Source organism: Aquitalea aquatica, assembly GCF_013911085.1.
Taxonomy (GTDB): Bacteria; Pseudomonadota; Gammaproteobacteria; order Burkholderiales; family Chromobacteriaceae; genus Aquitalea; species Aquitalea aquatica.
In genome coordinates, this window is record NZ_JACERN010000006.1 from 1 (window position 1) to 55498 (window position 55498).

At 58.2% G+C, this 55498-nt stretch carries 55 protein-coding genes (1 of these 55 cut by a window edge); 36 read left to right on the plus strand and 19 right to left on the minus strand.

Translation table 11 applies throughout. The features are described 5' to 3' along the window. Positions 1–287: 287 nt before the first annotated feature. Together ubiA and H2Z84_RS01800 are read right to left on the minus strand one after the other, a co-directional pair. On the minus strand, positions 288–1160 hold the full coding sequence (ubiA, locus tag H2Z84_RS01795; protein WP_181834455.1) for a 4-hydroxybenzoate octaprenyltransferase: 873 nt from the start codon (positions 1158–1160) through the stop codon (positions 288–290). Next, positions 1160–1678: a chorismate--pyruvate lyase family protein gene (locus H2Z84_RS01800; RefSeq protein WP_258869261.1), complete on the minus strand. Its 519-nt coding sequence runs from the start codon at positions 1676–1678 to the stop codon at positions 1160–1162. Before H2Z84_RS01800 ends, ubiA begins: the two co-directional genes overlap by 1 nt. A 170-nt stretch (positions 1679–1848) precedes the next feature. Between H2Z84_RS01800 and H2Z84_RS01805 the strand changes: the two genes are divergently transcribed. From H2Z84_RS01805 to H2Z84_RS01815, 3 genes are all read left to right on the plus strand, one after another. Then, on the plus strand, positions 1849–2205 hold the full coding sequence (locus H2Z84_RS01805; protein WP_124644711.1) for a CidA/LrgA family protein: 357 nt from the start codon (positions 1849–1851) through the stop codon (positions 2203–2205). Then, positions 2202–2915, plus strand: a complete 714-nt coding sequence (locus tag H2Z84_RS01810) for an LrgB family protein (protein WP_181834457.1) — start codon at positions 2202–2204, stop codon at positions 2913–2915. The genes H2Z84_RS01805 and H2Z84_RS01810 overlap by 4 nt, the downstream gene beginning before the upstream one ends. Before the next feature lie 208 nt (positions 2916–3123). Then, positions 3124–3582: a SixA phosphatase family protein gene (locus H2Z84_RS01815; RefSeq protein WP_181834458.1), complete on the plus strand. Its 459-nt coding sequence runs from the start codon at positions 3124–3126 to the stop codon at positions 3580–3582. A gap of 101 nt (positions 3583–3683) precedes the next feature. Here H2Z84_RS01815 and H2Z84_RS01820 read toward each other — a convergent pair whose 3' ends face one another. Both H2Z84_RS01820 and metE read right to left on the minus strand, forming a co-directional pair. Then, positions 3684–4535, minus strand: a complete 852-nt coding sequence (locus H2Z84_RS01820; RefSeq protein ID WP_220272661.1) for an AraC family transcriptional regulator — start codon at positions 4533–4535, stop codon at positions 3684–3686. Between the two features lie 269 nt (positions 4536–4804). After that, the gene (gene metE, locus H2Z84_RS01825; RefSeq protein WP_181834460.1) at positions 4805–7090 is read right to left on the minus strand and encodes a 5-methyltetrahydropteroyltriglutamate--homocysteine S-methyltransferase; all 2286 of its coding nucleotides are present in this window, start codon (positions 7088–7090) and stop codon (positions 4805–4807) included. A gap of 115 nt (positions 7091–7205) precedes the next feature. Between metE and H2Z84_RS01830 the strand changes: the two genes are divergently transcribed. Next, entirely contained in the window at positions 7206–8123 is a 918-nt protein-coding gene (locus H2Z84_RS01830) for a LysR family transcriptional regulator (RefSeq protein ID WP_181834461.1), read from the plus strand. Positions 8124–8139: 16 nt separating this feature from the next. Here H2Z84_RS01830 and ntrC read toward each other — a convergent pair whose 3' ends face one another. The 4 genes from ntrC to glnA all read right to left on the minus strand — a co-directional run bounded on the left by ntrC (position 8140) and on the right by glnA (position 12848). Then, positions 8140–9588 (minus strand): nitrogen regulation protein NR(I), encoded by a 1449-nt coding sequence (gene ntrC, locus H2Z84_RS01835; RefSeq protein ID WP_181834462.1) that lies wholly within the window; start codon positions 9586–9588, stop codon positions 8140–8142. A 27-nt stretch (positions 9589–9615) separates the two neighbouring features. Continuing rightward, positions 9616–10671 (minus strand): nitrogen regulation protein NR(II), encoded by a 1056-nt coding sequence (gene glnL, locus H2Z84_RS01840; protein WP_181834463.1) that lies wholly within the window; start codon positions 10669–10671, stop codon positions 9616–9618. A 100-nt stretch (positions 10672–10771) separates the two neighbouring features. Continuing rightward, positions 10772–11257 carry a DUF4124 domain-containing protein gene (locus tag H2Z84_RS01845; protein ID WP_181834464.1) on the minus strand — a complete coding sequence of 162 codons (486 nt, stop codon included), beginning with the start codon at positions 11255–11257 and terminating at the stop codon, positions 10772–10774. A 172-nt stretch (positions 11258–11429) separates the two neighbouring features. Next, positions 11430–12848, minus strand: coding sequence for a type I glutamate--ammonia ligase (glnA, locus tag H2Z84_RS01850; protein WP_103526459.1), 1419 nt, complete (start codon positions 12846–12848; stop codon positions 11430–11432). Between the two features lie 265 nt (positions 12849–13113). On the opposite strand from glnA, the gene H2Z84_RS01855 reads away from it, so the two are divergent. The 5 genes from H2Z84_RS01855 (at position 13114) to prmC (ending at position 17644) form a co-directional block, all read left to right on the plus strand. Then, the gene (locus H2Z84_RS01855) at positions 13114–13566 is read left to right on the plus strand and encodes a rhodanese-like domain-containing protein (RefSeq protein WP_181834465.1); all 453 of its coding nucleotides are present in this window, start codon (positions 13114–13116) and stop codon (positions 13564–13566) included. 126 nt (positions 13567–13692) lie between these two features. Continuing rightward, positions 13693–14514: a shikimate dehydrogenase gene (aroE, locus tag H2Z84_RS01860; RefSeq protein ID WP_181834466.1), complete on the plus strand. Its 822-nt coding sequence runs from the start codon at positions 13693–13695 to the stop codon at positions 14512–14514. Between the two features lie 4 nt (positions 14515–14518). Next, positions 14519–15202: a monofunctional biosynthetic peptidoglycan transglycosylase gene (mtgA, locus tag H2Z84_RS01865; RefSeq protein ID WP_181834467.1), complete on the plus strand. Its 684-nt coding sequence runs from the start codon at positions 14519–14521 to the stop codon at positions 15200–15202. A gap of 253 nt (positions 15203–15455) precedes the next feature. Continuing rightward, positions 15456–16820: a magnesium transporter gene (gene mgtE / locus H2Z84_RS01870; protein WP_439823296.1), complete on the plus strand. Its 1365-nt coding sequence runs from the start codon at positions 15456–15458 to the stop codon at positions 16818–16820. Between the two features lie 2 nt (positions 16821–16822). Next, on the plus strand, positions 16823–17644 hold the full coding sequence (prmC, locus tag H2Z84_RS01875) for a peptide chain release factor N(5)-glutamine methyltransferase (RefSeq protein WP_181834469.1): 822 nt from the start codon (positions 16823–16825) through the stop codon (positions 17642–17644). Between the two features lie 391 nt (positions 17645–18035). Here the strand turns inward: prmC and H2Z84_RS01880 are convergent, their stop codons facing one another. Next, positions 18036–18515 (minus strand): FKBP-type peptidyl-prolyl cis-trans isomerase, encoded by a 480-nt coding sequence (locus H2Z84_RS01880; protein ID WP_059287093.1) that lies wholly within the window; start codon positions 18513–18515, stop codon positions 18036–18038. A gap of 139 nt (positions 18516–18654) precedes the next feature. Between H2Z84_RS01880 and H2Z84_RS01885 the strand changes: the two genes are divergently transcribed. Both H2Z84_RS01885 and H2Z84_RS01890 read left to right on the plus strand, forming a co-directional pair. Beyond that, positions 18655–19788: a ribosomal protein uL16 3-hydroxylase gene (locus H2Z84_RS01885; RefSeq protein WP_181834470.1), complete on the plus strand. Its 1134-nt coding sequence runs from the start codon at positions 18655–18657 to the stop codon at positions 19786–19788. Positions 19789–20052: 264 nt separating this feature from the next. Then, positions 20053–20265, plus strand: coding sequence for a hypothetical protein (locus H2Z84_RS01890; protein ID WP_045847607.1), 213 nt, complete (start codon positions 20053–20055; stop codon positions 20263–20265). 134 nt (positions 20266–20399) lie between these two features. Here H2Z84_RS01890 and bamC read toward each other — a convergent pair whose 3' ends face one another. Together bamC and dapA are read right to left on the minus strand one after the other, a co-directional pair. Beyond that, positions 20400–21560: an NlpB/DapX family lipoprotein gene (bamC, locus tag H2Z84_RS01895; protein WP_181834471.1), complete on the minus strand. Its 1161-nt coding sequence runs from the start codon at positions 21558–21560 to the stop codon at positions 20400–20402. Positions 21561–21584: 24 nt separating this feature from the next. Further along, positions 21585–22460 (minus strand): 4-hydroxy-tetrahydrodipicolinate synthase, encoded by an 876-nt coding sequence (gene dapA / locus H2Z84_RS01900; RefSeq protein WP_181834472.1) that lies wholly within the window; start codon positions 22458–22460, stop codon positions 21585–21587. Between the two features lie 174 nt (positions 22461–22634). On the opposite strand from dapA, the gene H2Z84_RS01905 reads away from it, so the two are divergent. Together H2Z84_RS01905 and fabG are read left to right on the plus strand one after the other, a co-directional pair. Next, a complete protein-coding gene (locus H2Z84_RS01905; RefSeq protein WP_124644727.1) occupies positions 22635–24266 on the plus strand; it encodes an ABC-F family ATPase in 1632 nt (543 codons plus the stop codon). Positions 24267–24537: 271 nt separating this feature from the next. Further along, positions 24538–25278: a 3-oxoacyl-ACP reductase FabG gene (gene fabG / locus H2Z84_RS01910; protein ID WP_181834473.1), complete on the plus strand. Its 741-nt coding sequence runs from the start codon at positions 24538–24540 to the stop codon at positions 25276–25278. A gap of 65 nt (positions 25279–25343) precedes the next feature. Here fabG and cysB read toward each other — a convergent pair whose 3' ends face one another. Further along, positions 25344–26288 (minus strand): HTH-type transcriptional regulator CysB, encoded by a 945-nt coding sequence (gene cysB, locus H2Z84_RS01915; RefSeq protein ID WP_124644728.1) that lies wholly within the window; start codon positions 26286–26288, stop codon positions 25344–25346. 120 nt (positions 26289–26408) lie between these two features. Between cysB and H2Z84_RS01920 the strand changes: the two genes are divergently transcribed. The 8 genes from H2Z84_RS01920 (at position 26409) to ispH (ending at position 35631) form a co-directional block, all read left to right on the plus strand. Further along, complete coding sequence (locus H2Z84_RS01920; protein ID WP_181834474.1) at positions 26409–27113, plus strand: phosphoadenylyl-sulfate reductase; 705 nt, start codon at positions 26409–26411, stop codon at positions 27111–27113. A gap of 46 nt (positions 27114–27159) precedes the next feature. Further along, positions 27160–28818: a nitrite/sulfite reductase gene (locus H2Z84_RS01925; protein WP_181834475.1), complete on the plus strand. Its 1659-nt coding sequence runs from the start codon at positions 27160–27162 to the stop codon at positions 28816–28818. Then, positions 28802–29314 carry a DUF934 domain-containing protein gene (locus H2Z84_RS01930; RefSeq protein ID WP_181834476.1) on the plus strand — a complete coding sequence of 171 codons (513 nt, stop codon included), beginning with the start codon at positions 28802–28804 and terminating at the stop codon, positions 29312–29314. The genes H2Z84_RS01925 and H2Z84_RS01930 overlap by 17 nt, the downstream gene beginning before the upstream one ends. Positions 29315–29552: 238 nt before the next feature. Next, positions 29553–30230 (plus strand): OmpA family protein, encoded by a 678-nt coding sequence (locus H2Z84_RS01935; protein WP_181834477.1) that lies wholly within the window; start codon positions 29553–29555, stop codon positions 30228–30230. A gap of 129 nt (positions 30231–30359) precedes the next feature. Then, entirely contained in the window at positions 30360–31295 is a 936-nt protein-coding gene (locus H2Z84_RS01940) for a bifunctional riboflavin kinase/FAD synthetase (protein ID WP_181834478.1), read from the plus strand. After that, positions 31292–34078, plus strand: a complete 2787-nt coding sequence (gene ileS / locus H2Z84_RS01945) for an isoleucine--tRNA ligase (RefSeq protein WP_181834479.1) — start codon at positions 31292–31294, stop codon at positions 34076–34078. Before H2Z84_RS01940 ends, ileS begins: the two co-directional genes overlap by 4 nt. Before the next feature lie 76 nt (positions 34079–34154). Continuing rightward, a complete protein-coding gene (gene lspA, locus H2Z84_RS01950) occupies positions 34155–34646 on the plus strand; it encodes a signal peptidase II (RefSeq protein WP_258869262.1) in 492 nt (163 codons plus the stop codon). Positions 34647–34698: 52 nt separating this feature from the next. Further along, complete coding sequence (gene ispH / locus H2Z84_RS01955) at positions 34699–35631, plus strand: 4-hydroxy-3-methylbut-2-enyl diphosphate reductase (RefSeq protein ID WP_181834481.1); 933 nt, start codon at positions 34699–34701, stop codon at positions 35629–35631. Between the two features lie 72 nt (positions 35632–35703). Here the strand turns inward: ispH and iclR are convergent, their stop codons facing one another. Next, the gene (gene iclR / locus H2Z84_RS01960; protein WP_181834482.1) at positions 35704–36546 is read right to left on the minus strand and encodes a glyoxylate bypass operon transcriptional repressor IclR; all 843 of its coding nucleotides are present in this window, start codon (positions 36544–36546) and stop codon (positions 35704–35706) included. Between the two features lie 286 nt (positions 36547–36832). Between iclR and gcl the strand changes: the two genes are divergently transcribed. The 3 genes from gcl to H2Z84_RS01975 are packed head-to-tail and all read left to right on the plus strand — an operon-like array spanning position 36833 to position 40293. Beyond that, a complete protein-coding gene (gcl, locus tag H2Z84_RS01965) occupies positions 36833–38578 on the plus strand; it encodes a glyoxylate carboligase (protein WP_181834483.1) in 1746 nt (581 codons plus the stop codon). 30 nt (positions 38579–38608) lie between these two features. Next, entirely contained in the window at positions 38609–39388 is a 780-nt protein-coding gene (gene hyi / locus H2Z84_RS01970; RefSeq protein WP_181834484.1) for a hydroxypyruvate isomerase, read from the plus strand. 20 nt (positions 39389–39408) lie between these two features. Beyond that, on the plus strand, positions 39409–40293 hold the full coding sequence (locus H2Z84_RS01975) for a 2-hydroxy-3-oxopropionate reductase (protein WP_181834485.1): 885 nt from the start codon (positions 39409–39411) through the stop codon (positions 40291–40293). A 356-nt stretch (positions 40294–40649) separates the two neighbouring features. Here H2Z84_RS01975 and H2Z84_RS01980 read toward each other — a convergent pair whose 3' ends face one another. Both H2Z84_RS01980 and uraH read right to left on the minus strand, forming a co-directional pair. Next, on the minus strand, positions 40650–41909 hold the full coding sequence (locus tag H2Z84_RS01980) for a urate hydroxylase PuuD (protein ID WP_181834486.1): 1260 nt from the start codon (positions 41907–41909) through the stop codon (positions 40650–40652). A gap of 28 nt (positions 41910–41937) precedes the next feature. Continuing rightward, positions 41938–42291, minus strand: coding sequence for a hydroxyisourate hydrolase (uraH, locus tag H2Z84_RS01985; RefSeq protein ID WP_181834487.1), 354 nt, complete (start codon positions 42289–42291; stop codon positions 41938–41940). Between the two features lie 159 nt (positions 42292–42450). Here uraH and H2Z84_RS01990 point away from each other — a divergent pair, with 159 nt between their 5' ends. The 10 genes from H2Z84_RS01990 (at position 42451) to H2Z84_RS02035 (ending at position 51813) form a co-directional block, all read left to right on the plus strand. Beyond that, positions 42451–43206, plus strand: coding sequence for a GntR family transcriptional regulator (locus tag H2Z84_RS01990; protein WP_181834488.1), 756 nt, complete (start codon positions 42451–42453; stop codon positions 43204–43206). Positions 43207–43232: 26 nt separating this feature from the next. Beyond that, the gene (puuE, locus tag H2Z84_RS01995; RefSeq protein WP_181834489.1) at positions 43233–44171 is read left to right on the plus strand and encodes an allantoinase PuuE; all 939 of its coding nucleotides are present in this window, start codon (positions 43233–43235) and stop codon (positions 44169–44171) included. Further along, positions 44168–44698 carry a 2-oxo-4-hydroxy-4-carboxy-5-ureidoimidazoline decarboxylase gene (uraD, locus tag H2Z84_RS02000; RefSeq protein ID WP_181834490.1) on the plus strand — a complete coding sequence of 177 codons (531 nt, stop codon included), beginning with the start codon at positions 44168–44170 and terminating at the stop codon, positions 44696–44698. The genes puuE and uraD overlap by 4 nt, the downstream gene beginning before the upstream one ends. Beyond that, entirely contained in the window at positions 44695–45318 is a 624-nt protein-coding gene (locus tag H2Z84_RS02005) for a LysE family translocator (RefSeq protein WP_181834491.1), read from the plus strand. Before uraD ends, H2Z84_RS02005 begins: the two co-directional genes overlap by 4 nt. A gap of 57 nt (positions 45319–45375) precedes the next feature. After that, complete coding sequence (alc, locus tag H2Z84_RS02010; RefSeq protein ID WP_181834492.1) at positions 45376–46416, plus strand: allantoicase; 1041 nt, start codon at positions 45376–45378, stop codon at positions 46414–46416. A 39-nt stretch (positions 46417–46455) separates the two neighbouring features. Then, positions 46456–46959 carry an ureidoglycolate lyase gene (locus tag H2Z84_RS02015; protein ID WP_181834493.1) on the plus strand — a complete coding sequence of 168 codons (504 nt, stop codon included), beginning with the start codon at positions 46456–46458 and terminating at the stop codon, positions 46957–46959. Positions 46960–47098: 139 nt separating this feature from the next. Further along, complete coding sequence (locus tag H2Z84_RS02020) at positions 47099–48454, plus strand: nucleobase:cation symporter-2 family protein (RefSeq protein WP_304511180.1); 1356 nt, start codon at positions 47099–47101, stop codon at positions 48452–48454. Positions 48455–48502: 48 nt separating this feature from the next. Next, positions 48503–49483: a xanthine dehydrogenase accessory protein XdhC gene (xdhC, locus tag H2Z84_RS02025; protein ID WP_181834494.1), complete on the plus strand. Its 981-nt coding sequence runs from the start codon at positions 48503–48505 to the stop codon at positions 49481–49483. 72 nt (positions 49484–49555) lie between these two features. Further along, positions 49556–51457, plus strand: coding sequence for a molecular chaperone HtpG (htpG, locus tag H2Z84_RS02030; RefSeq protein ID WP_181834495.1), 1902 nt, complete (start codon positions 49556–49558; stop codon positions 51455–51457). Between the two features lie 95 nt (positions 51458–51552). After that, on the plus strand, positions 51553–51813 hold the full coding sequence (locus tag H2Z84_RS02035) for a TfoX/Sxy family protein (protein ID WP_181834496.1): 261 nt from the start codon (positions 51553–51555) through the stop codon (positions 51811–51813). A gap of 1 nt (position 51814) precedes the next feature. Here H2Z84_RS02035 and H2Z84_RS02040 read toward each other — a convergent pair whose 3' ends face one another. Beyond that, on the minus strand, positions 51815–52420 hold the full coding sequence (locus H2Z84_RS02040) for a glutathione S-transferase family protein (protein WP_181834497.1): 606 nt from the start codon (positions 52418–52420) through the stop codon (positions 51815–51817). Positions 52421–52436: 16 nt separating this feature from the next. Further along, the gene (locus tag H2Z84_RS02045; RefSeq protein WP_181834498.1) at positions 52437–52706 is read right to left on the minus strand and encodes a DUF2917 domain-containing protein; all 270 of its coding nucleotides are present in this window, start codon (positions 52704–52706) and stop codon (positions 52437–52439) included. A 94-nt stretch (positions 52707–52800) separates the two neighbouring features. Between H2Z84_RS02045 and H2Z84_RS02050 the strand changes: the two genes are divergently transcribed. Beyond that, on the plus strand, positions 52801–53700 hold the full coding sequence (locus H2Z84_RS02050) for a LysR substrate-binding domain-containing protein (RefSeq protein ID WP_181834499.1): 900 nt from the start codon (positions 52801–52803) through the stop codon (positions 53698–53700). 53 nt (positions 53701–53753) lie between these two features. After that, positions 53754–54077 carry a YnfA family protein gene (locus H2Z84_RS02055; protein WP_181834606.1) on the plus strand — a complete coding sequence of 108 codons (324 nt, stop codon included), beginning with the start codon at positions 53754–53756 and terminating at the stop codon, positions 54075–54077. Positions 54078–54136: 59 nt separating this feature from the next. Here H2Z84_RS02055 and H2Z84_RS02060 read toward each other — a convergent pair whose 3' ends face one another. Both H2Z84_RS02060 and H2Z84_RS02065 read right to left on the minus strand, forming a co-directional pair. Then, positions 54137–54748: a glutathione S-transferase gene (locus H2Z84_RS02060; protein WP_181834500.1), complete on the minus strand. Its 612-nt coding sequence runs from the start codon at positions 54746–54748 to the stop codon at positions 54137–54139. A 93-nt stretch (positions 54749–54841) separates the two neighbouring features. After that, positions 54842–55498: the 3' portion of an SIMPL domain-containing protein gene (locus tag H2Z84_RS02065; protein WP_181834501.1), read on the minus strand. It continues 39 nt past the right edge of the window; the window shows 657 of its 696 coding nt (coding positions 40–696); its start codon lies beyond the right edge, outside the window; its stop codon occupies positions 54842–54844.

A 55498-nucleotide genomic window follows, 5' to 3' on the forward strand; every position in this document is an offset into this window, starting at 1 on the left:
ATGGGCCCCGTCAAGCATGCCGACGGGTGGCCGGGGCGAGGTCTTAAGCGCCTGCCCTGTTTGAGCGATTTGACCTTAGCAAATCGCGAGTTCAGGCGCGCCTCTCCTCGGTCGGGTCCTGTCGGGCAGCCGCAGGCCATGCTTGTGGGGTGGCCTTGGAGGTGAAGGAGGGCTTGGCCAGGCAAGCCCTCTTTCCCGTCCGCCGCGCGGAAGCGGCAGGTAAACCATCATTCGCTGGAGTAGATTCCCGCCCTGTCGTTACACCGCCCAGCTGCCCAGCTACTCCATCACTTCAACAGATAACTGAGCACGATACCTGCCATCAGCACGGCGCCCACTTGGTTGTTGTCCAGAAAGGCCTTGAAGCACAGCTTGCGGTCGCGAGTGCGGATTTCCCGGTACTGCTTGGCGATCAGCAACAGGCAGATGGCCAGCGCGGCAAAGAAAGGCCAGCCCAGTGCCAGCTGCCAGCCGATGCCCGCCATCATGATGATGAATACGGCATGGCACAGCATGATGCCGGTGACGTCGTGATCGCCAAAGGTGATGGCTGAAGTCTTGATGCCGATCTTCAGATCATCCGGCTTGTCCGCCATGGCATAGGCGGTATCGTAGGCTACGGTCCAGAAGGCGTTGGCCAGCAGCAGCAGCCAGGCCAGCAGTGGTACATGATCGGTGAGCGCGGCAAAAGCCATGGGGATGCCAAAGGAAAAGGCGATGCCCAGATAGGCCTGCGGCATGGGAAAGAAGCGCTTGGTGAAGGGGTAGCTGGCGGCCACGAAAACCGCAGGCACGCTCATCAGCCAGGTCAGCCGGTTCAGCGGCAGGATCAGCAGGAAAGAGACGATGGCCAGCGCCAGCGCCAGCCACAGCGCTTCGCGCTCGGTTACCGCGCCCCGGGCAAACGGGCGCTGGCTGGTGCGCTCCACATGCATGTCGTAATGGCGGTCGGCATAGTCGTTGATGACGCAGCCGGCCGAGCGCATCAGGAAGGTGCCGAGTACGAAAATCACTACCACCACGGCATCCGGCTTGCCATTGCCGGCAATCCACAGCCCCCACAGCGTGGGCCACAGCAAGAGCAGGGTGCCGATGGGCTTGTCCATGCGCATCAGCTGCTTGTAAACGGTGTAGCGGTCCTTGAGCAGGGCGGTGTTCATCAGGTGAAGTCCTCCAGGGCGGGCAGGAATAGCTCGCATACCACCAGCGGGGCCTGTTCCAGTACAAAGCGGCAGCGGCGTGCCGTCAGGCTGGTGCTATCGCTTGCACAGGCCTGGTGCAAGGGATGGGACGGACCCAGTTGCTGATAGTGCAGCGGGCCGCGCTGCAGCTGTGGCAGGCCGCCAAACAGGGTGAGTCCGAGCGAACGGCTGCCACGGTCCAGAATGGGCTGCCATATCGGGCAGTCCAGCCGGGCGATGCTGCGGGCGTACACCACCGGGGTGTCGTCCAGGGTCAGCAGTACATGGCGGGCATACAGCAGGCTGTCGGCCGGCAGGGCAAGCAGGGCGAGCTCGTCCGGGTTGGCCTGGCTGGCACCTTGTGACAATACCTGCACACCGAAGCGGTGGCCGGTGGCCAGCAGTCGCTCGGTGAGCGATCCGGCTTCGCTGACGAAGGCCAGCAAGCCGGGGGCAAGGTCGGGGGGCTGCGGCAGCCAGTGTGTATCCTGAATCATGGCGCGCATTATGCCAAAGCCGGACAAGGCTTGTCCTGTTTGTTGACAGTAATACGACAATGGCCTTGTCTGTTTATACCGCACTGCAGCAGCCGCAGGTATGATGAAAGCCCGATTTTGGCCGACGGCCTGGCTTGTAGTGGTGCGCTGCTACAGGCGGAATGATGATCATGATAGAAACCCTGTTGTGGCTGGTGGGTTACCAGCTGGCTGGCGAGCTGATCAGCCGCAGCTTTTCCCTGCCTTTGCCCGGCCCGGTGTTGGGCATGTTGCTACTGTTTTGCACGCTGGCTGCGCGCAAGTCGGTGCCGGACAGCATGAAGCTGAATGTGCCGCGTTTTCTGTCACATCTGTCGCTGCTGTTCATTCCTGCTGGCGCAGCCGTGCTGGCCTATCGTGATTTGCTGGCCGGTTTCGGCTGGCAATTGCTGGTGGTACTGGCGGCGTCCACCACCTTGACCTTGCTATTGCCCGGCCTGTTGCTGAAGTTGCTGTTGGCGCGCCATCGGCACAAGGAGGAGGCATGAATCCGATGGCTGCCGTTGAGGTCATGCGTACTTCGCCGTTAAGCGGGGTATTTGTCACCTTGCTGGCCTATAAGCTGGCAGTGCTGTTCAACCGCCGCTGCAAGGGGCATCCGCTGTCCAACCCGGTGCTGATCGGCGTGCTGTTGTTGCTGGGCTGGCTGCTGGCCACCAGCACCAGCTACCGCGACTACATGAAGGGCGGGGTGATGGTACAGATGCTGTTGGGTCCAGCCACCGTCGCGCTGGCGGTGCCGCTATACGGCAATCTGTCGCGGCTGAAGCGTGCGGCCGGCCCGCTGGCCATCACCATCTTGTTTGGCGGGCTGGTCGGTATCGTCAGTGCGGTGGGCATAGGCTGGCTGTTGCAATTGCCGCAGCAGGTGTTGTTGTCGCTGACCACACGTGCGGTGACCACGCCGATTGCCATGAGTGTATCGCAGGGCGTGGGCGGCATTCCCGAGCTATCGGCGATGTTTGTCATCCTGTCTGGTATTTTTGGTGCGGTCATCGTCAAGCCGCTGTTTTCCTTGCTGGGCATGGGCGACGATATGGTGTTGGGTACTGCTACCGGTATTTCGGCACACGGTATCGGAACGGCGCGGGTGTTTCAGCTGTCTGAGACTGCCGGCGCTTTCGCCGGACTGGCGATGGGGCTTAATGGCGTGGTCACCGCCATTCTGGTGCCCTTGCTGGCACCGCTACTGCACTAGCGTCAGGATTTACCGTGTCGGGTAAGTGTTTGTCCGACATGTGGCTGACACAAGCCTGGTGTAGGCTAGCGCTGCTAGTTTTGCCGCGCGGGAAGCGTGCCGCAAGCGGCGGCAGGCGCAGTACACTGCGTGTTGTCGCGCCATGGCAGGTGACACTGTCCCGTGCTGTGGTGTGAGCAAGCGCCAACAACAATAACGGAGGTGAAAAATGGATCTGATCCTGTGGCGTCATGCCGAAGCAGAGGATGGTTCTGATGATCTGGCCCGGGCGTTGACCCGTAATGGCCAGCAACAAGCCAGCCAGATGGCTCAGTGGCTGCGCGATCGTCTGCCGGAGGATTTCATCCTGCTGGCATCGGAAGCCAAACGTTCGCAGCAGACAGCGGCGCTGCTAAGCAAGCGCTTTACTGTCATGCCGGAGCTGAATCCGGATGCATCCGTCGAGCAGGTATTGAAAGCCGTGAACTGGCCGGAAGCGGGCAAGACCATCGTGCTGGTCGGCCATCAGCCGTATATCGGCCGGCTGTCGGCCCTGTTGCTGGGTGAACAACCGTTGTTGTGGAGCGTGAAAAAAGGCTCGGTATGGTGGCTGAATCATCGGGTGCGCCACGATCTGGAACAGGTACGCCTGAAGGTGATGATGACCCCCGGCATGCTCAAGCCCTGATTGTCTGGTAGTTAACCGCCAGCCCTAGCCCCTTGCGAGGGGCTTTTTGCTGCCTGCTGGCATGGCCAGTGTTGCCTCATCAGCTGCTGGGCTGGGCGACTTCAGCCGGGCGTATCCTGCTCACGCAGCTGCCGCCACTCGCGGGGACTCAGCCCGCACTGCGCCTTGAACGCACGCGACAGTGCGGCTTCGCTGCCATAACCGACGGCAATGGCGATCATCTTCAGCGACTCTCCGCGCTGTAAGGCTTGTTGCGTCAGCCGGACGCGCCAGTTCTGCAAATAAGCCCCTGGCGTACTGCCGACCGTGTGGCGAAAGCTGCTGGCGAACACGCTGCGCGACATGCCGGCGATGGTGGCCAGCGCATCCAGCGACCATTCCTGGCCGGGCTGCTCGTGCATGGCGACCAGCGCCTTGCGCAATTTGGGATGAGACAAGCCAGCCAGCATACCGCCATTGATCTCTTTGCTTTCCATCAGTTGCCGCAGCAGCTGGATCAGCACCACTTCGAATAGCTTGTCGATCAGGGCGTGGCGGCCGCAGCGCTCGCTGAAGGCCTCCTCGAATAGCAGCGCCAGCACCGGCGCGGCACCATCAATCGTCTCCAGTGGCAGGCAGATCACATCCGGCAAGCCGTTGACGATAGGGTTATCGCTGCCGCCAGCAAAATGCAGCTCGGCACAGGTCAGGTCGGCACCGCACACCGGGTCGGTGATGAAACGACGGGCCATGGGCCGTGGATAGAACAGCAGGCTGGGCTCATTCACATATAGCGTGGGCTGGCCCGGATGAATGATTTCCATGGCGCCGGAGCGGATCAGGTGCAGCTGTCCGACTGCGCCGGCTGCCGTGAAATCGGTGATCCCGCACAGGGATCCGGAATGAAACATGCGCGCATGCACTGGAAAGTGCTGCAATAAGGCATTCAGGCGGTCGGTGCAGGATTCGGTCAATTCGGTACTCCCTGTTGATTTATCGGCATTTTATGTGGCCAGGAGTATTTTATCCAACTGAAAAGTAGCATCAGCATCCGCTACAGTAGCCTGGCCATTTCCTATGGTGGATGGCCGGGTGAGTGCGGGCCGCTTTTGGTTACGCCAAAAAAAGAGGGCTCCCGAAGGAGCCCTGATCAGCGGGTACCAAGCGGGCCGCGAAGGCCCTGAGAGAGAGTCTTGGTAAATAAATATTAAAAATACTTTTCAATAAATGCAATGAATGACGGTTAGCTAAGCCGTGCTGCCAACTGCTGGCGCAGCCTTTTCGCCACACTCACCATATTGGCCAGCGCAGCTTCCACCTCTGGCCAGCTACGGGTTTTCAGTCCGCAATCGGGATTGACCCACAAGCGTTCGGCCGGAATCACCTGCAAGGCCTTGTCCAGCAGGGCTGCCATTTCGGCCTCGGCTGGCACGCGCGGGCTGTGGATGTCGTACACCCCGGGGCCGATGTCATTGGGGTAGCGGAAATCGGCAAAGTCTTGCAGCAGGGCCATGTCGGAGCGTGAGGTTTCGATGGTGATCACGTCGGCGTCCAGTGCGGCAATCTGCGGCAGGATGTCGCCAAATTCCGAGTAGCACATATGAGTGTGAATCTGGGTGCTGTCATCAATGCGCCAGCTGCACAGGCGGAAAGCCTCGCCCGCCCACTGCAGATAAGCCGCTTGCTGTGCCTGCTGCAGGGGCAGGCCTTCGCGAATGGCCGGTTCGTCGATCTGGATGATGCGGATGCCGGCGTTTTCCAGATCCAGCACTTCTTCGTTCAGTGCCAGGGCAATCTGCTTGCAAACCGTGCTGCGTGGCAGATCGTTGCGGACAAAGCTCCACTGCAGCATGGTGACCGGGCCGGTCAGCATGCCTTTTACCGGGCGCGTGCTCAGGCTTTGTGCATAGACGGCCCAGCGCACGGTCATCGGCTGCGGCCGGGCCACATCGCCGACGATAATGGGTGGTTTGACGCAGCGGCTGCCATAGCTCTGCACCCAGCCCAGCCGGGTAAAAGCAAAACCGTTCAGCTGTTCGCCGAAGTATTCCACCATGTCGTTACGTTCGGCTTCGCCATGTACCAGCACATCCAGTCCCAATGCTTCTTGGCGGCGAATGGCCAGGGTGATTTCTTCCTGCATGGCCTGTTCGTAACTGGCTGTGTCCAGTTCACCGCGCTTGAAGGCTGCCCGAGCGCTGCGGATGCTGGCGGTTTGCGGGAAAGAGCCGATGGTGGTGGTGGGCAGCAGCGGCAGTTTGAGCCAGGCCTGCTGTTGGGCAATGCGCTGGGCAAAGGGCAGGGGGCGCTGGTCGGCGCCGGCTGGCAGCGAGGCCAGACGCTGCTGCACGGCCGGCCGGTGAATCAGCGGGCTGCTGCGGCGCTGTGCCTGCACATGGTCGCTGGATTGCAGTTCATTACTGATGCTGGCACGGCCCTGCTCCAGCCCGCGCTGCAGCAGCTTCAGTTCGTTCAGTCTTTGTACGGCAAAGGCCAGCCAGCTGCGGATATCGGCATCCATTTCGGTTTCGGCTGCCACATCGAAGGGGCTGTGCAGCAGCGAGCAGCTGGGTGCCAGCCACAGGCGCTCGCCCAGTTGTGCGGCCACCGGCTCCAGCTGTGCCAGCACGGCGCTCAGGTCGCTGCGCCAGACATTGCGGCCATCCACCACGCCGGCAGACAGCACCTTGTCATCCGGCCACTGCTGCATGAAGTGGGTCAGTTGCTCCGGTGCGCGGACCAGGTCCAGATGCAGGCCGGCGACCGGCAGGCTGTGCAATAGCGGGGCATGCTGGGCGACGCTGCCAAAGTAAGTTGCCAGCAATAGCTTGAGCGGGCTGCTGGCAGCCAGTTGCTGATAGGCCGGGGCAAAGGCCGCCAACCAGTCTGCTGGCAGGTCCAGCGCCAGAATGGGTTCATCCAGCTGTACCCAGGACACGCCCTGTTGCTGCATGGCTTGCAACAGGCTCTGGTAGCAACGCAGCAGGGCTGGCAGCAATTGCAAACGGTCAAAGTCGCCACCCTTGCATTTGCCCAGCCACAGCAGGGTGAGCGGCCCGATCAGCACCGGTTTGGCCTGGATGCCCAGCGCGCGCGCTTCGGCCAATTGGGCCAGCAGCGGCGCGGGGGTGGCGCTGAAAGCGGTATCCGCCTGCCATTCCGGTACCAGATAGTGGTAGTTGGTATCGAACCATTTGGTCATTTCCAGTGCGGGCTGGCGGCTATTGCCGCGTGCCAGCTGGAAGTATTGCGCGCTGTCCAGCCGGGCAGGGTCAAAGCCGAAGCGGGCCGGAATGGCACCCACCAGAATCTGAGCGTCCAGCACATGGTCGTACAGCGAAAAGTCGCCCACGGGCGACAGCTGGATGCCCGCTCCCTTTTGCAGCAGCCAATGGCGCTGGCGCAGTGAGCGTGCGCCCTGGCGCAGGGCTTGTTCGTCTATCTGGCCTTGCCAGAAATTTTCCAGCAGGAATTTGAGTTCACGTTTGGCGCCGATGCGGGGAAAGCCGGCCAGGTGCAGTGTGGTCATGGTGGGGTCCTTGTCTGTCAGTGTCCCCAGCATCGGTGAATCTGCTGTATGATTCAAACTCATTTTTTTGTTGTTTTGAATGAATTTAATTCATGATTATCGGAAAGCCCACGCCATGCTGGAACTACGTCATCTGCGTACGCTGATTGCCCTGCAGGAAACCGGCAGTGTGTCACTGGCAGCCGAGCGGGTGTTTCTTACCCAGTCGGCCCTGTCGCACCAGCTCAAGCAGCTGGAGGCGTATTACCAGCAGCCGCTGTTCGAACGCAAAACCCAGCCGCTGCGCTTTACCCTGGCTGGCGAGCGCCTGCTGGCATTGGCGCGTGATTTGCTGGACAAGGTGGCATCCGCCGAGCGCGATCTGGCGCGCATCCGCCAGGGCGAGGCGGGGGAGCTGCGGGTGGCGGTGGAGTGCCACACCTGTTTCGACTGGCTGATGCCGGCCATGGACAGCTTTCGCCAGCACTGGCCGGCAGTGGAGCTGGACATTGTTTCCGGTTTTCATGCCGACCCGGTAGGGCTATTGCTGACGCGGCGCGCTGATCTGGCCATCGTGTCGGAGGCCGAGCCGCAGGCCGGCATCGTCCACCAGCCCTTGTTTGCCTATGAGATGGTGGGCATTGTGGCGCGTGATCATCCGCTGGCGGAAAAGAAGGTGTGGCAGGCGCAGGACTTTGCCAATGAAACGCTGATTCACTATCCGGTGCCGGACGAGATGCTGGACTTATGGCGCAAGGTACTGCTGCCGGCCAGGGTCAGCCCGTTGCGCCGTACCAGCGAGCTGACGGTGGCCATCATCCAGCTGGTGGCCAGCCGGCGCGGCGTGGCGGCCCTGCCGTTCTGGGCCGTCAAGCCTTATCTGGAGCGCGGCTATGTGGTGGCGCGGCGGATTGGTGAGCAGGGGCTGAGCAGCGAGCTGTACGCTGCCTTGCGCAGCGAGGATGCCGGGCTAGCCTATATGCAGGATTTCCTGAGTACGGTGCGGGAGCGCAGCTTTGCCACGCTCCCCGGGCTGACCGTGCTGGAGGGCTGATGCACGGTACTGTGCTTCAGGCCTGCTCGTCATGGGCTTCCATGCCCAGTTCCTGAATCTTGCGGGTGAGGGTGTTGCGGCCCCAGCCCAGCAGATGCGCTGCTTCCACCTTGCGCCCGCCGGTGTGTGCCAGGCCAGTGCGAATGCAGCTTTCCTCAAAGCGCCGGCACAGATCGTCGATGATGCCCACCTCGCCAGCGCGCAGACGGCGTGCCACCTCTTCGGCCAGGCCTAGCGTCCAGTCCACCACATGCACGCTGTTGCTGGCGACCGGGCTGCCTTCACCGTCCGTCACCGGGCTGGTGGCTTCCGGTTCGCGCAGTTCGGCCGGCAGGTCGCCCACCTCGACTTGCTGGCCCGGTGCCATCACGGTAATCCACTGACACAGGTTTTCCAGCTCGCGCACATTGCCGGTGAAGCTGTGGAACTTGATCACCTCCATCGCCGCATCGGTCAGCCGCTTCGGCTCCACCCCCAGGCTGCTGGCGCTCTTGGCCAGAAAGTGGCGGGTCAGCAGCGGAATATCTTCGCGCCGTTCGCGCAGCGGTGGCAGGCGCAGGCGGATCACGTTCAGGCGGTGGAACAGGTCTTCACGGAACAGGCCGCGTTTGACCCGGTCTTCCAGATGCTGGTGGGTGGCGGCAATCACCCGCACATTGGCCTTGATCGGCACATGGCCGCCCACGCGGTAGAAGTGTCCGTCCGACAGCACACGCAGCAGGCGGGTTTGCAGCTCGGTGGGCATGTCGCCGATTTCATCCAGAAACAGCGTGCCGCCTTCGGCTTCTTCAAAGCGGCCGCGACGGGTGGCCAGTGCGCCGGTAAACGCACCTTTTTCATGGCCGAACAGTTCGGACTCCAGCAGGTCTTTCGGGATGGCGGCGGTGTTCAGGGCGATGAAGGGCTTGCTCGCCCGTACCGAGTGACGGTGCAGCGCTTCGGCCACCCTTTCCTTGCCGGTACCGGATTCACCGGTAATCAGCACGGTGACATGCGATTGCGACAGGCGGCCAATGGCGCGGAATACATCCTGCATGGCAGGAGCCTGGCCTAGCAGCACCGGCATGGCTTCCACGCCGCCGCTGGCTTCGATCTGGCTATTGCTTTCGGCCAGTGCGCGCTCGATCAGCTGCACCGCCTGGTCGACATCAAAGGGTTTGGGCAGGTATTCGAAAGCCCCGCCCTGAAACGCGGCCACGGCCGAATCCAGATCAGAGTGCGCAGTCATGATGATGACCGGCAATTGCGGGTGGTCGGCCTTGACCCGCGACAGGAACTTCAAGCCATCAGTACCCGGCATGCGGATATCGGAAATGATCACGCGCGGGGTGTTGTCATACAGGGCATTGAGTGCGTCGTCTGCACTGGAAAAGCTGTCAAAGCCGATGCCGCTGCGGCCTAGCGCCTTTTCCAGTACCCAGCGGATGGCTTTGTCGTCATCGATGATCCACACCGGGTTATTCATAGCAGCCCTCGTTTCTGTTATTTGGGTTCAATCCGTATTGCTGAAAGGCAGCATTACGGTAAAGCAGGTCTGGCCAGGGCGGGATTCGAATTCGATGCTGCCGCCATGCTGGTGCACATAGGCCTGGGCCAGTGTCAGCCCCAAACCGGTGCCTTCGGCGCGTCCGGTCACCAGCGGATAGAAAATGTGATCCCTGATTTCCTCCGGAATGCCGGGGCCGTTGTCGACAATCTGCAATTTTAATGCCAGCCCATGACGCTTGCGCGCCAGCGTCACCTGGCGGGCCACTCGGGTGCGCAAAATCACCTCACCATTACCCTTCATGGCCTGGATGGCGTTCTTGACGATATTCAGCACCACCTGAATCAGCTGCTCCTTGTCCGCCACCATCTGCGGCAGGCTGGTGTCATAGTCGCGACGGATGGACAGCCCTTGTGGATACTCGGCCAGGGCAATGCTGCGCACCCGTTCCAGTACTTCGTGGATATTGATTTCGCTGCGCACATGGCGGCGGTGCGGAGCCAGCAGGCGGTCAACCAGAGACTGCAGGCGCAGTGCTTCTTCCTGGATGACTTCGGTGTATTCCTTCAGCTCCGGCCGGTCGGACAGCTCGTGTTCCAGCAGCTGTGCCGCACCGCGAATGCCGCCCAGCGGATTCTTGATTTCATGCGCCAGATTGCGGATCAGCTCGCGATTAGCCTGCTGTTGCAGCAATAGCCTCTCTTCGTTGGCGATTTTCAGCTGCTGGTCGAGTGGCCGTAATTCCACCAGTGCCAGCCGGCTTTCAGCATCGACCGGCGTCACCGAGAGGGCAATGTGCAGCGGCTGCTCACCATGCGGGGTGCGTAGTTCCAGATCGTGTTCGATATAGCCAGCGTTGTGCTGCAGGGCGGTGCTCAGCGCCTGGCGCAGGGCCGGGCTGTCCTGGAACAGCTCAAACAGCGTGTGGCGCAATAGCTCGCGCCGGCCGATGGCCAACAGGTTTTCACACGCGGGATTGGCGAATTCCAGTACACCGTCGGCGGTCGTGATCAGGACCGGGGTGTCGAGTAATTCCAGGCCGGCAAAGCTGGGAGAGTTCATGGTGCTCCGGATCGAAGGGGGCTGTGCCTGGTGCTATTAGCAATAAGCACGCCAAGCCAGAGCACAGCGAATGCACGATTACGGAGTTAATTATGCACCATTATTGTGCAGATGATGTGGCCTGCCCCAATTCGCGGCGTAGCGCATCCACATTCTTCTGCCGCTCGGTGACCGCGTCTTTCAGTTTCTGCACCCGGTCGAGGTATTTCTGGTAGTTACGGGTTTCATCGCCATTGCGGGTGGCGGCTCCGTCGGTGTAAGCCTTCTGGGCGTCAGCCAGTGCTTTTTGCTCATTGGCCAACTCGTTTTCCAGAATCTTGCGTCGGCCTTGATCGCGCTTGTTCTGGGTGCCGTTGTCGACATTGGGATAGCCATCCGGGGTGGAGGCAGGCTTGCCACCAGCGCTACTGGCGGGCTTGCTCTTGCTGCTGTTGCCATACGTGGACAAGGGAGCCAGATGCATGGGCTTGGCGCCCTTGATCGGCACATTGGTGAAGGTGACATTGCCATTGGCGTCTATGTATTTGTACACCTCGGCCTGGGCGAGGCTGCAACTGAGCAGCAGACAAAAGGCAAGCGTTTTCATGGGAGTCCGCATCAGCAAGAAAAACAGGATGGTAGTAGCGATATGATAAGCAAAAGCCCGCCCCGCGTCACATCGGCCTGTCGTTGGGCTGGTCGGCATGAAAAAACCCGCAGGGCCATGAGCCGTGCGGGTTTTGCCACAGCCGCCGGAAGGCTCCGGCGGTATCTGGTCATTACAGCGAGTAGTACATCGCAAATTCTACCGGGTGGGTAGTCATGCGGGTCAGGTTCACTTCCTGCATCTTCAGTTCGATGTAGGCGTCGATCCACTCGTTGGAGAACACACCGCCACGGGTCAGGAAGTCGCGGTCTGCGTCCAGTGCTGCCAGGGCTTCGTCCAGGCTGGCGCATACGGTCGGGATCAGCTTGTCTTCTTCCGGCGGCAGGTCGTACAGGTTCTTGTCAGCCGCATCGCCCGGGTGGATCTTGTTCTGGATACCATCCAGACCAGCCATCAGCAGAGCGGAGAAGCACAGGTACGGGTTAGCCAGCGGATCCGGGAAGCGGGCTTCGATACGACGGCCCTTCGGATTGGCTACGTGCGGGATACGGATGGAAGCGGAACGGTTCTTGGCGGAGTAGGCCAGTTTCACCGGTGCTTCGTAATGCGGTACCAGACGCTTGTAGGAGTTGGTGCCCGGGTTGGTGATGGCGTTCAGTGCCTTGGCGTGCTTGATGATACCGCCGATGTAGTACAGGGCAGTTTCAGACAGGCCAGCGTAGCCGTCACCGGCAAACAGGTTTTTGCCGTCTTTCCAGATGGACTGGTGCACGTGCATGCCGGAGCCGTTGTCGCCAACGATGGGCTTGGGCATGAAGGTAGCGGTCTTGCCGTAGCTGTGTGCCACGTTCTGTACCACGTACTTCAGGATTTGGGTCCAGTCGGCACGCTGGGTCAGGGTGCTGAACTTGGTACCGATTTCCATCTGGCCGGCAGTGGCCACTTCGTGGTGATGCACTTCAACCGGTACGCCCAGTTCTTCCAGCAGCAGCACCATGGCGGAGCGCAGGTCTTGTGCGGAGTCAACCGGCGGAACCGGGAAGTAACCACCCTTGACGCCCGGACGGTGACCGGTGTTGCCACCTTCGAATTCTTCAGCGGAGGCCCAGGCAGCTTCTTCGGACTTGATCTTCACGAAGCAGCCGGACATGTCGGTGCCCCAGGTGATGCTGTCGAAGACGAAGAATTCTGGTTCCGGGCCAAAGTAGGCGGTATCGCCCATGCCGGATGCCTTCAGGTAGGCTTCGGCGCGCTTGGCGATGGAGCGCGGATCGCGGTCGTAACCCTTGCCGTCGGCCGGGTCGATCACGTCACACGACATGAATACGGTAGCTTCGTCGAAGAAGGGGTCAATCTTGGCGGTAGCCGGGTCAGCCATCAGCAGCATGTCGGAGGCCTGAATGCCTTTCCAGCCAGCGATGGAGGAGCCGTCGAAAGCGTGGCCGCGCTCGAACCATTCGTCAGCATCTTCCAGCAGAACGTGTGCCGGGATGGTAACGTGTTGTTCTTTACCACGGGTATCAGTAAAGCGCAGGTCTACGAACTTGACGTCGTTTTCTTGAATCAGCTTGACTACGTCTGCAACCGCCATGAATGTTCTCCTAAAGGCAACGTGCATCGAAAGCAATATTGCTTGATAAAGATGGTACGCCTCACTGGAAGCATGAAGCGTGCCAGGGTACGAACACTAATGTAATCATTGTGTCACAGGGCTTGGTACACGGCTAGTTGTTATGAATGCACCAAAATAATGCAGCTCGTGGTGCGTTTGCACTATATTTGTGCACCCAGTCGTGCGTGATGACTGCAGCCCTGCCGGCATCGTGGCATGAACCTATTACAAAGAGAGGAAAGCAATGGACCAGACTGATTTGATCCTGCAAACGGCCGCAGAACGCGCGGCTGCCCTGCAACTGTCGTATCAGGGCGCGCTGACTCCGCCCGAGGCATATTATCTGGCCCAGCATCTGCCTGGTACCGTGTTGGTGGATGTGCGCAGTGCGGCCGAATGGCAGTTTGTCGGCGTGGTGCCCGGTGCCTTGCGCATCGAGCTGCGCAGCTTTCCCGGCATGCAGGTTAATGCGCAATTTACCGAGCAATTGCAAGGCGCCGTCGATAAGCAGGCTGTGTTGTTGCTGATGTGTCGTAGTGGTGTGCGCTCACACGAGGCGGCTACGCAAGCCCGTGCTGCTGGTTACACCCGGGTTTACAACGTACTGGAAGGTTTCGAGGGCGACAAGGACGAGCACGAGCATCGTGGCCAGCTGACTGGCTGGAAGGCGCATGGCCTGCCCTGGGTGCAGGGCTGAGCACGACCTTATTGTTTGGACAGGGGTATTGACCGGTTGATGTTTATGACGTTACACGGCAAAGTGCTACCTCAGCAGATGAACCGCACGACGCGGAAGCACCACAGGAATCCAAGAAAGCTGATCATGATCAACCGTTACGCCGTCATCGGTAACCCCGTTTCCCATAGCCAGTCGCCGTTTATCCACAATGAATTTGCCAATGCCACTGGTGAAACCATCCAGTACGAAAAGCTGTTTGCCGAGCTGGGCAAGTTCAACGAAGTGGTCAGTGAGTTTGTCCGTGCCGGCGGTCTGGGGCTGAATGTCACCTTGCCGTTCAAAGGCGATGCCTACCGCTTTGCTCAGGAAGTTACCGAGCGGGCACGCGCTGCCGAGGCCGTGAATACCCTGACTTTCCGTGATGGCAAAGTGTTTGGCGACAATACCGACGGTGTTGGGCTGGTGCGCGACATCGTGGAAAACCTGGACTTCCCCATGGCGGGCAAGAGCATCCTGATCCTGGGGGCCGGTGGTGCCGTGCGTGGTGTGCTGGAACCGATTCTGGAGCAGAAGCCAGCCCGAGTGACCATTGCCAATCGTACCCTGATCAAGGCCGAATCGATTGCCCATCATTTTTCCCCCTGGGGCGAAGTGGTGGCCAGCGGCTACGAGGCGCTGGAAGGCAAAACCTTCGACATCATCATCAATGGCACCTCGACCAGCCTGCACAACGAAATTCCGCCCCTACCGGCCAATATTTTCACTGCGCGCACCCTGGCCTACGACATGGTGTACAGCAAGGGTCTGACGCCTTTCCTCAAGCGTGCCCAGAGCGAAAATGCCGGCATGCTGGCCGATGGCTTGGGCATGCTGGTGGAACAGGCTGCCGAGTCCTTCCATATCTGGCGCGGTGTACAGCCGGATACCCGCAAGGTCACCAATATGTTGAGGGAAGTGCTGGCCTGATCCAATGCGTCTCTTTCTGAAAATTATGGCGGTCCTGGTGGCCGCCATTGTGTTGTACAACCTGTGGATTCTGGCGCACGTGGTGTACTGGCGGAACCATAATCCTGAAGCCAGTGCCTTCATGAACGAACAGCTGGCCAAGCTGCAGGAGGATGACCCTAATGCCGAGTTGCGGCAGAAATGGGTTGCCTATGGTCAGATTTCGCCCAATCTCAAGCGGGCGCTGATTGCTGCTGAAGACGCCAAGTTTGCCGACCATGAAGGTTTCGACTGGGATGGCATTGAGGCGGCCTTCGAGAAAAACCTGAAACAGGGCCATATCGTTGCCGGCGGTTCCACCATCAGCCAGCAACTGGCGAAGAACCTGTTCCTGTCCAGCAAGAAAACGCCTTGGCGCAAGCTGGAGGAAGCGGTGATCACCGTCATGCTGGAGAACGTTCTCGACAAGCGGCGTATTTTCGAGATCTATCTGAACGTGATCGAGTGGGGTAATGGTGTCTTTGGTGCCGAAGCTGCGGCCCGTTATTACTTCCACACCAGTGCCGCGCGCCTGTCTGCCGGCCAGGCAGCAAAGCTGGCTGCCATGGTGCCCAATCCGCGCTACTACGACGAGCATCGTGGTGCGCCCGGCCTGGCGCGAAAAACCCGCATCATCCAGCGGCGCATGCAGTACGCCGACCTGCCTTAAGCCATGGCACGGCATATCTCCCCGGCTGGAAGGCCGGGGAATGCTCGTGTTACAATTCCCGCCTTGTTTATCCGTTCTGCCGCGCTGTAAAGCGCGGTATTGCACATGGACTTACCCAGTTACCCCATAGCCGCTGGCTACCCCCTTTCCCGTAGTTGATTCCCGCCGTTCCGACTGTGCTGCCCAGCTTCTGTCGCCCCGGCGGAAGGAGTTGTGCTTGACGGTTGTCGAAAAAAAACAAACTGCTGAACGATTGAGCGAAAGCCTGGCCGAGGTACAACGGCTGATTGAGCTGCATCACGAGCGCGATGAGCGTGCGGCTGCCGCTAATGTGCTGCAAGAGCTGGAGCAAAGGCTGCAAAGCCTGCACCCGGCGGATATTGCCTACATCCTGGAAGCCTTGCCGCTGGACGAGCGCTTGCTGGTGTGGGAACGCGTCAAGTCACAACAGGATGGTGACATCCTGCTGGAAGTTTCCGATGCGGTGCGCGAAACCCTGATCGAATCCATGGAGCCGGACGAACTGGTTGCGGCCGCGCGTCAGCTGGATACCGATGAGTTGGCTGACCTCGCTGGCGACCTGCCGCGTCAGGTGGTCTACGAAGTGATGGGGGAGCTGGATGAAGCCGAGCGCGAACAGTTGCAATCGGCCCTGTCCTATCCGGAGGGCAGCATCGGCGCGCTGATGGACTTCGAGCTGGTGAAAATCCGGGCCGATGTCAGTTGCGAAGTGGTATTGCGCTATCTGCGGCGCTTCGATGAGCTGCCACATCAGACCGACAAGATTTTCGTACTGGATGCCCAAGAAGTGCTGTGTGGTGTACTGCCTTTGCGCAGCCTGCTGGTAGCTGACCCGGAACAAATGGTGTCCGAAGTCATGGCGACCGAGGTCGTGTCCTTTCAGCCGGAAGACGAAGCGCGCGATGCTGCACTGGCTTTCGAGCGCTACGATCTGGTATCGGCCCCGGTGGTCGACGAGCGTGGTGCGCTGATTGGCCGGCTCACCGTGGATGAAATGGTCGACGTCATGCGCGAGGAGTCAGACAGCGAAGTGCTGAATCTGGCGGGCCTCAAGGAAGAAGAAGACCTGTTCGCCCCGGTGGTGGATTCGGTAAAGAATCGCTGGTCATGGCTGGCCATCAATTTGTGCACTGCCTTTGTCGCTTCGCGGGTAATCGGTGCGTTTGAACATTCCATCAACCAGTTGGTGGCGCTGGCGGCTCTGATGCCTATTGTGGCCGGTATCGGTGGCAATTCGGGCAACCAGACCATCACCATGATTGTGCGGGCGCTGGCCATGGGGCAGATGCAGATCGGCCAGGCCTGGCGGCTGTGGCGCAAGGAGCTGGGTGTCAGCATTATCAATGGTCTGGTCTGGGGTGGTGCCATTGGCCTGATTGCCTGGGCCCTGTATGGACGACTATCGCTGGGGCTGGTCATGCTGGCAGCCATGACGCTCAATCTGATGTTGGCAGCCACCATGGGCGTGCTGATTCCTTCGCTGATGCAAAAACTGGGGCGTGACCCGGCGCTGGGTTCCAGCGTGCTGATCACCGCCTGTACCGACTCTGGTGGTTTCTTCATCTTTCTCGGCCTGGCCACTCTTTTCCTGCTCTAGACATGCTGACACTGCAACAGGCGCTGCGACGCCATCCCTTGCCCCGGCTGGAAGCGCGCATGCTGCTGCAGCATGTGCGTCCTGGTTTGACCCATGCCCGGTTGATTGCTGATCCCGATCTGCTGTTGAGCGAAGCGGAAACCAGCCAGTTCGAGCAACTGGCTCTGCGCCGGCTGCAGGGTGAGCCCATGGCCTATCTACTGGGCGAACGCGAGTTCTATGGCCGCAACTTTCGGGTCAGCCCGGCGGTGTTGATTCCCCGCCCGGAAACCGAACATCTGGTCGAGGCTGCATTAGAACGGCTGGGGCAGGCACCGGCGCAAGTGGTTGATTTGGGCTGTGGCAGCGGGGCCATTGCCATTACGCTGGCGCTGGAAGCAGCGGCCTGGGTGGTGTCGGCAGTGGATCTGTCACCGGATGCCTTACAAGTCGCCATGGGCAATGCACAGCAGTTGGGCGCAAGTGTTCGTTTTCAGCAGGGCAGCTGGTATCAGCCACTGGGTGAGTTGGCTGGCTTTGATTTGATTGTTTCCAATCCGCCATATATCGAACAGCACGACCATCATCTCGCCGAAGGTGATGTGCGCTTTGAGCCACGCATGGCACTGACCGATGAGCATGACGGTCTGAGTTGCCTACGCGAGATCATTGCTGGCGCGCCGGCACGCTTGAAAGCCGGAGGCTGGCTGATGCTGGAGCATGGTTTCGATCAGGGAGACGTCGTGCGCCAGTTGCTGCGCTCTGCCGGCTTGCAGAATGTGGCGACCCTGCCGGACCTTGCCGGGCTGGACCGGGTAAGCATAGGGCAGATGGCGGATAACTGAGCCGTGATTTGCTCTTTGTTGCTGTATTGCGCGGGTGTGCTGCGAATCGGCTGTTTGTCGGTGAATCATTCGTGCTTGCTTGCCTTGCATCAAGGGGATGGTTTGATTACAACGGCATGCTGGCGCCTGCGCTATTCCTGAGGGATTGTCTGCAGGTGTAGATAGCTGGATGGTGAGGTCAGTCAATGTGGGGACGGCGTGTGGCCTGTCTGCTAGGGCAGGCTGTGCGATATCTCTGTATTGGGCGTCCGGACCAGAGCGGCATACCAGCTAGCACTCTTCGGTGAGTGCTAGCTTGAAATGAAAACAGGCGTAGCCCTTGTCCCGTGAACGGGACTCAAGCTGCGCCTATTTGAGCACAGACAGACCGGCATATGCCGGTCGTCATGGCTTAGTGGTGGTGGCCGTGGGCACCGTGTACATGGCCGTGGCTGAGTTCTTCAGCAGTGGCCGCGCGCACTTCGGTTACCTTGGCAACGAAACGGATGGTCTGGCCAGCCAGCGGGTGGTTAGCATCAACAATGGCTTTGCCGTCAGCGATGTCGGTGACACGGAACAGCAGCACATCGCCGGTTTCCGGATCGTCGGCTTCGAACATCATGCCAACTTCAACATCTGCCGGGAATACGTCCAGATCTTCGACGCGAACCAGCTCTTCTTCCGGATCACCGAAGGCATCATCCGGGGTCAGCTTGACGTCCACGGAGTCGCCAACTGCCTTGCCGTGCAGTGCCTCTTCCACCAGCGGGAAGATGCCATCATAGCCACCGTGCAGGTAGGCAATCGGTTCTTCGGTTTTGTCGAGGAGAGTATTCTCCGCGTCGAACATCTCGTAGTGGAGGGTAACGACGGTATCTTTGGCGATTTGCATCAGAAATTGTCCGGGATGAAATGAAAAATCTTGACAGGGCAGGGAGCGCGAGTCTTCCTTCTCCTGCAAGGAATGGTGCGGAACAGCCGCTTGAACGTATTGTAAACCATAGAAGGGCCTGCAAGCCCGTGAAACTGCCATGAAACCGATGACATTGCTGGGTGGACTCACCCCTGAAGAGTTCCTTCAAGATTACTGGCAAAAAAAACCTTTGCTGATTCGCGGCACACTGACTGATGTGGGGCCGCATGTTGATTTCAAATGCCTGTCCGAGCTGGCGATGCAAGAGGATGTTGAATCGCGCCTGATCGAAAACCGTAACGGTAAATGGCATCTGGAGCGTGGCCCCTTCCGTCCCGCCCGTTTCCGCAAGCTGGGAGAAACCGACTGGACCATTCTGGTACAGAACGTCAATCATCACTTGCCGCATATCGACAAAATCCTGTGGCAATTCGATTTTATCCCCTTCTCCAGGCTGGACGACCTGATGATCAGCTATGCCCCGCCGGGTGGCACGGTCGGGCCGCATTTCGATTCCTACGATGTTTTCCTGCTGCAAGTAGGAGGGAGCAAGCGCTGGCAGATATCTTCCCAAGCAGATGATGATTTCATCCCGGATGCGCCCATCAGGGTATTGCAGGATTTCCGTGTTGAAGAGGAGTTCGTACTAGAGCATGGCGATATGCTTTACCTGCCCCCCAAGTGTGCACACTATGGTGTGGCGCTGGAGCCGGGGATGACCTATTCAATCGGCTTCCGTGCTGCGCCGACGCAGGAATTGGCCACACAGTTCCTGGTGTACATGCAGGATCGCATCTGCCTGGAAGGACGCTACGCCGACCCGGAGCTGCAACGCCAACCGGATCCGGCACGCATCAGTGACGAGATGGTGGACAAGGTCAGCCAGATGCTGAGCCAGATTAGCTGGGACAAACAGATTGTCAGCGACTTTCTCGGCCACTATCTGACAGAACCCAAGCCACATGTATTCTACGATGCGCCTGACGATGAGCTGGACGAAGACGAATTTGCTGCTGCGCTGGCCGAGTCGGGTATTGAACTGGACCGCAAGAGCCTTATCCTGTTCCGCAATGAAATGTTCTATTGCAATGGTGAGCTTCTCGAAATCGAACCGGATGATGTTGCTGTGTGGCAACAGTTTGCTAACCAGCGCCGCTTGTCGGCTGCAGACATCAGGCCGTCGTTATTGGATCAGCTGTACCAAGGATACTTAACTGGTTATTGGCATTTTCCGCAGTCTGTAGCAAAATAACCACATCAGATGTTCAAATGTACACATAGCAAGGCTGCTACCCCGCATGGATTGGCGTTCAAACGTCTATTTTGCCGGGAATGCTGCATTGCGGGAGGTTGCAGTAGGGTTGGTGGCGTTTTTGCTGGCTTGCCCCCCTACACAGCAATTTTTTTCGTGATACAATTTGCGCACTGAAAGATTTTCAGTCGCCCAGTCATATCCAAAACAGCTTGGGCGATTAAATTGACGTCTTGTTAACTTATCTTTAAAGGTCAAGAAAAAATGAAACAGTCGCTCCTCGTTGCTGCCCTGCTGGCCGTTGCTCTGTCCGCTTGCGGTAAGAAAGCTGATGCTCCGGCTGAAGCTTCCGCTCCTGCTGTTGAAGCTTCCGCTCCGGCTGCTGATGCTTCCGCTCCGGCTGCTGACGCTTCCGCTCCGGCTGCTGACGCTTCCGCTGCTGCTGCTTCCGCTCCGGCTGCTTCCGCTGCTCAGTAATTCAGCGCGAAAGCACCAAAAACCGGCTTCGGCCGGTTTTTTTACGTCCATGCTCCGGAAGGCTGATGTTTGTTCCGGCGCTGGTAAGAAAAAAGCCCGCTTGTGCGGGCTTTTCGTCTAGGAATGTACTGGCTTTACTGCAGTTCGGTCTGAAGCTTGGACAGGACAGATTTGGCAAAACTGTCGGACAGCTGTTTGCCTTGTTTGTCTTGTACTGCAAGCGTGCTTAGACCATTGCCGACATCCTTGACCAGAATGCGGTATTCCGGCCCGGTGGGGTTGCTGCTCTTGTCTTCAGTGTCCTTGCTCTTCCAGAAAGCCAGGCTTGACCAGAAGCCACCACTGGAACTGTTGTCGTTCTTGTCCAGCTCACCCTTGGCAGGCTTCACATAGTAAATGCCTTGCGAGCGGTCGCGATCATTGACGACCAAGCCGATACGATCCAGAGCCAGGCCTACACGGCGCCAGGCGCGGTCAAAGCTGTCGTTGATGTTCAGCTTGCCATCGACAATGGCTTCTTTAGGCTTGTCTGCTACTGTCTGCGTTTGCTTGAGCGCTTCCTTGGCCTTCTCCTCGGTAATGCCCATGCGGATCATGAAGCGACCCAGCAATTCGGCTTCCAGATTCGGGTCGACTGGACGGGGCTGCCACATGGTGTCCGACTTGCCTTCGTTGATGAAGGTTTCGTACATGCCACGATGTGAGAAGTAGATTTCGGTGCCGTTAGTGGTTTTTTCCAGACGGATGCGGAATTTGTCGCGCTCCGGAGTCGACATCGCGCCGCCCAAGCCCACGGTTTCCATCAGCTTGCGAATACCATCCGCTGGCAGCTTGGCACGATTTTCGGCCCAGTCGGTTTCCATGATGCCAAGGTCAGGCTCTTCGGTTTTGATGACAAAACCATTTTCCTGCCAAAAGGCTTTCAGTACCGGCCACAATTCGGCAGGTGACTTGCCCTTCACGGCGAGCCAACGCTGGGTGCCCGCACGCTCCATGGTGATGTTGTCGATGCTCTTGATGGCAACCGTTTCAGTCGTTACCGGCTGTGTTGCTGCTTGCTGTGCGGCGGCGGCATTGTTGCTATTGGCCAGAGCCGATGCAGTGCCGGTCGACGGGATCACATATTTGTTCTGGATTTGGGGGGTGGTCAGGTCTGGTGGTACTTCCAGCGAGTTACCCAGTTTCGGCGGCTCGGCGGACTTGTAGTCCAGTTTCTTTTCCAGCGGGTTGGAGGTGCTGCAACCGGCGAGGATGCCGGTTGCCAGCAGAATCGCGGCGGGCGCGCTTCGTTTCATGCGGACTCCCTTGTCGTCAGGGGGTTAGATGAGTTCAGCCTGCTTCATGGCGGCGGTCAGTTGCGGGCGCAGACTTTCCGACATGACATGAAGGGGCAGGCGGATACCGGCAGGGATCAGACCCAGCTCTTGCAGTACCCATTTGGCCGGAATCGGATTGGGTTCGGCAAACAGCTGCTTGTGCAGACCCTGCAACTTGTCATTCAGTTCGCGAGCCAGCGCAGCATTGCCAGCGATGGCGGCGTCACACATCTGGCTCATCAGTTTCGGTGCCACGTTGGAAGTAACCGAAATCACCCCATTGCCTCCGCACAGCATGAAAGCCATGCCAGTGGCGTCATCGCCAGAATACAGCGCGAAATTCTTAGGAACACGGCTGATGAGGTCGCAGGCGCGGCCGATATCGCCGGTGGCGTCTTTAAGGCCGATGATGCCGGGTACCTGAGTCAGACGCAGCACCGTGTCGTTGTTCATGTCGGCAACGGTACGTCCCGGTACGTTATACAGGATCACCGGGATGTCGACACTTTCTGCAATGGCGCGGAAGTGGCGGTACATGCCTTCTTGGGTCGGCTTGTTGTAGTAGGGCACGACAGACAGGGTCATGTCGGCACCAGCCTGTTTGGCATGTGCGGCCAGTTCGATGGCTTCGGCGGTGGAGTTTGCCCCGGTGCCAGCGATCACCTTGACGCGTCCCTTGGCTTGTTTGATGACGGCTTCGACTACCTGCATGTGTTCAGCAACGGCCAGGGTGGCGGATTCGCCAGTGGTGCCGACGGCGACAATGCCGCTGGTTCCGTTTTCGATGTGGAAATCAACGAGGCGGGAGAGCGATTCGAAGTCGACCCGACCATCTGTGGTCATCGGGGTGACCAGGGCAACCAAGCTACCGGTAAGCATAGTTCTGCCTAACTCTAGGGATGAGGATTCAAAGTCTTCGATTGTAGCGGAATTCCCCTACGGGGCAAAAGCATGTCATCGCATTTGGTGCTGAGCGCCGGATTGTCCGGCTGATGTGATAGAATCCACGGTTTTTCCGATACTTACGGCTGGACTGGCTGAAGGATCTCAAGCGTGATTACCACTAGCAACATTACCATGCAGTTTGGCGTGAAGCCTTTGTTTGAAAAGGTTTCCGTCAAGTTTGGCGAAGGCAACCGTTATGGCCTGATTGGTGCCAACGGTTCCGGCAAATCGACATTTATGAAAATTCTGGGCGGTGACCTGGAGCAGACCAGTGGCGAAGTGGCCATTGAAAACGGTCTGCGCCTGGGCAAACTGCGTCAGGATCAGTTTGGCTACGAAGAGCAGCGGGTCATCGATGTCGTGCTGATGGGCCACACCGAAATGTGGTCGGCGATGAGCGAACGCGACGCCATTTACGCCAATCTCGAAGCCACCGAAGATGACTACATGCATGCGGCTGAACTGGAAGCCAAGTTCGCCGAGTACGATGGCTATACTGCCGAGGCCCGTGCGGGTGAGCTGTTGATGGGTGTGGGCATTCCGGTCGAGCAACATTTCGGCCCGATGAGCGAAGTGGCTCCTGGCTGGAAGCTGCGTGTTTTGCTGGCGCAGGCGCTGTTCTCCAACCCGGATATCCTGTTGCTGGACGAACCAACCAACAACCTGGACATCAATACCATTCGCTGGTTGGAAAATGTGCTGAACGAGCGCAATTCCACCATGATCATCATTTCGCATGACCGTCACTTCCTGAACTCCGTGTGTACCCACATGGCGGATCTGGACTACAACACCATTCGTATCTATCCGGGTAACTACGACGATTACATGATCGCCTCCACCCAGGCACGCGAACGTCAGTTGTCGTCCAATAGCAAGGCCAAGGAACGTATCCAGGAGCTGCAGGAGTTCGTGGCACGCTTCTCGGCCAACAAGTCCAAGGCACGCCAGGCCACTTCCCGCCTGAAGCAGGTGGATAAGCTGAAGTCCGAGATGGTGGATGTAAAGCCATCCAGCCGTCAGAGCCCGTTTATCCGCTTTGAAACCGACGATCGCTTCAAGCTGCATCGTCAGGCGGTTGAAGTGGAAAGCCTGAACAAGGCCTACGACAACAAAGTGCTGTTCAAGGATATGAGTTTCATCCTGGAAGCGGGCGCCCGCCTGGCGGTGATCGGCCCGAACGGCGCCGGTAAGACTTCGCTGGTCAAGTTGCTGGCTGGCGCCTTTGAAGCACGTCTGGCCGAAGGCCTGACTGCCGACTACGGCAATATCAAGTGGGCGGAAAAAGCGCAGATCGGTTATTTCGCCCAGGACCACGAAGCCGAGTTCGACAGCGACATGACGCTGACCGAATGGATGCGCGAGTGGGGCCAGGAAGGCGACGACGAGCAGGTTATCCGCGGTACGCTGGGCCGGTTGTTGTTTGGTGGCGACGAGGTGACCAAGCCGGTGCGCGTACTGTCCGGTGGCGAGAAGGGCCGCATGCTGTATGGCAAGCTGCTACTGCAAAAGCCGAATGTGATGATCATGGACGAACCGACCAACCACATGGACATGGAGTCCATTGAGGCGCTGAACATGGCGCTGGAAAAGTACAAGGGAACACTGATTTTCGTGTCGCACGACCGTCAGTTCGTCAGCTCGCTGGCAACTCATGTACTGGAGCTGGATGGCAAGGGTGGTTATGACTATTACACCGGTAATTACGAGGATTATCTGGCCAGCAAGGGCCTGGAGTAAGCCGGAATACACGCTGCTGGCCTTGCCTTTGTCATCGCAACAGGCCGGCTAGAGCGATTGCTTTACCGACGGGAGCAGGTGCGCTATATTGCAGTGCGACATTGTGTTGCGCTGCAATAACGACAGCGCACGATGCTCCCGTTTTTACGTAGTGCCCACATAATAATTACAAGACAAGAACAGGAACCTGATCTCGAATGGGTCGATGGTGGAGCCCGAAGTCGACCCGTGATCGGGTTGCCTGCAACCTCAAGTTAATGAAGGAAGAACCATGCGATTGAAAGGGAAAGTCTCCATCATCACTGGCGGTGCCAGCGGCATCGGCAAGGCTACTGCGGAAAAGTTCGTCAAGGAAGGCGCTATCGTTGCCGTCTGTGACCTGAACCTTGACGTTGTCAATGCGGTGGTGGAAGAACTGAAGGCTCTGGGCGGGGAGGCTGTCGGCTACCAGGTAAACGTAACGGACAAGGCGCAGATCGCCGATATGGTTGGTGATCTGAAAGCACGCTTTGGCCGCATCGACGTACTGGTGAACAATGCGGGTATCGTGATGGACGCCCAACTGATCAAGATGACCGACGATCAGTTCGACAAGGTGATCGACATCAACCTGAAGGGCGTATACAACTGCGCTCGTGCCGTGGTGGATACCATGGTGGAGCAGGGTAGTGGCGTCATCCTGAACGCATCCTCGGTCGTCGGCGTTTATGGCAACTTTGGCCAGACCAACTACGCCGCCACCAAGTTCGGTGTGATCGGCTTTGTCAAGACCTGGGCCAAGGAATTGGGCAAAAAGGGCATTCGCGCCAACGCCGTATGCCCGGGCTTTGTCGCTACCCCGATCCTGAAATCCATGCCGGAAAAAGTGATCCAGGCCATGGAAGACAAGGTGCCGATGAAGCGCATGGCTGACCCGTCCGAAATCGCTAATGTCTATGCCTTCTTGGCATCGGACGAAGCCAGCTACATCAATGGCGCAGCGATCGAAGTGACCGGTGGCCTGACGCTGTAATTGCGGCTTGTCATCAGAACAAACGCCCCGGCATGCCGGGGCGTTTGTTTGTCTGGCATATTGCTTCAGTCGTCCAGATCGCTGTCGTGGGCCAGCAAGGCTGCGTCTACTTCACGTCGGTGCAGGTGGGGAGCAAACAGTTCAACAAAGGTGTAGGCAAAGCCACGCAGATAGGCATCCTTGCGAATACCGATCTTGGTGGTGGACGGCTCGAACAGATGACCAGCATCGATGATGCGCAAACCGGCATCACGGTTTGGCTCGAACGCCATGCTTGCGATGATGCCGATACCCAGGCCAAGCGACACATAGGTCTTGATCACATCGGTATCAATAGCCGTGAGCACCACATTCGGACTTAGCCCCTGATCAGCAAATGCCTTGTTGATTTTCGAGCGGCCAGCAAAGGCAAAGTCGTAAGTGACAATCGGATAACTGGCGATATCGGCCAGTGTAATGGGGCGCTCCAGCTGCAATAGCGGGTGATCCTGCGGCACCACAATCGAGCGGTTCCATTCGTAGCAGGGCAGCATCGCCAGCTCTTTGTAGAGCGCAATGCCTTCGGTCGCCACCGCCAGATCGGCCTCGCCGGACACGACCATTTCGCAGATCTGGGTCGGACTGCCCTGTTTGATGGAGAGCCTGACCTTGGGGTAGCGTTGCACAAAGGCCGCAATCGTGGGGGGCAAGGCGTAGCGGGCCTGGGTATGGGTGGTGGCAATGGTCAGCGCACCTTCCGATTCCCGCGAAAATTCGTCACCTACCCGTTTCAGGTTCTGAGCTTCACGTAGAATTCGCTCGGAAATGCGCAGTACTTCCTTGCCCGGCTCGGAAACCGACACCACGCGCTTGCCGTTGCGGATGAATACCTGAATGCCCAACTCGTCTTCCAGCAGGCGAATCTGTTTGGAAATGCCGGGCTGAGAAGTGTGCAGCTTTTCCGCTGCTTCGGAGACATTCAGGCCCTGTTTGGCCACTTCGACCAGATAGCGCAGCTGTTGCAGTTTCATAAGACGGGCATATTCCATAAAACCTGTAGGCATTAAATACTAACACAATATTCTTTTAGGTTTATATGGGGCATGGGTAGGATGGTGCCCTAGCCAGACTATACCTATGTGGAGCGCTCGATGAGCCTGGATGTAAAACTTGCTGCAACCCAAGCCTTGCTGGCGGATATTGCCGCCAAGCACCCGGATGCGGTGCTGGCCAATAGCTATGGTGCCGAAGACATGGTGCTGACCGATCTGATCGCCCGCCTGGCCCTGCCGCTGCAGGTGTTCAGCCTGGACACCGGGCGCTTGCCAGTGGAAACCTACACCCTGATGCAGCAGGTCGCCGAGCGCTACCCGGCGTTGCCGGTCAAGGTGTACTTCCCGCAGACCGATGCCACTGAAACCTACGTCAATACCCATGGTATCAATGGCTTCTATCACAGCGTGGAACTGCGCAAATCCTGTTGCCAGATTCGCAAGATCGAGCCGCTGAAGCGCGCACTGGCGGGGAAATCAGCCTGGATTACTGGCCTGCGCCGCGAGCAGTCGCCGACACGTCAGGATTTGGGCAATCAAGAGTTCGATGCCGACAATGGGCTGATGAAATTCAATCCACTGATCGAGTGGACCGAGGCCGAAGTGTGGGAATACATCCGCAGTAACGATGTGCCCTATAACGCCCTGCACGATCAGCGTTACCCCTCCATTGGCTGTGCGCCCTGTACCCGCTCGATCACGGTGGGTGAGGACGTGCGTGCGGGTCGCTGGTGGTGGGAAAATCCAGAATCCAAAGAGTGCGGCCTGCACATCAAGGCAAGCCCGCTCAAGCGCCCAGCATAAGGCTGGCCGGCCAACATAGGCCAACCTTACCCAAGGACATCCAACCATGTACCGTTATGATGAAGTCGACCACCGCATTGTGCGCGAGCGTGTCGAGCAGTTTCGTGATCAGACTCAGCGTTTTCTGGCGGGTCAGCTGTCCGAAGATGAATTCCGCCCGCTGCGGCTGATGAATGGCCTTTATGTACAGCGCCACGCTCCCATGCTGCGCGTGGCCATTCCCTATGGGCATCTGGCGAGCCGCCAACTGCGCAAGCTGGCGCACATCGCCCGCCAGTACGATAAAAGCTATGCCCACCTGACCACGCGGCAGAATATCCAGTTCAACTGGCCGGAACTGGCGCGGGTACCGGATATTCTGGCCGAACTGGCCGAAGTGGAAATGCATGCCATCCAGACCTCTGGCAACTGTGTGCGCAATACCACTACCGACGCCTTCGCCGGCGTCGCACAGGACGAATTGCTGGACCCACGCGCCTACTGCGAAATCATTCGCCAGTGGAGCACCCTGCATCCGGAGTTCGCTTTCCTGCCACGCAAGTTCAAGATTGCCGTTTCCGGCAGCGTGGAAGACCGCGCGGCCACCCAGGTGCACGATATCGGCCTGCATGTGGTGCGCAACGAGGCCGGTGAAGTGGGCTTCAAAGTGATTGTTGGTGGTGGTCTGGGCCGTACGCCGATTGTTGGTGAAGTGGTCAAATCCTTCCTGCCTACTCGCCACTTGCTGACCTACCTGGATGCCGTGTTGCGGGTGTACAACCGCTTTGGCCGACGCGACAACAAATACAAGGCGCGCATCAAGATCCTGGTCAAGGCCATGACGGTGGAGGCCTTTGCCGCCAAGGTGGAAGACGAATGGCTACATCTGAAGAATGGTCCGTCCACCCTGCGTGATGTCGATGTCGCACACTATGCCGCCTTCTTCATCGACCCAGACTATGAACAGCTGTCCGCTAATCCGCCAGAATTCAGCAGCAAGCTGGCTGAAGAACCGGCCTTTGCTCGCTGGGTTGAGCGCAATACCCGTCTGCACAAGCGTGCCGGCTATCGCTCAGTTGTACTGTCGCTGAAGAAAACCGGCGTGCCGCCGGGTGATATCAGTGCCGAGCAAATGGACGCAGCTGCCGACTGGGCCGACCGTTTCGGTTATGGCGAACTGCGGGTAGCCCATGAACAAAACCTGATTCTGCCGGATGTGCGCGAGCGCGACCTGTATGAGGTTTGGCAACTGGCCAAGAGCCAGGGTTTTGCCACGCCGAACATCGGCCTGCTCACTGACATCATCTGCTGCCCGGGTGGTGACTTCTGCAGCCTGGCCAATGCGCGCTCGATTCCGGTGGCGGAAGCCATCCAGACGCGCTTCGAGGACCTGGATTACCTGTTTGATCTGGGTGATATCGACTGCAATTTCTCCGGTTGCATGAATGCTTGTGGTCATCATCACATCGGCAATATCGGCATTCTGGGCGTCGATAAAAATGGCGAGGAGTGGTACCAGATCACTCTCGGTGGCAGTCAGGGCAGCCACACCACCATCGGCAAGGTGATTGGTCCTTCGTTTGCCCAGGCCGATGTGCCCTTGGCTTTCGAAAAAATCATGACCGTGTATCTGGAGCAGCGCGCTACCGGCGAGCGCTTTATCGAAACCGTACGCCGCATTGGCCTCGACCCCTTCAAGGAACGCGTTTATGCAAAGCATCATTAAAGACGGACAGATTGTTCAGGATAGCTGGCAAATCCTGCGTGCCGATGCCGAAGGGCAGTATCCCGCGGTAGCAGCCGACGTCGACGTGATTGTTCCGCTGGCGCAATGGCTGGCTGACAAGGCCGTCTGGCAAGCTCGTTCGGGCAAGACTGCGGTCTGGCTGTCTCCTGCGGATGACCCGCAGCTGCTGGCGGCCGACCTGGCTGCATTGCCGCTGGTAGCCGTAGATTTTCCGGCGTTTACCGATGGTCGCGGTTACAGTCTGGGGCGACTGTTGCGCGAACGATACAGCTATGCCGGTGAGTTAAGAGCTCTGGGCGACGTGTGGGTGGATTTGCTGCACTATCTCTGGCAGGTTGGCTTCAATGCCTTTGAAATCAAGGATGGCAAAGCGATTGATACGGCACTGTCCGGATATGACACCTTCACGGAACGCTACCAGTCTACCCATCGTGAACCGGTTCCCCTGTTTCGTCGCCGTGTAACATCGCTGTGATAGTGTCGTGTGAATGATACAGAAGTGCTGAGTTTGGCCTGAATTTTGATGCTTTTTTGCAACATTTTGTCAGTGGCGGCCGTCGCGCTGTGTTGACACCGGGTGGACGCATTTCTATAGTGCCCGTTAACTGCATAAACACAGTTTGGCGCTTACCCTGTTGTTTGCAGTAGAATTGTCCGCGTGGTGTTTGCGTCAACCGCATCAATACCGATTCATAGATAAAAGAGGGAATAATATGACTAAACAGCTGAAACTGAGCGCCCTGGTTGCTGCTCTGCTGGTTTCTGCTAGCGCGTTCGCAGCTAAGCCGGGCTACACCGTAGATCAAACCACTGATGCCGTTTCCCGTAACAACTACGGCGAATGCTGGCACACCACCTACTTCGACAAGGCCAAGGATGGTCTGGTTGAGTGTGGCGATCGCGAAGCTGCTAAGCCGGTTGCTCCGGTAGCGCAAGCTCCGAAGGCTGCTCCGGTTTCCGTGAAGGAACACGTAACCCTGTCCGCCAAGGTTCTGTTCAACTTCGACAAGGCTACCCTGCGTGCTGATGCCAAGAACGAACTGGATCCGCTGGTTGCCAAGCTGAAGGCTCACGCTGGTCAAGGTGTTCTGAACGGTGTTGAAATTGACGGTTATACCGACTTCATGGGTACCGACAAGTACAACAACGCTCTGTCCCAGAAGCGTGCTGATGCTGTTAAGGAATACTTCGTAAACGCCGGTGTACCGGCTGAGAAGGTTGCTGCAGTTGGCAAGGGCAAAGCTGATGCCAAGATGACCGACGAGTGCAAGTCCAAGTTCCCGAAGTATGCCAAGAACAAGAAGCAAAATGCTGAAATCAAGGCCTGCATCGAGCCGGATCGTCGTGTTGACGTAGTGATCGACGCCGTTAAGGTTACCACCCAGCAGTAATCTGCTACGGTAGACCTGAAAAGCCCCACATCTGTGGGGCTTTTTTGTTTTGCTCGTCTTCTGCACTTGGCTGGACGCTGCGCGGTACCCACGGCTACAATCGTAGGTTTTCAGGATGCTAGGCCGCACATGCAGGTATTTCTAGGAGACCCGCGGCGCTTTGGGCTCGCTGGCTGCGCCTTGACCATCGGCAATTTCGATGGTGTGCATCTGGGCCACCAGCACATGCTGCAGCGACTCAAGGACGAGGCCAAGGCCCGTTCCTTGCCCACTGCGCTACTGACGTTCGAACCACACCCGCGTGAGTTTTTTACCCGTAGCAATCCACCGGCCAGGCTGTCCACCTTGCGCGACAAGTTTGCCTTTCTGCGCGAACTGGGCCTGCTGGATTACGTGTTTGTCTTTCGTTTTAACCAGCGTTTTTCTGGAATGAGCGCAGAAGCATTTATCCATGATGTGCTGGTACGCGATCTGAAAACCCGCTATCTGCTGATCGGTGACGATTTCCAGTTCGGTGCTGCGCGCAAGGGTAATTTCGATTTGTTGTCCGCCTGTCCGGATTTTGTTACCGAGGCCATGCCGTCGGTACTCGTTCAGGGGGAGCGCGCCTCCAGTACGCTGGTGAGAGAGCGGCTGGCGCTGGGTGACCTGGATGCGGCCAATGCCCTGCTGGGGCGCTGCTATCAGCTGTCTGGCAAGGTGATGCATGGGCAGAAACTGGGGCGAACCATCGGTTTCCCCACCATCAATGTCCATCTGCCACATTTGAAGCCGGCCTTGCAGGGCGTGTTTGTGGTAGTAGTAGAAACCCCCTTTGGCCGCAAGGGTGGTGTGGCCAGCCTGGGGCTGAACCCAACGGTCAGCACCAGCAGCGACTACAAACTGGAAGCACATCTGTTTGATTTCTCTGGCGATCTGTATGGCCAGCGTGTCACGGTACGCTTCCTGAAGAAACTGCGCGATGAAGAGCGCTATGATAATTTGCCGGCATTGGTAGCACAGATCGAACGCGATGCTGCCAGTGCCCATACCTATTTGACCAGTTTGCAGCGAGAGCAGGCATGAGCATCGATTACCGTAAAACCGTCAACCTGCTGGATACCCCGTTCGCCATGCGAGGGGATCTGGCCAAGCGCGAACCTGCCTGGGTCAAGCGCTGGCAGGAACAGAAGCGCTACGACAAGGTGCGTAAGCTGTCTGCTGGCCGTCCCAAATTCATCCTGCATGATGGCCCGCCGTATGCCAATGGCGATATCCATATCGGCCATGCCGTCAACAAGGTGCTGAAGGACATCATTGTCCGCTCCAAGACTCTGGCCGGCTTTGATGCCCCCTACGTGCCGGGCTGGGATTGTCATGGCCTGCCCATCGAGCTGATGGTGGAAAAGCTGCACGGCAAAGCGATTCCGGCGGCCAAGTTCCGCGAGCTGTGTCGAGAATATGCCAAGGAGCAGATTGCCCGTCAGAAAAAGGACTTCATCCGTCTGGGCGTGCTGGGTGATTGGGACAATCCCTATCTCACCATGGACTTCAAAACCGAAGCCGACATCGTGCGCACATTGGGCACGATCTACAGCAATGGCTATCTGTTCAAGGGTGAGAAGCCGGTGCACTGGTGTATCGAGTGCGGCTCGGCACTGGCCGAGGCCGAAGTCGAATACGAAGACAAGAACTCCCCGGCTATTGATGTTGGTTTCAAGGTGCTGGACAGCGACAAGCTGGCAGCAGCGTTTGGCTTGACCGAACAGCAGGTGAGCGATGCCCGTGCGGTCATCTGGACCACCACGCCCTGGACCCTGCCGGCCAACCAGGCGGTGGCGGTGAGCGCCACGCTGACTTACCAGTTGATCGACACCCCCAAGGGCAAGCTGATCCTGGTGAAGGAGCTGGCCGAGTCGGCCCTGCAGCGCTATGGTTTTGCCGAAACCGTCGTCCTAGGTGAAACCACTGGTGCGCAACTGGACATGATCCAGCTGCAACACCCGTTCTATGCACGCAGCGTACCGCTGATCTGCGGCGACCACGTTACCACCGACGCGGGTACTGGTCTGGTGCACACTGCGCCGGCGCACGGTCTGGAAGACTTCCAGGTGGGGCAGCAATATGGCCTGCCCATCGATAATCCGGTCGCCGACGATGGCCGCTACAAATCCACCACCGAACTGTTTGCTGGTCTGACCGTATGGGAAGCCAACCCCAAGGTCATCGAGACGCTGGAGCAACATGGCTCCCTGATTCATCAGGCGCGCCTGCTGCACAGCTACCCGCACTGCTGGCGTCACAAGACCCCGATCATTTTCCGTGCGACAGCCCAATGGTTCATCGGCATGGACAAGGCCGGCCAGGATGGCGTGGCGCTGCGTGAGCGTGCCAAGAGCGCAGTCGATGCCACCGAATTCTTCCCGGCCTGGGGGCGTGCCCGTCTGGAAGCCATGATTGGCAATCGTCCTGACTGGTGTGTCTCGCGCCAGCGTAACTGGGGCGTGCCGATGACCTTCTTCGTGCACAAGGAAAGCGGTGAGCTGCATCCGCGTTCGCTGGCTTTGCTGGAAGAAGTGGCGCTGCGCATCGAACAGCAGGGTATCGAAGCCTGGTTCAGCCTGGATGCACGTGAACTGCTGGGTGACGAGGCCGAACAGTATCGCAAGCTTTCCGACACGCTGGACGTGTGGTTCGATTCCGGCTCCACCCACTTTGCCGTGCTCAAGCAGCGTGCCGAGCTGGCCTGGCCGGCCGACCTGTATCTGGAAGGCAGCGATCAGCATCGTGGCTGGTTCCAGTCCTCCTTGCTCACTGGCTGCGCCACCATTGGCCGCGCACCGTACAAGCAATTGCTGACCCATGGTTTTGTAGTGGATGGCAAGGGCCTGAAAATGTCCAAGTCCAAGGGCAATGTGGTGGCCCCGCAGAAGGTGAATGACAGCCTGGGCGCCGACATCCTGCGCCTGTGGGTGGCATCGACTGATTACTCTGGCGAACTGGCCATTTCCGACGAAATTCTCAAGCGGGTGACCGAGAGCTACCGTCGTCTGCGCAATACCCTGCGTTTCCTGCTGGCCAACCTGTCGGATTTCGATCCGCTGGACAATGCCGTGCCGTTTGGCGAGATGCTGGAACTGGATCAGTACGCCTTGCTGATGGCGCGCCAGGTGCAGGAGCGGGTAGCGGGTGAGCTGTACACCCGTTATGCCTTTCACCATGCGATGCAGGAAGTGGTTAACTATTGCTCGGAAGATCTGGGCGCCTTCTACCTCGACATCATCAAGGATCGTCTGTACACCACCCAGGCCGACAGCCGTGCCCGTCGTAGCGCCCAGACCGCCTTGTACCACCTCAGCCGCAGCCTGCTGCTGCTGATCGCACCGGTGCTGTGCTTTACCGCTGATGAAGCGTGGGAAGTACTGACCAAGAGCGAGGAAGAATCCACGCTCTTCCATACCTGGCACGAGTTCCCGGCCCTTAGCAGCGCCAGTGAGCAAGCCTTGCAGCAGAAGTGGGATGCCATCCGCAGCTTGCGCGCCCAGGTCAACAAGCAGATTGAAGAGTTGCGCAGTGCTGATCAACTGGGTTCCTCACTGCAGGCTGAGCTTGATATCGAAGCTGCGGGTGATCTGTATCAGCAACTGGCCAGCTTGGGCGATGACCTGAAGTTTGTACTGATTGTCTCGGCTGCACGAGTCAAGGAAGCAGATGAAACCCGCATCACGGTAACACCGTCCACCTATCAGAAATGTGAGCGTTGCTGGCACTATCGTGCCGATGTCGGGTCACACGCTGGTCATGGCGCGGTGTGTGGACGCTGCGTGGACAATATCGATGGCAAGGGCGAAAGTCGGGCTCACGCCTGACCTAGCCTGAGCCGGCTCCCGGGTTACTGCCCGGGAGCGTCCTAGCGGCAAGGGATGTAATGCAATGGAATCCGTAATGAGTGCGCCTCACGCCAAAAGCTGGCCCAAGTGGATGGGGCTGGCACTGCTGGTCATCGTGCTGGACCAGTTGTCCAAGATCTATTTCAACAACCAGTATCAGTTTGGTGAAATGCGGGATGTCATTCCCGGCTATTTCAGCTTTACCCTGATCTACAACCCAGGTGCCGCCTTCAGCTTTCTGCGTGATGCCGGCGGCTGGCAGAAGTATTTGTTCACCCTGCTGGCGTTGAGCGTGTCCGGTTATCTGGGCTGGAACATCATCAAGGGGCGTTTTACCAGCCTGATGAATATCGCAGCCAGCTTCATCATCGGTGGTGCCATCGGCAATGTGATCGACCGCCTAGCCTATGGCCATGTGGTGGATTTCATCCTGGTGCATTACCAGCACAGCTGGTACTACCCGGCCTTCAATCTGGCTGACTCTTTCATCTGTGTTGGTGCCGTGCTGATGGTGCTGGACAGCATGAAACAGCCTAAATCTGCCTGATACCTGTTTTGCACCGTCGCCGCTGGCGGCGGTCTTTCTGTAAGGATTGCTGATGACGAAGACCATCATGCTGGCCAATCCCCGTGGCTTTTGTGCCGGGGTAGACCGGGCCATCGCCATCGTTGAGCGTGCCATCGAGAAGTTTGGTGCCCCCATTTATGTGCGTCACGAGGTGGTGCACAACCGCTTCGTGGTGGAAAACCTGCGTGCCAAGGGCGCGGTATTCATTGAAGAGCTGAAGGATGTGCCGGCAGGCAGCACCCTGGTGTATTCGGCCCATGGTGTACCACTGTCAGTGCGGGCCGAGGCCGAGGCCTTGGGGCTGCAAGTATTCGATGCCACCTGTCCGCTGGTGACCAAGGTGCATGTCGAGGTGAAACGCATGCATCAGGCGGCAATGGAAATCGTGATGATCGGCCATGCGGGCCACCCAGAGGTTGAGGGCACCATGGGGCAGGTAGATGGCGGCATGTATCTGGTGGAAAACGTTGTCGATGTTACCCGTTTGCAGGTTCGAAACCCCGAGGCATTGTCCTATGTCAGCCAGACCACGCTGTCCGTGGATGAGACCCGCGATATCATTACCGCGCTGAAGGCACGATTCCCCGGCATCACCAGTCCGAAGAAGGATGATATCTGCTATGCCACGCAGAATCGTCAGGATGCGGTCAAGGTATTGGCCAATGAGTGCGATATCGTGATCGTGGTAGGCTCGCCCAACAGCTCCAATTCCAATCGCCTGCGTGAGGTTGCGGCACTGAAGGGAGTTGATGCGTATATGGTCGACAATGCCAGCCTGCTGCAGGAAGCCTGGTTTACCGGCAAGCAGCGTGTGGGTGTGACTGCTGGAGCCAGTGCGCCTGAAGTGCTGGTACAGGCTGTCATCGATCAGATCAGGCAGTATGGTGCCGAAGAGATTTCTGAACTGGATGGTGTGGAAGAGTCGACAGTGTTTGCTTTGCCGGCTGGGCTGCGCGACAAATAGCGGTTTTTGCCAACTCAGAAAAAGGCCCTGCCATTATGGCAGGGCCTTTTTTTATTGCTTAGTTGGCTGTATTTAGCTGCTCTTTCTGGGCTTGCCGCCATAGCGATGGGTTATTTCACTGGCGGCCTGCATGATCAACGAGCCCAGATGAGTGATGCGCTCATCCGGGATGCGCGATTTGGGGCCAGACACTGAGATGGCGGCGAATGCCTGACCGCTTTCGTCATAGATGCAGCTGGCTACACAGCGCAGACCCAGCGCATGTTCACCATCATCAAAAGCAAAGCCTTGTTGCTGAATCCGTAGTAGCTGCTCTTTCAGCTGGGTGGGGGTGGTGATGGTGTGCTCGGTGTAATGCGGTAAGCCGGTTTTTTGCAGGATACGGTTCAAGTGTTCCGCATCCTGGGCGGCCAGAAACGCCTTGCCAGCAGCAGAAGCATGTAAGGGCAGCCGGCCGCCAATCGGGGCGAGCATGCGCATCAGCTCGCGGCATTGCACTTGTCCGACCACCACGCTTTGCCAGGCATCGGTATCGAATACCACCAGATTGCTGGTTTCGCCTGCGGCCTCCATGGTGCGGCGCAATACCGGCATGGCGAGTGTCGATAAATCGCGGCTGCCAAGAAAGCCGCTGCCTACGGTAAAGGCGCGCACGCCTATGCTCCATAGTCCCAGATCACCAGTCTGCTGCACAAAACCCATTTGCTGCATGGTGCTGAGCAGGCGATGCGTGGTGGAGTTGGGCAGGCCTACCTGCATGGAGAGGTCGGTCAACATGATGCCAGCTGGCGCTTCGGCAATCCGCTCCAGCAATACCAAGCCTCGGGTCAGTGATTGAACCTGGCCTGTGCTAGCGCTTCCGTTTTCTGCTCGTTTACGAGTGGGAGTACGCGGGGGGCTGTCTGCTTTGGCCATATATCCTCGTGGCGTGGGCGGATGGAGAAGTTCGTTGCGATTTTACGCCTTAGGTACAGTTGGGTGTAGCTATTACTGATTGCGTGGTGTTTTTTTACGAATTTGGTATCAATTTTCTTTTCTTATATTTTTGCAACAAAATGATTTTAATAGATAAAATACAGAAAATCAAAAAAATGGAAATCGTTTCCATTATTTGTTGACTATGTTTCTGTGCTGCGGGATAGTTGAAGCCATGCCGGGCCATGACCAAGGGGGTGAGGCCTGCCTAATTCAGGAGCAATCCATGGCCAAAATGAGAGCAATCGAAGCAGCCGTACATATCTTGATCAAGGAAGGGGTAGACACGGCCTTTGGCGTGCCGGGTGCTGCCATCAACCCGCTGTATGCAGCCATGAAAAAAATTGGTGGCATTCGGCATCTGTTGGCACGCCATGTGGAGGGGGCATCACACATGGCTGAGGGCTATACCCGCGCCCGCGCCGGCAATATCGGTGTTTGCATCGGCACGTCCGGCCCCGCTGGAACCGATATGATTACTGGCCTGTATTCTGCTGCAGCCGACTCCATTCCCATCCTGTGTATCACTGGCCAGGCTCCACGTTCCCGCTTGCATAAGGAAGATTTTCAGGCAGTCGATATCAAGGAGATCGCGCGGCCGGTAGCTAAATGGGCCACCACCGTCATGGAGCCTGCCCAACTGCCGGGAGCCTTGCAGCAGGCATTTCACCTGATGCGTTCCGGGCGACCCGGCCCGGTGCTGCTCGACCTGCCTTTCGATGTGCAGATGGCCGAGATCGATTTCGACCCGGAAACCTATCAACCGCTAGGCGTATTCAAGCCTGCCGCCAGTCGCGCTCAGTTGGAAAAGGCATTGGCCATGTTGATTGAGTCGGAGCGTCCGCTGATCGTGGCCGGCGGTGGGGTCATCAATGCCAATGCTTCGACACTGCTGACTACCTTTGCCGAAATCGTGCAGGTGCCGGTGATTCCTACTCTGATGGGCTGGGGCTGTATTCCGGACGACCATCCGCTAATGGCGGGAATGGCAGGCTTGCAGACCTCCCATCGCTATGGCAATGCCACCCTGTTGGCAGCGGATTTTGTCTTTGGCATTGGTAACCGTTGGGCCAATCGCCATACCGGTTCAATCGATGTCTATACCGCCGGGCGCAAGTTCGTGCACATCGATATCGAGCCTACCCAGATTGGCCGGGTGTTTGCGCCGGATTTCGGCATTGTGTCGGATGCCGCCAGCGCACTGACTCTGCTGATCGAAATCGCCCGTGAATGGCAGGAGCAAGGGCGCTTGCCAACCCGGCCTCAATGGCTGGCTGGCTGTCAGCAGCGCAAGAACAGCATGCTGCGACGTAGCAATCATTCGGACAGGCCAATCAAGCCGATGCGGGTTTATGAAGAAATGAACCGCTTTTTTGGCAAGAACACCCGCTATGTCAGCACTATCGGTCTATCGCAAATTGCGGCAGCGCAATTCCTGCATGTCTATCATCCGCGCAACTGGATTAATTGCGGCCAGGCTGGCCCACTGGGCTGGACTATCCCGGCTGCCATCGGCGCCAAGGTGGCGGATCCCTCCACCGCTGTCGTCGCCATTTCCGGCGATTACGACTTCCAGTTCATGCTGGAAGAGCTGGCCGTTGGCGCGCAGTTCCGCGTTCCCTATATCCATGTGTTGGTGAACAACAGCTACCTGGGTTTGATTCGTCAGGCACAGCGCCAGTTTGATATCGACTACTGCGTACAACTGAGTTTTGAAAACATCAATGCCCCGGAACTGGGCAGTTATGGCGTCGATCACGTTCGTGTGGTCGAGGGGCTGGGCTGCAAGGCCGTACGTGTTCGCGATCCAGAGCAATTGGCAGCGGGCTTGGCCGAGGCACAGCAACTGATGGAGCTGCATGCGGTGCCTGTGGTGGTAGAGGTGATTCTGGAAAGAGTCACCAATATCGCCATGGGGGCAGAAATCAATGCCATCAACGAATTCGAAGACATCATCGACCTGCCGGTCTGATCTGATCCTTACCATTATCGGGAGAGTCTTATGCCAAGATTTGCTGCCAATCTGACCATGTTGTTTGGCGAGGTCGATTTCTTGTCGCGCTTTCAGACGGCGGCCCAAGCTGGTTTTCGTGGCGTGGAGTATTTGTTTCCCTACCCCTACGACAAGCAGCAACTGGCTGAGCTGCTGGATAAACATCAATTATTGCAGGTATTACATAACCTTCCTGCCGGGAATTGGGAGGCAGGAGAGCGCGGCATTGCCTGCCTGCCTGACCGTGTCGGCGAGTTTCAGGATGGTGTGGGCGAGGCTATCGCCTATGCCAAGGCGTTGGGTTGTCGCCAACTGAATGTCCTGGCGGGTATTCGTCCGGCGCGGGCCGATGCCGACATGGTGGAGGAAACCCTACATCACAATTTGCGGTTTGCTGCCAATGCATTGCGGGCCGAGGGGATCAAATTGCTGGTGGAGGCCATCAATACCTTTGATATTCCAGGGTTTGCGCTATCTCGTACTCGCCAGGTACTGGATCTGATACGGGATATCGGTAGCGACAATCTGTTTGTCCAGTACGACATCTACCATATGCAGCGTATGGAGGGTGAGCTGGCGCAAACCTTGCAATCGCAATTGGCGCATATCGCCCACATCCAGCTGGCTGATAATCCAGGTCGGCACGAACCAGGCAGCGGTGAAATCAATTATCCCTATTTGTTCGGTTTGCTGGATGAAATCGGCTATCAGGGCTGGATTGGCTGCGAATACAAACCGCGCAATGGCACCCAGGCTGGTCTTGCCTGGGCCGAGCAGTATCTTTCCTGAACAGACAGAAGGAGATGGCAATGAAGATAGGATTCATCGGACTAGGCATCATGGGTGCCCCCATGGTCGGGCATCTCATCAACGCAGGCCATGACTTGTTTGTCCATTCGCGCAGCGGCCTGCCATCCTCGCTGGCGACCCAGCCACTGACTGTGTGTGACAGTGCCAGGCAGGTGGCCTTGCAGGCGGAAGTCATCATTTTGATGTTGCCGGACACCCCGGATGTCGGCGAGGTGCTGTTTGGAGCCGGCGGCGTGGCAGAAGCCGAACTGAGCGGCAAGACTATTGTGGACATGTCGTCGATTTCGCCATTGGAGACCAAACAGTACGCCAGCCGTATTGAAAAACTAGGTGGGTATTACCTGGATGCACCGGTATCCGGTGGCGAGGTAGGGGCCAAGGCGGGAACCCTGTCCATTATGGTCGGTGGACCGCTGGCGGTGTTTGAACAGTTGCTGCCTGTGTTGCAGTTGATGGGCAAAAACATCACCCGCGTGGGTGAGAATGGGGATGGCCAGACTGCCAAGGTAGCTAACCAGATGATTGTGGCACTCACCATAGAGGCCGTGGGCGAAGCACTGCTGTTTGCGGCACGTGCCGGTGCCGATCCGGCCAAGGTACGCCAGGCACTGTTGGGTGGTTTTGCCTCATCCAAGATTCTCGAAGTGCACGGCGAACGTATGGTCAAGCGGGCTTTTGATCCAGGCTTCCGGATATCCCTGCATCAGAAGGACTTGAATCTGGCTTTGTCCAGCGCCCAGAAAATGGCACTGGCATTGCCGGCAACGGCACTGGCACAGCAACTGTTCAATAGCTGTGTAGCTCAGGGTGGGGCTGCATGGGATCACAGTGCCATGGTCAGGGCGCTAGAACAATTGTCGGACTTTGCCATCCCGGCTCAGTAAGGCGGGCGGAGGCAAGTGATCATGAAGGTGATGTGACAAAGGGGCGGAGAAATCCGCCCCTTTGTCTTGCTGGCCTAATGAAGTGTGCAATAGATCAGGCCCGGGTGCTTCACTTGGGTCATTGGACCGACTGCCTGTGGTGCAAGTCTATTTTCTCTTGGCACGGCAGCAATGGTGCATATCCAATGCCTTGCTGGAAACCCTGCTGCAGCTGGTGGGCAGAGCGCTGGTTTGCCGCATGGATGGCCAGCTTTGTTATTGCCATGTCCAAACCGGCGAGACCCGCTGAGCTGAGCCCTGCCGTGGCTGAATCAATCAGACCGACGACAAGCGGCTCTACATGCAGTCTGCGGTCTTTATGGCTGCCATTGGGCAATCAGTTGGCGCTCCTCATCGCTCATCTTGGTTGTATTGGCCAGCGGCATATATTTGCTGGCGACGGCCTGTTTGATCTTGAGGTAATGCAAACGGATATCCCGCTCATTATCCAGCCTGATCCCCGCAGGTGGCGCGGCAAAACCTGGTTGGGTTGGTTTGGCGGCATGGCAGGCGATACAGCGTTCTTGCAGCACACTGGCAACACTTTGCATTCCACTGTCCTTGCCACTTTCCGTCGTGCTGGCGGGTATGGCCGCATTGGTATTGGCTGTGTTCGGACGGGGATTGGCTGGGGCGCTAGGTGCGCTGGACGGTGCGGCGATCATCCCGATGACTAGCAGCATGATGGCGCTGGCGGCTGGCAGGGTCAGTACGTTCTGACCACGATGACGCAGGACAAAATATTGCCTGATCAAGGCACCCGCCAAGATGAACAACACCATGATGAACCAGGCAGTGTCATTGCTATAGGAAAAGGCATAGTGGTTGCTGATCATCAGGAACACCACCGGCAGCGTGAAGTAGGTGTTATGCACGGATCTTTGCTTGCCACGCTTGCCGTCCAGCGGGTTGGGTGCCTCCCCGGCTTGCAATGCAGCCACCATGCGGCGCTGACCGGGGATGATCCAGAACAGCACATTGGCCGACATGCAGGTGGCCATGACCGCACCAGTCAGCAGAAAAGCAGCACGTCCCTGGAATACATGGGCGCTGAAGTACGCCACGCCAGCCATCATCAGTGCAACCGCCACGCTCAGCAGGCCATCGCGCTGCATTTCCGGGCTGATGCGGCGGCATAGTTCGTCATAAACCAGCCAGCCGAAGATGAGCAGGGCAATGGCTGCGATGTTCACCTCGGTCGGTGTCAGTACCGCTGCCCAGGCCCAAGGACTGGCTGGATTGGCCAGATAAACTGCCGGGTTACTCAGATAGAGCAGGCAGAACAAGGCAAATCCGGATAGCCAGGTGGTATAGGACTTCCAGAATGACCAGTGCAGCTTGTTGTCGAGCGGGAAGGGCGGCCGGGTCAGATATTTCTGGTTATGGTAAAAGCCTCCGCCGTGCACTGACGACATTTCACCCAGTAGATCGTAACGCGGATCTTGTTCTCCTTTGGGGGGGCTGAGGCTGTTGTCCAGCATGACGAAGTAGATGGACTCGCCAATCCAGGCAATGGCGGCGATCACGTGCAACCAGCGTAGCAGTAGGTTGCCAAACTCGAGGAGGTAGCTTTCCATGAGCGAAGTTCCTGATCGAAAGTAGAGGTCAACTACCGCGGTAGGTCGAGTACGTCCAAGGCGTGACGACAAGCGGGACATGGTAGTTTTCGGCCGGATTGGCAATGCCAAAACGCAGTACGACCTGATCGACAAAACAGGGTCGTGCCAAATGTACCCCCTGGCTTGCGAAGTAGTCGCCGGCATGAAATACCAGCTCGTACACCCCAGCTTGCATCGTGTCCCCGGATAGCAGCGGCTCGCTGCAGCGTCCATCCTCGTTGGTGTTGAACTGGCGCAGCAGCGTGCGCTCATCTCCTTGTATCCGGTACAGCTCACCGCGCACCCCGGCCGCGGGGTGGCCATGCATGGTGTCCAGCACGTGTGTGGAAAGTTTTCCCATCTGTTTGTCTCCGATGTGCCAGCCCTGCGCGGTCTTTGATCGGCGGGCTGTTGTTGTTGTGCAAAGCATGGGCGATTGGAGTTGACGATATTGTTTTATCCTGTCGATAATTGTCAACAATATTTTGGAAGTGATTACCGTATTGTGGAAATTGAAAAAATGAATAATCATCAATGGCCTGTACCGGAAGGGGAGGGAGTCATTTCAGCTCCGCCTGCCTCCAGCCTGCGCGACGAAAACCAGCCAGCAGGTGAAGTCGAGCGGCTATATCTGGAAATTTTCGATGCGGTGATCGACCAGCGTCTGCGGCCTGGCGTCAAGTTGACCGAGGCCGTGCTGTGTGACGCCTTTGCCTGTTCGCGTGGCACGGTGCGCGCCGCATTGGCTCAGTTGCAACATGACAAGATTGTCGAGTTGCAGCCGAACCGGGGTGCATTTGTGGCACAGCCGGACATCAAGGAAACCCGCGATGTGTTCGAGGCCAGACGCATGGTGGAAGCGGCCATTCTGGATAAATTGCTGAGCCTGCCTGATTTGCCAGATCGTCTGCAGCAGTTGTGGCAAATGGTGCGACAGGAACGGGTTGCATTCGAACGGCAGGACCGGGTCAGCTGGATTCGCCTGTCCAATGCCTTTCATGTGCAGCTGGTGCGACTGGCCGAAAACGAGGTGCTGACCGAATTGATGAACAGCTTGTGTTCGCGCACCTCGCTCATCATTGCCCTGTACGACAAGCCGGGATGCAGTGCCTGCTCATTCGATGAGCATGAGCAGATCCTGCAGCATTTGTCCCGGGGCGACCGACAAGCGGCACAGCAAGCCATGCGGCAGCATTTGCAGGATTGTGAGCAGCGCATGCATTTTGCCGACAGAAATGTACCTGACCCATGGACGATGTTTCATCGCCAGCTTTAGGTACCCAAGACCAAGGAGTTGAACGCATGCAACAGGCGTATCCACGCGACATGATCGGCTATGGCCGCCAGCGGCCGGAGGTGAATTGGCCGGGGCAGGCCAGGGTGGCCGTGCAGTTTGTCCTCAATTACGAGGAGGGAGGGGAAAGCAATGTGCTGCATGGCGATGCGGTATCCGAGCAGTTCCTCTCCGAAATCGTCGGTGCAGCGGCCTACCCTGCGCGGCACATGTCGATGGAAAGCCTGTATGAGTACGGTTCGCGGGTGGGGGTATGGCGCATTCTGCGTGAATTCGAAAAACGTGAGTTGCCGCTGACGGTATTTGCCGTTGGCATGGCGCTGGAGCGCAATCCGGAAGCGGCGGCCGCCTTCGTCGAACTGGGACATGAGCTGGCCTGCCACGGTTATCGCTGGCTGCATTACCAGAATGCGGATGTCGACCTGGAGCGCGAGCACATGCAGCGCTGTGTGGAAATCATCAGCCAGCTGACCGGAGCACATCCGGCCGGCTGGTACACCGGCCGCGATAGCCCGAATACCCGCCGGCTGGTGGTGGAGGAAGGCGGATTCCTCTACGACGCCGATCACTATGGCGATGAGCTGCCCTTCTGGACTGAAGTGGATCTGGGCAAGGGCCGCAGCAAACCTCATCTGGTGGTGCCCTATACCCTGGATGTCAACGATATGCGCTTTGCCTCACCGCAGGGCTTCAACACTGGTGAGCATTTTTTCCAGTATCTGAAAGATAGCTTCGACGTGCTGTATGCCGAGGGCGAAACCCGCCCGGCGATGCTGTCCATTGGCCTGCACTGCCGGCTGATTGGTCGCCCCGGCCGTTTTGCCGCATTACAGCGTTTTCTCGATTATGTGCAGCAGCATGAATGGGTATGGGTATGTCGTCGTGCCGATATCGCCCATCACTGGCTGCGTCATCATCCCCACCCCGATCTGGAGTCCTGCCGATGAGCCAGCCTCTCACCTTGTCACTGTTGAACCAGCTGCCATTCGATGCTTTTGTCGCGGAGCTGGGCGGTATCTTCGAACACTCGCCATGGGTGGCGGAGCGTACGGCTGCCTTGCGTCCTTTCCATTCGGTGGCGGAGCTGGCTGCCGTCATGGCTGGCGAAGTAGAAAAAGCCGGTTATGGGGCGCAGATGGCGCTGATCCGGGCTCACCCGGAACTTGCCGGCAAGGCAGCGATACGGGGCGAATTGACTGCAGAGTCGAGCAACGAGCAAGCAGGAGCCGGGCTTGATCAATGCAGCCCGGAAGAGTTTGCCCGGCTGACCGAACTGAACGATGCCTACCGCAGCAAATTCGGCTTCCCTTTCATCCTGGCGGTGCGTGGCTATGACCGGGCAGGCATCATTCGCGAATTTGAGCGCCGTTTGCAACTGGGCGTCGAGGAGGAACGACGCGAGTGCCTAGGGCAGATCTATCGTATCGGGCGCTTGCGTTTGGAGGCATTGCTACCGGAAAGCATCTGCGTATGAGTCCAGAAATGCTGGGCCTCTATCTATTGGCCATTGCCGTGGTGATTGCCGTGCCAGGACCGCTGTCGCTCTTCATGGTGGGCAATGCCCTGCAGTTTGGCGTGTGGAAGAGCTGGCCCGGTTTTGTTGGTGGCGTGCTGGCTTCGGTCAGCCTGCTGCTGTTGTCGGCGCTAGGTCTTGGCTCTGTGCTGCTGGCATCGCCACGCAGCTTCCTGCTGTTGCAAGCTATTGGCGCCTGCTACCTGTTTTATCTGGGTATCCGCACCTGGCAGGGCCGCAATATTGCGGCCCATGCGGCAAATGGTGGACAGGGCCGGGCGCACCTGTTTTCCAGAGCCTTTCTGTTAGGTATCAGCAACCCAAAGGACATCGCTTTTTTCTTGGCCTTGCTGCCGCAATTCATGACGCCGTCCAGGCTTTTATTCCCACAGCTGCTGTGGATGGTGCTGGGCTGGATGGTAGTTGATCTGTTGTGCAAGCTCGCTTATGGCCTGCTGGCCAGCCGGCTGTTGGCGAGTATGGCCACATTGCGGCACGTGTTCCTGATGGCTTCGGCAATCTGTTTTGTAGTGATGGGCGGCGTACTGCTGGGACAGACCCTGGCCAGCCTTGTCCTGTGAAGGCGTAGTCAGTAGAAAATCTTGTTGGTGGTAAAGCAAAAATAAAGGAGAGACATCATGAGTATTGCATTGCATCCCTCGGCGACCGTTGTACCGGCTGCGCCGGTTGAATTGCCCGAGTTTGCCCATCGCCATGCCAATCTGGCCGATCCTGATTTCGGCGCTTGCGTGCTGTCCTGCTCGGACGAGTGGTTTGCACCGGCAGAGCGCATGCTGCAGTCATCGTCACCGGTGTTCGTGGTGGGCAAGTTTGACGATCACGGCAAATGGATGGACGGCTGGGAGACGCGCCGCCGCCGCAATGGCGGGAATGACCATGTGGTCATTCAACTGGGCCTGCCTGGGGTGATCAAGGGGCTGGATATCGATACCAGCCACTTTACCGGCAATTTTCCGCCAGCCGCCTCGGTGGAGGCTTGCCATCTTGCGGGTTCGCCTGATGAGCACACGGTGTGGACAGAAATCCTGTCGGCGGCTGCGCTGGGCAGCAGCGCGCATCACTTTTTTGCCATTGACGACCAGCGGGTGTGGACGCATCTGCGCCTGCACATCTATCCGGATGGTGGTGTTGCGCGCCTGCGGGTGTATGGCCAGCCCGACTGCGACTGGGAGGGCAAGGACCGTTCTGCCCTGCATGAAGTGTCTGCGCTGCAGCAAGGGGGCCGCATCGTTGCCTATAACGATGCACATTTCGGTGTGCCCTTTCGCCTGATCATGCCGGGTCGTGGCATCAATATGGGCGATGGCTGGGAAACCCGCCGCCGCCGCGAACCAGGCAACGACTGGTGCATCGTGCAGCTGGGGCGAACGGCCATTGTCGAGCGCATCGAGGTGGATACCGCTCACTTCAAGGGCAATTATCCGGACAGCGTTTCCATTCAGGCGGCGCTGGTGACACAGGGCACCGATCAGTCCATCGTGACTCAGGCCATGTTTTGGGACACCTTGTTGGCCGAACAGAAAACCGCCATGGACAAGCAGCACTTTTATGACCGTGAGCAGATCCGCCCGCTGGGGCCGGTCAATCATGTGCGCCTGAACATCTTCCCTGATGGTGGGGTTAGCCGCTTACGGATCTGGGGTCGTCTGGTTGATTAACCGCCAGCAGACCCGCCGATTATAAAGAGGAGAAACACCATGGCCCTGCTTGTCCTGGAAGCCCTGAGCAAGGAAGCGTTCGCCCCGTTTGGCGATGTCATTGAAATCGAAGGCAGCGACTGGTTTCCCATCAATAACGGTAGCACCCAGCGCTATCACAAGCTTGGCATGGTGGAGGTGCTCGGCGAGGGCGGATCTCCCGCCATCAGCATGGCACGTGGTGCGGCCTTTGATTTTCCATTGAGCATCAGCATGCTCGAGCGTCACCCACTGGGCAGTCAGTCCTTCATTCCCTGCAACGGTGTGCCTTTCATCGTGATAGTGGCCCCCAGCCTGCCGGATGGCCTGCCGGACGAAAGCGGCTTGCGCGCCTTTCAGGCCTATTCCGATCAGGGCGTCAATTATCGCCGCGGCTGCTGGCATCACCCCTTGATCAGCCTGGGGCAGGAGGGGGATTTCATTGTGGTCGACCGTGTAGGCAGCGGGCACAACTGCGATGAGGTGGACTTGTCCACAAGCTATCGTATCGAGGCCGCCAGCTAGCCTTAATTCCCGATGGTTCCTGCTGTAGTCCTTGTTGTTGATGCAACAGGGTGGCCTCGTCACGTCTGTCGTCTGGCGAGCCACCCACCCGTGCAGCGTCTTTTGCGCTGGCGGAAGACTCATGCGAAGGAGAGACTCGATGAACGCGACGCAAAAGGTTCATCCGGTGGACGAAAAGCTGCCGCTGCTGCAGCTGTTCACACTGGGCTTGCAACACGTGCTGGTAATGTATGCCGGAGCGGTGGCGGTGCCGCTGATTGTTGGTGGGGCGGTTGGCCTGCCCAAGGAGCAGATCGCCTTTCTGGTTAGCGCGGATCTGTTCTGCTGTGGTCTGGTCACGCTGTTGCAATGCCTGGGCTGCAAGGGCTTTGGCATCCGCATGCCGGTCATCATGGCGGTGACTTTTGCCACCGTGGGGCCGATGATCGCCATCGGCCAGAATCCGGCTTTGGGCCTGCCCGGCATCTTTGGTGCCACCATGGCCGCAGGCTTGCTGTCGTTATTGCTGGTGCCGCTGATCGGCCGCTTGATCCGTTTTTTTCCACCACTGGTGACTGGTGTGGTGATTACCTCCATCGGCTTGTCCATCATCGGTGTCGGCATTAACTGGTCGGCTGGCGGATTGGGCTCGCCTGATTATGGTAGTCCGCTGTATCTGGGCATTTCACTCAGTGTGCTGATCTTCATTTTGCTGATCATCCGCTTTGCCCGTGGCTTCCTGGCCAATATCTCCATCCTGCTGGGGCTGGTGCTGGGTTTTTGCATTGCGCTGCTGCTGGGCAAGGTGGATTTCGACGGTTTGCAGGATGCCAGCTGGTTTGCCCTGATTACGCCCTTCAAGTTTGGTGCACCGCGATTCGAACTGTGGTCCATCGTCACCCTCACCGTGGTGATGCTGATCGTGTTCATCGAATCGATGGGTATGTTCCTGGCTCTGGGCGAAATCGTCGACCGTCCGGTCAAGCGGGATGATCTGGTACGCGGTCTACGGGTGGATGCACTGGGGACGATGGTGGGGGGCATGTTCAATACCTTCCCGCATACTTCGTTTTCGCAAAACATCGGTTTGGTCAGCATTACCGGGGTCAGCAGCCGCTGGGTATGCGTAATGGCCGGCTTTATCCTGATCGCCTTTGGCCTGGTACCCAAGATGTCCATCGTGGTGGCTTCCATTCCCCCCTTCGTGCTGGGCGGGGCCGGTATCGTGATGTTCGGCATGGTGCTGGCTACCGGCATCAAGGTGTTGTCGCGAGTGGATTTCCATAACCGCTACAACCTGTACATCGTCGCCATCAGCCTGGGCATGGGCATGATTCCCACCGTCGCCAAAGACTTTTTTGGCCAGATGCCGGCGGGCATGGCACCGCTATTGCACAGCGGCATCCTGCTGGCCAGCCTGACCGCCGTGGTGCTTAATGCATTTTTCAATGGCCTGGGTAAGGCAGACTTGACCGAAGCCAGCGCGACCGAGGTGATGTCGGTGCCAGGGCACTAAGCTTGTGGACCCGCCTGCCAGCGGGTCCCTGGCTGCTTGATGAGGCGCATGGAAAAGGAAGTGGCGATGCTGCAGGAGGGGGATTGGCTGACCGTGCTGCGGCGGCAACTGCCGCAACAAGGCCAGGCCATGCTGGTGACGGTGGTGCGTAGCCAGGGGCAGGTGCCGCGAGAAACCGGCGCACGGCTGGCACTGGCGGATGACTGGCAGGCCGACTCGCTGGGTGGCGGTTGGCTGGAACAGCAGGCGTGCGTGCATGCCCGTCGCCTGCTGGCTGAGCCTCCAGCTGTGCGGCAGTGCGAGTGCTTTCAGTTGGGGCCGGCTGGTGATTATTGCTGCGCGGGTAAGGTATGGCTATTGTTTGAAAAACTGGGCAAGCAGGATGAGCTCTGGCTGGAACTGGCCTGGCAGGCCCGACGCGAGGGGCGGGTATTGCGGCGCACGCTACAGCTGGACTGCGCTGCGCCGGTTCGCTGCAGCTGGCCTGCGGGTAGTGGTGAAGGCGTGCGCTGGCTGCCCGAGCAGGCCGTGCTGCAGGACGATCTGGCGGCTCCCCAGCTGACCGTGGTGCTGTGTGGGGCTGGCCATGTCGGACGTGCGGTGGGCCGCCTGCTGGGTGAGCTGCCGGTCCGGCTTATCTGGCTGGATAACCGGCCGGAGGTGTTCCCTGTGGCTTGTCCGGAACATATCACTACTCTGCAGGGTGGCGTGGAACTGATCAGCCGCATGCCGGCAGATGCCTGCTGGCTGGTGATGACCGATAGTGATCTGCTGGATTTTTGCTGGGTCGAGCAGATACTGCTGCGTGGTGACGCACGCTATGTTGGTTTGCAGGGGAGTCACAGCAAGTTGGCCAGCTTTAATCTGCGGCTGATGGGCAGTTTGCCGTTGGGACAAATTGCCTCCATCCGTTGTCCGGTCGGTATCGCCGGTATCGACAGCCGCCAACCGGCAGCGGTGGCCATTGCCGTGGTGGCTGAACTGTTGCAACTGCCCGGCACTACCCTGCCGCGACCGCATTCAGGGTAAGGGTATTGAAATCGCTTAACTCTGCCCCTATCTGTCAGCTCACCATTACCCAACTACTGATGAATAGAGACCATGAGCGCACAGAAAGAAACCCTGGGCTTTCAGACCGAAGTCAAGCAACTCCTTCACCTGATGATCCACTCCTTGTATTCCAACAAGGAGATCTTCCTGCGAGAACTCATCTCCAATGCATCGGATGCTGCCGACAAATTGCGTTTTGAAGGTCTGGCCAAGCCCGAGTTGTTCGAGAATGACGCCGAGCTGAAAATCACTGTCAGCTTCGACAAGGAAGCCCGTACCATCACCATCTCCGACAACGGCATCGGCATGAGCCGTGACGAGGTGATCGCCAATATCGGTACCATCGCCAAATCCGGTACCAAGGCCTTCTTTGAGCAGCTGTCCGGCGACTCCAAGAAAGATGCCAACCTGATCGGCCAGTTCGGCGTCGGTTTTTACTCGGCCTTTATCGTGGCCGACAAAGTCAGCCTCACCACTCGCCGTGCTGGCAGCAATACGGCTGAAGGCATCCGCTGGGAATCGAAAGGTGAAGGCGAGTACACGCTGGAGCAGGTGGAAAAGGCTGGTCGCGGTACCGACATCGTGCTGCACCTGAAAGAAGGCGAAGACGAACTGCTGGCTGATTGGGCACTCAAGCGTATCGTACGTACCTATTCCGACCACATCTCCATCCCGATTCTGATGAAGAAGGGCAGCAGCTACGGCGAAAACGGCGAAGTAATCGAAAGCGACGAGCTGGAAGCGGTCAATGCAGCCTCGGCGCTATGGACCCGTAGCAAGAGTGAGATCAGCGACGAGCAGTACACCGAATTCTACAAGCACGTGGCGCATGACTTCACCGACCCGCTGGCCTGGAGCCACGCCCGTGTCGAAGGCCGTCAGGAATACACCGAGCTGCTGTACATCCCGGCACGTGCACCATTTGACATGTGGGACCGCGAGCGCAAGCAGGGCATCAAGCTGTATGTGCGCCGCGTGTTCATCATGGAAGACAGCGACAAGCTGATGCCGCAATACCTGCGTTTTGTGCGCGGGGTGATCGACAGCAATGACCTGCCGTTGAACGTATCGCGCGAAATCCTGCAGGAAAGCAAGGATATCGACGCCATTCGCGCCGGTTGCGTCAAGAAGGTGCTGGGTCTGCTGGAAGACCTCGCCGCCAACCAGACCGAAAAATATGCTGCCTTCTGGAAAGAGTTCGGCCAGGTGCTGAAAGAAGGCGTGGGCGAAGACCATGCCAACAAGGAACGCATTGCCAAGCTGCTGCGCTTTGCTTCCACGGCTGTGGATGGTGACGAGCCGACGGTCAGCCTGAGCGACTATATCGGCCGCATGAAGGAAGGTCAGGACAAGATCTACTTCATCACCGCCGACACCCTGGCCGCTGCCCGCAACAGCCCGCACCTGGAAGTGTTCAAGAAGAAGGGTGTGGAAGTGCTGCTGCTGACCGACCGCGTGGATGAGTGGGTTGTCGGTTCGCTGTTCGAGTTCGATGGCAAGTCGCTGCAATCGGTAGCCAAGGGCACACTGGACCTGGGCGCGCTGGAAGACGAAGCCGACAAGGAAGCACAGAAACAGGCAGAAGAAGCTGCCAAGCCGCTGGTGGAAAAAGTGCAGAGCGCCCTGGGTGACAAGGTGAAGGAAGTGCGTGCCACGGTGCGCCTGACTGATAGCCCGGCCTGCCTGGTGGCGGGTGAGCATGATATGAGTGCTCACCTGGAACGCATGCTGAAGGCGGCCGGGCAAAAGGTTGAAGCCAGCAAGCCGACGCTGGAAATCAACCCGGAGCATGTGTTGGTGAAGCGTCTGGCTGAAGAGTCCGATGCCGGCCGTGCGGCTGATCTGGCTCAGGTGCTGTACGACCAGGCCTTGCTGGCGGAAGGCGGTAAGCTGGAAGACCCGGCCACCTTCGTCAAGCGCATCAACAAGCTGCTGCTGGAGCTTTCGGCCTAAGCCCACGACAAGTTGTACACTGAAACCGCCCCAGATCACCGGCTTGCCGCGTATCTGGGGCGGTTTTCGTTTATCACCATGGCAAAGGAGTGGCCATGAGTAAACCTTGGCGCAATCTCGGGCCGGTATCACGGCAGATGCTGGCCGATGCTGGCATTGTTACCTTTACGCAGTTGGCCCAGTACGGTGCAGTAGCCAGCTATCGGCTGGTGAAACAACACCATCCTCAGGCGAGTCTCAACTTGTTGTGGGCGCTGCAAGGTGCTCTGGATGACTTGCCGTGGCAGCAGGTAGCCCGCGAACAGCGGCTGTCGCTGCTATTGCAACTGGAATCGCAGGAGCCGCCCGGGGAATAGCTTACTCAAAGGGTGTGGCCACAAAGGCCGACAGGGCTTCTGCCTGCGCACTCCATTGCTGCAGCAGCGGGAAGTCTACCCAGTCCAGTTGCTGTGGCAGTAGCTCACGGGTGAAGCGCCAGGCCACGGCGATACTGATACCTGCCTGGTCTAGTGGTGTGGACGATAGTGCTTCGATAGCCAGCTCCTGCTCCAGCAAGTCATAGGCGGCCAGCAACTGCGCACTGACCCGCTCCAGCCAGGGCTGATGTCGTTTGTCCTCGGGACGCAAGTTTTGCTCGTAGGCCAGCTGTACACTTTTTTCCATGGCGGCCAAGGCCAGCCCCAGCAAGCGCAGCGTACGTTGCCGCTGTGGCAGAGTCCTTGGCATCAGGCTGCGCTCTGGATGCAGGGTGTCCAGATAGTCCAGGATCAGGGTCGAATCCATCAGCGTACTGCCATCGTCCAGAATCAGGGTTGGTGCCTTGACTACCGGATTGATGGCCTGAAATTCGGCCAGATGGCGGAATACCGATACCGCACGGTGACTGAAGGGAATCTCCATCAGTCGCAGGCTGATGGCGACACGGCGTACATAAGGTGAATCCAGCATGCCTATCAGTTGCATGATCATCCTTTCCGGTTCAAACGGTTTGGTAGTGGCTGCCCAGCCGGAGCCAGGCATGTTGGGTTGCAGCCTGGTCGGCGCAGAGCCGTACTTCCAGCTGGCCACGGCCTTCCAGCAATAACTTGCCAGCCGGCAGGTCGGCTGATTCTCCATCGTGCAGGCAAATGTCCCGGCCATCAATCGTCAGCCAGTGCGAACCGCTGCGGGCAAACAGCTGACAGCGTCGGGAAAGCTGTAGCACCAGTAGTTCGCCATCCGCCAATTCCAGTCGTAATGAATGGGCCATGGTCATCTCCTTTCGTGGGGGTGACTTCACTATAAGCGGCAGCCTTGCTGCTGAAAATTGATATTTATTTGGGATTAATGTTAGTTTTACTTACATGAGACCTCTGCCGCCACTATCTGCCCTGCGCAGCTTTGAAGCCCTGGCCCGCTTGGGGAGTGTCACCCTTGCCGCCAGCGAGCTGCATGTGACCCATTCCGCCATCAGTCAGCAAATAAAGCTACTGGAAGAGCTGCTGGGGGTGGTGCTGTTTGTGCGCGAGGGACGCGGTTTACGGCTGACCGAAGATGGCCGACTGTATGCGCTGCAGGTGAGAATAGGCCTGGCAGAATTAACCGAAGCTACACGATTGGTTCAGGCGCGGCCGCGCGATGGCGAACTGGTGCTGGCGGTGCTGCCGTCGTTTGGCGCGCACTGGCTGCTGGCACGCCTGCCACGCTTTCAGGCCCGCTTTCCGCAATACCGCATCAGCCTGCGTGCCAGCCTGGATATCCAGGATTTGCGTCAGGGACTGGTGGATATCGGCATCCGCATGGGGCAGGGCGATTGGGAGGGACTGCAACAACAGCATTTGTTTGACGATGAGCTGGTGGTGGTGGCGGCGCCAAGCTTTCGTCAAGGGCTGTTGCCGCGCACGCCGGCCGAGATTGTGGCCGGGCCGGTGGTGCGTACGGTGGAGAGCTGGATGGGCTGGTGTCAGGCTGCCGGTGTGGTGGAGCCTGCCCAGGCCGGTTTGTGGATCAATGATTCCAATCTGGTACTGCAGGCGGTACAGCAGGGGCTGGGGGTGGCGCTGGAACGGCGCAGCCTGGTGCATGCCGCCTTGCAGACCGGCACGCTGGTGCAGGTGAGTGATATCGTGGTGCCTTACCCCTACCCGCACTGGCTGGTCTGGCCGGCGCGGGAGAGTTCGCAGCGCAAACAGCGTGATTTTGCCGGCTGGATGGCAGAAGAGGTCGCCGTTTATCAGCAGGAGCTGGCGCAGGCAGCCTGCTGACCTTGCCTGTTCTTGCAGTCAAACCGTATTAAAGGAAAACCGTAGTGACATTGTTGAAGTTGTTGCTGTTGTTTGGCCTGACCGCTCTGGCCGAGATTATCGGCTGCTATCTACCCTGGTTATGGCTGAAGCAGCAGGGCTCGGTCTGGCTGCTGCTGCCGGCAGCATTTTCGCTGCTGTTGTTTGTCTGGTTGCTGACCCTGCACCCGGCAGCGGCGGGGCGTGTCTATGCTGCTTATGGTGGTGTCTACGTGGTGGTGGCTTTGCTGTGGTTGTGGCTGGTCGATGGCGTGCGGCCGGGACTGTGGGATGTGCTGGGGGCCACGCTGGCGCTGCTGGGGATGGGGGTCATCATGCTGGCGCCACGGCAGCCATGAGTGTTGTGCTGACTGAAACAAAAAAACCGGGACTGGCCCGGTTTTTTTATGTGTGCTGTTCAGCCTGTCGGCGGCTGGGTATCGATGAAAGACTGGCGGGTAGACAAGCGTTCCAGCAGGGTGGCCAGATTAGGGTAGTCTGTGCGCCAGTCGATGGTGGGGAAGCGGAAGCTCAGATAGGCCAGGCAGCAGCCGACAGCGATATCCGCCAGGCTGTAGCTCTCGCCATTGCACCACTGGCGCTCACCCAGATCGGCTGACAGTGCAGCCAGGCCTCGGTCGACCTTCTCTTGTTGGCGGGTGATCCATTCTGGCATCTGCTTGTCCGCCGGACGGCGCTGCTCCAGCACGATGGCCACGGCAGCATCGGTGATGCCATCGGCCAGTGCTTCCCAGCGACGGGTATTGATCAGGCGGCGGTTTTCCTGTGGCAGCAGGCGGGCTACCGGCGAGATATTGTCCAGGTATTCCACGATGACCCGCGAGTCGAACAAGGTGCTGCCATCATCCAGCTCCAGCACGGGGACTTTGCCCAGCGGATTGTAGTGCGGGACCTGGCTGTCCGGATTCCATGGCATGTCCTCTTCCAGCGGGCAATCAATCTTCTTGTCGGCCAGCACGATGCGTACCTTGCGGGCATACGGGCTGGTGAGGGAGGCAATCAGTTTCATGGTGGTAGGGTGCTCGGCGGGTCGTAAAAGCGGGCTGATGAACTCAGCCCGTTATGTGCTTACTTTAGCGCATGGCTGCCCATGCATAAAGCCCTAGTTGAGTTCGATCTTGCCGGTAATCTGCAGTTGCAGCTGGCTTTGCCCTGGCTGCCAGTCTGGCTGGGCGACATCCATCTCCTTGGCCATGGGGGCCGCTGCAGCGCGCATCAGCATGGGTGGGCGGTAGGAGGGTGCGGCATTGCCGAATTCCAGCTCCTTGATGGTGAAGTGGCTTTTCCCCAGCGTCTTGGCGGTGATGTCGGCTTGTTCCTGCATTTCTGCCAGGGCGACCGGAATCATGGCTTTTTCTGCGGCACGGCGGGCGCTATCGGAAACACTGAACTGTACACCTTCCAATAGCATGGTTTTCTGCAATTGGGCCACCAGTTCTGCTGCTTGCGTCATGTTGCGGCTTTTCAGACGGATTTCCGCCCGGCCTTGCCAGCCGATGATCTTGCCGCTCTTGTCATAGCTGGGCCAGCTATTGTAGCTGCCGGTACTTAGCTCGACCTGTGGGTAGGACTTGCCGTTTGTCATGCCACGGGCAATGCCCTTGTTGAGACGGTCTGCCAGTACGGCAGGCTGATCACTCTTGTCTTGCAGGTAGAGTGTGGCCTGAATCTGGTCATTGGCCACTTCTTGCTGGGCGGAGCCTGACAGCCGCAATTCAATACCGTCGGCTGCCACGGCCAAGGTGGAAACGCTTAACAA

Coding starts and splice junctions, on each gene's coding strand:
- ubiA (WP_181834455.1), bottom strand. CDS start 1,160: ATGAACACCGCCCTGCTCAAGGACCGCTACACCGTTTACAAGCAGCTG.
- H2Z84_RS01800 (WP_258869261.1), bottom strand. CDS start 1,678: ATGATTCAGGATACACACTGGCTGCCGCAGCCCCCCGACCTTGCCCCC.
- H2Z84_RS01805 (WP_124644711.1), top strand. CDS start 1,849: ATGATAGAAACCCTGTTGTGGCTGGTGGGTTACCAGCTGGCTGGCGAG.
- H2Z84_RS01810 (WP_181834457.1), top strand. CDS start 2,202: ATGAATCCGATGGCTGCCGTTGAGGTCATGCGTACTTCGCCGTTAAGC.
- H2Z84_RS01815 (WP_181834458.1), top strand. CDS start 3,124: ATGGATCTGATCCTGTGGCGTCATGCCGAAGCAGAGGATGGTTCTGAT.
- metE (WP_181834460.1), bottom strand. CDS start 7,090: ATGACCACACTGCACCTGGCCGGCTTTCCCCGCATCGGCGCCAAACGT.
- H2Z84_RS01830 (WP_181834461.1), top strand. CDS start 7,206: ATGCTGGAACTACGTCATCTGCGTACGCTGATTGCCCTGCAGGAAACC.
- ntrC (WP_181834462.1), bottom strand. CDS start 9,588: ATGAATAACCCGGTGTGGATCATCGATGACGACAAAGCCATCCGCTGG.
- glnL (WP_181834463.1), bottom strand. CDS start 10,671: ATGAACTCTCCCAGCTTTGCCGGCCTGGAATTACTCGACACCCCGGTC.
- H2Z84_RS01845 (WP_181834464.1), bottom strand. CDS start 11,257: ATGAAAACGCTTGCCTTTTGTCTGCTGCTCAGTTGCAGCCTCGCCCAG.
- glnA (WP_103526459.1), bottom strand. CDS start 12,848: ATGGCGGTTGCAGACGTAGTCAAGCTGATTCAAGAAAACGACGTCAAG.
- H2Z84_RS01855 (WP_181834465.1), top strand. CDS start 13,114: ATGGACCAGACTGATTTGATCCTGCAAACGGCCGCAGAACGCGCGGCT.
- aroE (WP_181834466.1), top strand. CDS start 13,693: ATGATCAACCGTTACGCCGTCATCGGTAACCCCGTTTCCCATAGCCAG.
- mtgA (WP_181834467.1), top strand. CDS start 14,519: ATGCGTCTCTTTCTGAAAATTATGGCGGTCCTGGTGGCCGCCATTGTG.
- prmC (WP_181834469.1), top strand. CDS start 16,823: ATGCTGACACTGCAACAGGCGCTGCGACGCCATCCCTTGCCCCGGCTG.
- H2Z84_RS01880 (WP_059287093.1), bottom strand. CDS start 18,515: ATGCAAATCGCCAAAGATACCGTCGTTACCCTCCACTACGAGATGTTC.
- H2Z84_RS01885 (WP_181834470.1), top strand. CDS start 18,655: ATGAAACCGATGACATTGCTGGGTGGACTCACCCCTGAAGAGTTCCTT.
- H2Z84_RS01890 (WP_045847607.1), top strand. CDS start 20,053: ATGAAACAGTCGCTCCTCGTTGCTGCCCTGCTGGCCGTTGCTCTGTCC.
- bamC (WP_181834471.1), bottom strand. CDS start 21,560: ATGAAACGAAGCGCGCCCGCCGCGATTCTGCTGGCAACCGGCATCCTC.
- dapA (WP_181834472.1), bottom strand. CDS start 22,460: ATGCTTACCGGTAGCTTGGTTGCCCTGGTCACCCCGATGACCACAGAT.
- fabG (WP_181834473.1), top strand. CDS start 24,538: ATGCGATTGAAAGGGAAAGTCTCCATCATCACTGGCGGTGCCAGCGGC.
- cysB (WP_124644728.1), bottom strand. CDS start 26,288: ATGAAACTGCAACAGCTGCGCTATCTGGTCGAAGTGGCCAAACAGGGC.
- H2Z84_RS01920 (WP_181834474.1), top strand. CDS start 26,409: ATGAGCCTGGATGTAAAACTTGCTGCAACCCAAGCCTTGCTGGCGGAT.
- H2Z84_RS01925 (WP_181834475.1), top strand. CDS start 27,160: ATGTACCGTTATGATGAAGTCGACCACCGCATTGTGCGCGAGCGTGTC.
- H2Z84_RS01930 (WP_181834476.1), top strand. CDS start 28,802: ATGCAAAGCATCATTAAAGACGGACAGATTGTTCAGGATAGCTGGCAA.
- H2Z84_RS01935 (WP_181834477.1), top strand. CDS start 29,553: ATGACTAAACAGCTGAAACTGAGCGCCCTGGTTGCTGCTCTGCTGGTT.
- H2Z84_RS01940 (WP_181834478.1), top strand. CDS start 30,360: ATGCAGGTATTTCTAGGAGACCCGCGGCGCTTTGGGCTCGCTGGCTGC.
- ileS (WP_181834479.1), top strand. CDS start 31,292: ATGAGCATCGATTACCGTAAAACCGTCAACCTGCTGGATACCCCGTTC.
- lspA (WP_258869262.1), top strand. CDS start 34,155: ATGAGTGCGCCTCACGCCAAAAGCTGGCCCAAGTGGATGGGGCTGGCA.
- ispH (WP_181834481.1), top strand. CDS start 34,699: ATGACGAAGACCATCATGCTGGCCAATCCCCGTGGCTTTTGTGCCGGG.
- iclR (WP_181834482.1), bottom strand. CDS start 36,546: ATGGCCAAAGCAGACAGCCCCCCGCGTACTCCCACTCGTAAACGAGCA.
- gcl (WP_181834483.1), top strand. CDS start 36,833: ATGGCCAAAATGAGAGCAATCGAAGCAGCCGTACATATCTTGATCAAG.
- hyi (WP_181834484.1), top strand. CDS start 38,609: ATGCCAAGATTTGCTGCCAATCTGACCATGTTGTTTGGCGAGGTCGAT.
- H2Z84_RS01975 (WP_181834485.1), top strand. CDS start 39,409: ATGAAGATAGGATTCATCGGACTAGGCATCATGGGTGCCCCCATGGTC.
- H2Z84_RS01980 (WP_181834486.1), bottom strand. CDS start 41,909: ATGGAAAGCTACCTCCTCGAGTTTGGCAACCTACTGCTACGCTGGTTG.
- uraH (WP_181834487.1), bottom strand. CDS start 42,291: ATGGGAAAACTTTCCACACACGTGCTGGACACCATGCATGGCCACCCC.
- H2Z84_RS01990 (WP_181834488.1), top strand. CDS start 42,451: ATGAATAATCATCAATGGCCTGTACCGGAAGGGGAGGGAGTCATTTCA.
- puuE (WP_181834489.1), top strand. CDS start 43,233: ATGCAACAGGCGTATCCACGCGACATGATCGGCTATGGCCGCCAGCGG.
- uraD (WP_181834490.1), top strand. CDS start 44,168: ATGAGCCAGCCTCTCACCTTGTCACTGTTGAACCAGCTGCCATTCGAT.
- H2Z84_RS02005 (WP_181834491.1), top strand. CDS start 44,695: ATGAGTCCAGAAATGCTGGGCCTCTATCTATTGGCCATTGCCGTGGTG.
- alc (WP_181834492.1), top strand. CDS start 45,376: ATGAGTATTGCATTGCATCCCTCGGCGACCGTTGTACCGGCTGCGCCG.
- H2Z84_RS02015 (WP_181834493.1), top strand. CDS start 46,456: ATGGCCCTGCTTGTCCTGGAAGCCCTGAGCAAGGAAGCGTTCGCCCCG.
- H2Z84_RS02020 (WP_304511180.1), top strand. CDS start 47,099: ATGAACGCGACGCAAAAGGTTCATCCGGTGGACGAAAAGCTGCCGCTG.
- xdhC (WP_181834494.1), top strand. CDS start 48,503: ATGGAAAAGGAAGTGGCGATGCTGCAGGAGGGGGATTGGCTGACCGTG.
- htpG (WP_181834495.1), top strand. CDS start 49,556: ATGAGCGCACAGAAAGAAACCCTGGGCTTTCAGACCGAAGTCAAGCAA.
- H2Z84_RS02035 (WP_181834496.1), top strand. CDS start 51,553: ATGAGTAAACCTTGGCGCAATCTCGGGCCGGTATCACGGCAGATGCTG.
- H2Z84_RS02040 (WP_181834497.1), bottom strand. CDS start 52,420: ATGCAACTGATAGGCATGCTGGATTCACCTTATGTACGCCGTGTCGCC.
- H2Z84_RS02045 (WP_181834498.1), bottom strand. CDS start 52,706: ATGGCCCATTCATTACGACTGGAATTGGCGGATGGCGAACTACTGGTG.
- H2Z84_RS02050 (WP_181834499.1), top strand. CDS start 52,801: ATGAGACCTCTGCCGCCACTATCTGCCCTGCGCAGCTTTGAAGCCCTG.
- H2Z84_RS02060 (WP_181834500.1), bottom strand. CDS start 54,748: ATGAAACTGATTGCCTCCCTCACCAGCCCGTATGCCCGCAAGGTACGC.